The sequence below is a fragment of the Bacillus sp. FSL R12-0074 genome (assembly GCF_038005725.1).
In the GTDB taxonomy this organism is placed as follows: domain Bacteria; phylum Bacillota; class Bacilli; order Bacillales; family Bacillaceae_G; genus Bacillus_A; species Bacillus_A mycoides.
Map to the genome: position 1 here is coordinate 1,098,857 of NZ_JBBOTR010000001.1, position 57,671 is coordinate 1,156,527.

The following is a 57,671-nucleotide window of genomic DNA, read 5'->3' on the forward strand; positions in this document are numbered from 1 at the left end:
TATTTAGCCAATCCGTTAACTTCTCGATTCTATTATGGAAGCGGAGGGAGGAATCAGTATTATAAAATTGCTCTGTAATTTCTTTAGCAGAGGCAATCAGTTTTCCTCTAAATTTCATTCCTCTAAATAGCATGCCTGAAGATTCAAGAGATTGTCTGTACGCTCTAATCATCTCGAAAAATTGAGTAGATGCTTTAAAGCGAATGCTCGCATTTCTAGTTTTATAATTTGCGCTATTCGTTTCAGTTAGCATATATTCTAATTGCTCGTAAGGATCCTCAACATCAAATGACTTACTTAGTCTATGGTTTAAATATTCTTGGAATGTAACTTGCTGCATATTTTCTTCGCCGAGTTCTGGCAGTACGTTAGATACGTAGCTGTTGAACATGGAGTTAGGGGAGAAGAGAATGATTTGATCTGCTTTTAGCCATTCGCGATATTTATATAGTAAGTAGGCGATTCGCTGCAGGGCAGCTGACGTTTTACCGCTACCAGCAGCTCCTTGAACGATAAGTAGTCGCCCTTCATCGTGACGGATAATTTCATTTTGCTCGCGCTGGATAGTAGCAACGATACTTTGCATATGTTTGTTTGTTCCTTTTCCGAGCGCTTGTTGCAGAATTTCATCTCCAATTGTGAGGCTCGTATCGAACATGGAATCAATCTCGCCATTCTGAATAATATATTGTAATTTTTTCTCCACATTGCCGCGGATTACGCCTCCTGGTGTACTGTACTCAGCCGGTCCTGGCGGATAATCGTAGTAGACACTTGAAATAGGTGCGCGCCAATCGTATATAAGAAAGTTTTCTCCGCTTGCATCGGTAAGTGTAGCAACGCCGATATAAATTTGTTCTGCACCAATTTCTCCTTCTTCTTTGAAATCAATTCGTCCGAAGTAAGGTGCTTTATGCATACGGCGTAGTGCGGCAAGTCGATTAAAGGTGTGCTTATGGGTGATTTGTGTTACGGCTAGTGACTGAGCTTGTTGTCTTAAGTTGATAACTGTTTCAAGATAATCGTCAAAAGTATCAGTGTTAACTTTAACATCATCCCAGAAGTGTTTACGAATGTTGATTACTTCTGCCCGGCGTCTGCCAGTTTCGCTTTCCAGTTTATCGATTTGCTCCGTAATCGTTTCTATTACGTTATCCAATCGTTTTTGCTCTTGATCAAGTTTTTTGTTCATACGTAAGCACTCCTTTAAAAGTGAAAAATAGAGGTTGACTGAAGATGTGTTTTGGTGTAAAATTAAGATACGGATAAATACATTCTTTTATTTTTAGTGAATGCGTTTCTGTACTAATTTAACATAGTTTTTTAATTTAATCAATGATAATAAGATAAACCTTGGTTTCGTGCTGTACGAAATCAAGGTTTTTTTGTGTTGAATGGAGTAAGAAGGGGGAGTATATCGATTTATCGGTAAAAAACTACTACAAAATAAAAAAAGCTTGGGGCTACCCAAGCTTTTTTTACTTCATTATTTCTTTGCGTCTTTTTTAGCGTCAGCTTTTGGTTCTTCGAAAAGATCTTTCAAATCTTTGTCGTCAACTTTTACGTCAGCTTTTTTGATTTCTTTCATCATAAGATCGTTCATAAATTGAGCATCTTGTGTTTTTTCTTGAACTACTTCTTTTTTGATGTCAGCTTTTGCTTTATCGAAAGTTGCGTCAGCATGAGTCTCAGTTACTTTAATGATATGGTAACCATGCTGTGTTTTTACTGGTTCACTTACTTCATCTTTTTTCAGCTTACGAGCAGCTTCATCGAATTCTTTTACCATTTTATCTGGTCCGAAGAATCCTAAGTCGCCACCTTTTTCTTTTGAACCTGGATCTTCAGAGTACTTTTTCGCTAACTCTTCGAAAGATTTACCTTGTGCAAGTTCTTCTTTCACTTTTTTAGCAGTCTCTTCATCTTTTACAAGAATATGGCTTGCTTTAATTTCTTGCTTATAGTCCTCAAATTTTGCTTTTAAGTCTTTATCAGTAATTGCTTTTTCAATCGCTTGTTCTTGAGCTAATGAAGCGCGAACGCCATTTTTAACTGTTTCTTCTTTAAGGCCTTGTTGTTTCATTAGTGTATCGAATTGGTCACCGACTTGCTTTTTCATTTCATCGAACTTTTTGTCTACCTCTTTTTCATCGACTTTGTAGTTTTTAATAAGTACTTTTTCCATAACCATGTTATTTAGTACTTGTTTACCAGCTTGTGTCTTCATTTGATTGTAGAACTCTTCTTTAGTGATGTCACCAGCTTTAGATGTAACAATTTTGTCTGATGATGATGTTCCACATGCTGATAATGCGATTACACTTGTTGCGGCTAAGGCAAGCATAGCTTTCTTCATTCAATAAACACTCCTACTATTATGTATTTTTAATTTATCCCATACGAATGAAGAAACGCCTTATGATAGGTTATTTTCGTTCATAAGAACCTGATTAAGTCTCACTGATGTCTTTGCTTTTTTTATATGTAAAAGCACGCTTAACAGGACTTACCGAGGCTTTAGGATAAAGTTTAGATGCGTGTCGTTTATTTCATAGTATAAGCAATATGTACAAAATTTAATATATCATATTTCGACGGGTTTTCCTATTGATAAAGAAATTTTAACCAGTTTGTGTCAGATTTTGAAAGGGTACCATATTGGGCGCATGTCGCATATACAGAAAAGAGGAGGGGATGGGGGATGAATTCAAAACTTATTTTATTACTTGTACTGTTTATTTTATTAGTTATAGTAGGTATAATTTGCTTATAGAGGAAAAAAATGAGGAAGGGGCTTCCTTCCTCACTTTCCATGAAATATAATTTCTACATAACTAGAAATTAATAGAATGGTAATACATACATTAATAACTCGAAAGACACCGGGCTGGCGGCTCGCAGATATTTGTTTTCGCTCACACAGTGTATGTGTCATGAAATTCGTGTAAAATATAACAAGAAGTGCGAATGCAACAAAAACAACGGTTATAAGAGTCATGAGGCGAGACCTCCTTTTGGCTAAAATACATATACTTTATATATTGTATCATACGATATTTTGTTCGTGTTACAAAATTCAGAAATAGAAGACTTTGTGTTAGGAAGCGAGGGAGAAAATGGACGTTGTAAGAAGACTAGAACAAGCTGAATACTACGTAGACCTACTATTTAAAATGATTGATGAAGAAAAGTGTCCATTTTATTCTTTAATCATAAAGAAAAAAGCTCGTAAAAAAGACATTGAACGTATACTAAAACTTTGTGAAAAGCTGAACGAACAATATGTAGTGGAGAAAGCAGAAGGCCTTCTATTGTTTGATGCGCTATTAGATCAATTTGAAAAAGCGCTTCCACATCAGCTCGAAGTACACGAAACTGCGGAAGCGCTAGCAAAACAGGGCTTATTTGTGCCACTTATGAATGAATTCTTACGCATGATTGCGAAAGGATAAATAGATTATTTCTTAACTAATTTTTGATCGGTCTCCGTAAAGTTCTCCTCAATATTCTCTAATGATTTCTCAAAAATATCGATGAAGTCCTGTCCGTAAATATTGCGAAGGATCGCAATAAGTTCGATATTTTCTGGGAACTTACCGTAAAAATTACGAAGTTCAAGTGCCCCATTAAAAACAGAATTATTTTCAGGGTCATACTCCTCCATTAAGCGAAGTAGTAACTCTTCCCCTTTGTCTGTAATTTCAATGTACGTATTTCGTTTATCATCTTCTTTTTTAGAGAATACAAGATAGCCGCGTTCTTCTAGCTTTTTAGAGAAGTTAAACGCCGTTGATACGTGCATAACTCCAAACTTAGCAATCTCAGAAATAGAAGCCCCTTTTAAATGATAAGCGATTGATAAAATATGATGCTCGTTAATGTTTAAATCGTAAGGTTTAATCCATTGTTGCCAATCTTTCTCTACGCATTTCCATAACGCTTTCGATAATTGAGCAATACGTTGGCTGAAAATCATCGCTTCTTTTACCGAGTAATTTTTTTCTCCACTTTTCATTTACTCACCCACTTTAACATTCTTTTTTCATTATTATCTATTATGCCAGTAAAATAAAAATTAATAAAGTCTTTTTGTGAGAATTGTGAAAATTTTTCGGAAAAATAACATTCTATACAAATCATGCATAACTATGGAAGCGTTTTATGAGTCGAGAATACATGTGTTGTCTTTACATGTTAAGGGATAACATATATTGTAAATGCATAAAAACACGGCATATCTATGTGATATGCCGTGTTAAGGTCAATTCGTATGAAAAATATTTGTTATATGCAAAAAACTAAGCAGGAATATGTTTACGCTTTTTCTGGAACGGCTTCTTGTAGTTTCTCAATTGACTTTTGAATGTCTAAAATTTCTTTTTCAATATGTCGTTTGTTTTGAGAAATATCTTGTTTCCAGTTAGAAAGCGTGTCATGCATATCGTCTTTTAGTTCTTGGAATACTTCTTTACCTTCTGAAGCAGTTTCAACGATTTGACGCTTTAATAACTTCGTATCAGCTGTAATATCAGCCAATGTCTTTTTAATATCAGTTCCTTTTTCTTTCAGCTTACCGCGCATAGCTTTACCAGAAGAAGGAGTTGAGAAAAGAACGGCTAGTCCAGCAACTGCTCCGCCGCAAAGTACACCTGTAATAAAGGATTTAGCTTTTGACATAAAAGGAAACCTCCTTATTTTTCGTTCGTATTCATGATGTATAAAAGTGTGCATATCTTTAAGACAAGGGGAAGAAAAGCGAGCTTTTCTCTCTTGTACATGCTATGCACAAAAAATCATACCCCCGGCATTTTTTGTGAAGAAAGAAGCCATACAATAAATGCCAGAGGAATGGGCTTATTATGTATTACTTCTTATTATAGTGGCACTATTTCACACTATTTGCAATTGTACTTGCGATGTTTTGTAAATTTTCCATTGTGTATTCATTTTGGTGTGATTTCCAAACAGCACCGAAACCATCGTTTTCACCGTAGCGTGGAATTAAATGAAGGTGGAAGTGGAATACAGTTTGTCCAGCTTTCTCGCCGTTATTGTTAAGTAGGTTGAAACCAACTGGATTAAATTCTGCTTTCATTGCATTTGCGATTTTTGGAACGACCGCAAAAATATGTGATGCGATTTCTGGCGTTAACGCAAAAATGTCTTGTTTGTGAACTTTCGGAATAACAAGAGTATGTCCTTTTGTTACTTGACTAATATCTAAAAATGCAAGTACATGTTCATCTTCGTATACTTTTGAGCAAGGGATTTGCCCGTCAATGATTTTACAAAAAATACAATTGTCCGCTGTATGATTCATCGATCTCATCCTTTCAAATAGTCTTAGCCGTATTTTACCATAATTACATAGGAGAACAAACACGAAAAACAGGAAGCTGACTCAGCTTCCTGTTTTCTGAAGATGGATTGAAAAAGCATTTTTTATAATTTACGGTTCGCAGACACCTCATTTATTTAAGAAATGCACGGTAAATCGGCTAAAGTTTCTGCCGTAGACACCCCATTTTCAAGTGAAATGAATTGCAATCTTTTTTTAAAATGAAATTGTTTATTTTTTAAAACAGTATATGCTCTTTCGGAGACACCCCGTTTCGAAAATGAAACAAATTATCTGGTTATGTGTAAATTTCATTGTCCAACTTGGACACCCCATTTCATGATGACTTCACTATGTTGTTGTACTCATCAATTGGTGGTTGCTTTTTCAATGTGTTCCTTCTTCACTAATTATGATGTCCGCTTTTGTAAAAATATATGCCAAGAAATTTAAATTTTTTTTTAAGACATCGATACTATGTAGTACAGCGTCATTTTTGGTAAGATGAATGTAGAATGAATACTAATGAAGAAAGTGGTGTCGTATGAGCGAGTTATTGCGTGTAGAAAATGTTACAGGAGGATATACGAAACGACCTGTACTGCAAAATGTTTCGTTCTCTGTTAATAAAGGCGAACTTGTCGGCTTGATCGGTTTAAATGGGGCTGGGAAAAGTACGACAATTAAACATATCATCGGTTTAATGGAGCCGAAAAAAGGAACTGTCACAATTAATGGGAAAACAATTCGTGATGATATGACAGCGTACCGTTCTAGTTTCTCCTTCATTCCAGAAACACCAGTATTATATGATGAGTTAACGTTAGAAGAGCATTTGAAATTAACAGCGATGGCGTACGGTGTAGATGAAAAACAATATGAAGAACGTGTAGGACAACTATTACAAGAGTTTCGCATGAAAAATCGCTTAAAATGGTTTCCGTCTCATTTCTCAAAAGGGATGAAACAAAAAGTGATGATTATGAGTGCATTTTTAGTTGAACCATCACTTTACATTGTGGACGAACCTTTCGTTGGGCTTGATCCGTTAGCGATTCAATCACTTCTTCAAATGATGGATCAAATGAAAAAGAGTGGTGCGGGCATCTTAATGAGTACACATATTTTAGCGACAGCAGAGCGCTATTGTGATTCATTCATCATTTTGCATCAAGGTGAGGTGAGAGCGATGGGAACATTATCAGAACTTCAATCCGGGTTTAATATGCCTGGTGCAACACTTGATGATATTTATATTGCGTTAACGAAGGAAGAAGATTATGAATAGCACAGCGTTATGGAAAGAACGATTTCGGCACTTTCTAAAAGAAGTTCGTACATATAGTAAATACGTATTTAACGATCATTTGAAATTTATTTTCGTATTTATCATCGGTGCAGGAGCGTATTATTACCAGCAATGGTTACAAACGTTAACACCTTCGTTTCCGACAGCGATTGTTATGGCAGTCATACTTGGCCTCGTATTAACGGCCGGGTCAGTCCAAACGTTATTAAAAGAAGCAGATCTCGTGTATTTACTGCCAGTTGAAGAAAAGTTAAAGCCTTACTTTACGAAGGCATTTCTCTTTACGTTTATGATTCAGTTATACATAATCGCAATGGTAGCAGCTGCACTTGCCCCGTTATACTTCCAGCAAATGAAACAAACAGGAGCCAATTACATATGGATTGTAATCGCGTTTGTCATTGTAAAAGCGTGGAATTTATTCGTAGCGTGGGAAAAATCATTTTTAACAGATCAAAATGTACAAAGAGTGGATTGGTTTATTCGTTTTATTTTAAACGGCATATTTGTGTACGTCCTTGTAGAACGTACTTCAGTCATTTTTACCGGTGTGATTGTCTTTTTAATGGCGCTATACCTTGCTGTTATGCATCAAAAGGTGAAGGGAAAGCCGCTAAACTGGGAGTATTTAATTTCTGAAGAGGGTAAAAAAATGATGCTACTGTACCGCATTGCGAATATGTTCGTTGATGTACCAGCGTTAAAAGAGAGAGTATCACGTAGGAAATGGCTTGATTTGATTCTTTCGATGATTGGTGAGAAACGTACATATTTATACTTATATACGAGAACATTTTTAAGATCGGGTAACTATTTCGGATTATATATGCGTTTACTCGTTCTTGGGGGAATTATTCTTTACTTTATCCCATTTTTATATGGACGTTTTATCGTAAGCCTTGTTTTCTTATACTTAATCGGCTACCAGCTCTTAACCCTTTGGAAACATCACCGTATGAAAGTTTGGCTTGATTTATATCCGGTAGGGGGAGACGAGAAGAAGAGAGATTTCCTTACTTTATTAAATGCGATTCTTATCATTGGTAGCGTTGTATTTACAATTATATTTGCACTTGCGACGAAAGATTTCATAATGACCGGCATTTTATTTGTCGTAAGCATATTATTTAGTATTGGTTTCGTTTATCAATACGGTGCAAAGCGAATTGAGCGTTTAAACTGAAAGGAATGAACCTATGATTACATATGAAGAGAAGGTTATAAAAGAATTGGAGCAGTGGAAAGCTACATTCATGAAAGATTCTTCTATGATGACACGGTTCTCTAAAAAAGTGCAGGTGAAAGTGCAACAACTAGTGCCCGCGAAAGTGCAAAAGGTACTAACAGAAACGATTCGGATGATGGTGCAAACAATTAGCGCTGGATCAAACTTCATAAAACCGAAGCTAAAAGAAACGAACTGGTCACTGCAAAGAAGAGATGATGAAGTACGTAAAAAAATGGATGAGTACAAAAAAGTTGCAGCGGCAGAAGGGGCAGGAACAGGAGCAGGTGGTATTCTCCTTGGCCTTGCCGATTTCCCGTTATTACTTACTATTAAAATAAAATTTTTATTTGATGCAGCAACATTGTACGGATTTGATACGAGTAAAAAAGAAGAACGTCTTTTTATTCTTCACGTTTTCCAGCTTGCTTTTTCAAGTGACGATTACCGAAAAGAAGTATGGAAAGCGATTGAAACGTGGGATACAGAAGAAGAAAATCATATGGACTGGGAAAAGTTTCAAACAGAATACCGAGACTATATCGATTTAGCAAAAATGCTCCAGCTCGTCCCGATCATCGGTGCCCCGGTCGGCGCATATGCGAATTATCAATTGTTGCAAAGGCTTGGGGAAGTGACGATGAATTGTTATCGTATGCGCTTGCTTAATAGAAATTAATTTGTTTTATCAAAAAAGAAAGCCTCTTAAATGTGTAATTTAAGAGGCTTTTCTATTTATTATTTTGGCTGTTTTCGTAGATATTGTTGCTTTTGATGCAAAAACGAAGAGGGGTAAAGCCCCTTTTCGTTCCTACTTCCTCATCGAACTCCCTACGATCTTACCTGACGGTTCGTCCACGAGTTTATTTATATCGCCTAACAACTCTCGCTGTTTAGCCGGAAAGGTAACGAGTGTTACTTCTTTTCCTTTGAATGACGCATCATCGAGTTGATATTTGGTTGTATCCGCTATTACCTTGCTGACTTTTGCATCTTTCCAACTACCATCTACTCCATCTTTCGCTGCTTGCGATAACGAACTCCAAACCAATTCCCTTACATCCTTTGTCGTTTGTGCTGTTTCTGTTTTCGGGGTTTCGTTGGTTTTTGTTGTTCCACAACCGCTTAAAAAGATGGATACACAAGTGAATGCAGATACAATCATGCCGATTTGTTTCTTCAAGATGCAAAACTCCCTTCATCGCATAGATACTTCCATATTCCACGTCCTGATACATATCCCTTCTTCACACCAAGGTATATCAATATACGATATTTCAGGATTAGCTCATACACATCTCAAAGAAGAGACGGTATGAAAGTTCGCTCGTTGACACACTTGCAGAAGCAAGAGCGTTGCTTGTTCCGACTTTGGCATTTAGTGATTGAGATAGTTCTCAATCACTTTTTTTATATTTTTATTCATATTTTTAATTTTTTTACCAATAATATACAAATAAAGTTACTTGAGCTTACTTTACTGTATTTAGGGGTGCAAAATATGAAAGTATCAATATTTATTACTTGTGTTGCAGATATTTTTTATCCAGAAGTAGGGAAAGATGTTGTGGAAATTCTTGAAGATTTAGGGTGTGAAGTTGATTTTCCTAAAAATCAAACTTGCTGCGGACAACCTGCTTATAATAGCGGGTATGTGAAAGAAACAAAAACAGCTGCAAAACATATGATTGAAGCCTTTGCTAGTTCAGAATATGTTGTGGCACCATCGGGGTCTTGCGCTATGATGGTTCACGAGTTTTCTAGCTTATTTTCTGAAAGTGAAGCGGATTGGAAGAAAAAAGCTACTGAACTTGCAAGTAAAACATATGAATTCACACAATTTCTAGTTGAAGTATTAGGAAAAGAAGATTTAGGTGCGGAGCTTCATAAAAAAGCAACGGTTCACACATCTTGTCATATGAGCCGATTAATGGGGATTAAGGAACCACCGCAAAAACTATTAAAGTGTGTAAAGGGACTGGAAGTTGTTTCATTGCCGCATAATTATGATTGCTGCGGATTTGGAGGGACATTCTCGGTGAAAATGCCAGAAATCTCTGAGCAAATGGTTGAAGAAAAAGTAAAGCATATTATGGAAACCGGTGCGGAATTGTTAATTGGGATGGATTGTAGCTGCTTAATGAATATAAAAGGACGTTTAACACGTAATGGTTATCAGATTGATGTAAAACATATTGCTCAAGTATTAAATGAAGATCGAAAACAAGGGGGGATATAGAGATGGGAATGAAAATTGGGAAAGATCCCTTTCATAAGCGTACTGCAACAGGTATTGGGGATCAATTTATGCGACAGGCTGTCAGGAAAGCGCAAGATGGTCTTAGAGTTAAGAAATTAAAAGCTACTGAGAGTCTTGGGAACTGGGAAGAATGGCGAGCTTTAGGAGAAGAAATTCGAAAGCATACATTAGAAAACCTTGATTATTATTTATATGAGCTAAGTGAAAATATTGAGAAAAACGGTGGTTTCGTTTATTTCGCAAAGACTGCAGAAGACGCAAGGGAATATGTAAAAGAGATTGTAAAAAAGAAAAACGCGAAAAAAATTGTGAAATCAAAATCGATGGTAACGGAAGAGATTAGTTTAAATGAAGCGATTGAAGAAGCTGGAGCGGAAGTGTTAGAAACAGATCTTGCTGAATTTATTCTACAAGTGAACGACCACGATCCTCCCTCGCATATTGTTGTTCCGTGCCTTCACAAAGATAAAGAACACATTTGTGAAATATTTAAAACAAAGTTAAATTATACTGGAACATCTGATCCTACGGAAATGGCGAGGTTTGTAAGAGATTATTTACGTGATGATTTTTTTGCAGCGGATATAGGGGTGACTGGATGTAACTTTGCTGTTGCAGAGTCGGGATCAATTTCTATCGTAGCGAACGAAGGAAATGCAAGACTTACTACGACACTTCCGAAAACGTTGATTACAGTTATGGGGATGGAACGTATTGTTCCAACATGGGAAGAGCTTGATGTTTTAGTAACACTTCTATGCCGAAGTTCTGTAGGACAAAAGTTAACAAGTTATATTACAGGGTTAACTGAGCCTGGCGGAACAGATGGACCTGAGGAATTTCATTTAGTCATTGTTGATAATGGTCGTTCCGATATTGTAGGAACGGAATTCCAAAGTGTCCTTCAGTGCATTCGTTGCGCGGCATGTATTAATGTGTGTCCTGTATACAGGCATATTGGTGGACATGCATATGGCTCTATTTATCCAGGACCAATTGGAGCTGTGTTGACACCGCTTTTAGGGGGATATGATGAATATAAGGATTTACCTTATGCATCTAGCCTTTGTGGTGCTTGTACAGAAGCGTGTCCAGTGAAAATCCCGTTACATGACTTATTAATTAAACACCGCAGCCGCATTGTAGAAGAAAAACAATCACCTGTAGCTTGGAACGTGGCTATGAAAGGTTTTGAAAAAGCGGTGAAGAGTCCTAGACTATTTTCTTTTGCAGCGAAGAGCGCTCCGTATGCATTAAAACCTCTCGCAAAAGGAGATAAGATTGAGCGCGGCATTGGACCGTTAAAAGCTTGGACGGATGCGAGAGATTTTCCAGTTCCGAAAAAACAACCGTTTCGAGAGTGGTTTGAAAAACACGTAAAGGAGAACGATGATGGCAATCCAAAATCGTGAGGAATTTTTACTCCAATTATCAGAAAAGCTTGGTAGGAAACGCCCAGAAGCAGTGGGAAAACCGAAATGGTCTTTTTCCCCGCAGTGGAATGTTTTTGAAGGATTAACACAAGACGAACTTGTATTACAGTTAATGGAGCACTGTGAAGTGATTCATACAGAAGTAAAGCGAACAACAAAGGAAAATCTTGTTGAAACATTGGGGTCTTTTATAAAAGATTGGAATATCAAATCTGCTATGTATTCGAACGATGAGCGCTTTAATGAGTACGGTCTTACTTCATGTTTCAACAATGAAGGAACAACACATTTTCGTACATGGGGATTAGATCATAAAGAAGAGGACATAAAATTTGCGAAAGCTGCTGACCTTGGCATTACGTTCAGTGATATGACTCTGGCAGAATCAGGAACCGTTGTGCTATTTAATGATGGGTTAAAAGGAAGACATGTGAGTCTTCTTCCGGAGTCATATATTGCAATCGTTCCTAAAAGTACGATTGTACCAAGATTAACCCAAGCTACAAAACTGATCCATAATCAAAATAAAGCGGGAGAAAACTTGCCGGCTTGTGTGAACTTCGTTTCTGGTCCATCAAATAGCGCGGATATTGAAATGAACCTTGTCGTAGGTGTGCATGGGCCAATTAGAACAGCGTATATTATTGTGGATGATTAATAATGATTTACGTGTGCGGCAGAGCGCGAAATATAGCTGAAACATTATAAGAGTACTGAAAATAGAAAGTGCTGGCTGTTAAATATAACCGGGGCTTTTTATTTTGTGTGCCCTTATTGGTGAAGAAACCTTAAGAAGGAAAATTTTAATCTCTGTTTCAGTTTTCTACGCTACTATAACTAACTGAATTGTGTCTTTTCTTAGAAGCTAAACACACTATAACTAGCTCCAATTATAATGAATACGATAAAGAGCAGAATGAGTAATAAAAGCCCACTACTATCGCTCTTACCATCTTCACCGCCGCTACCACCTTTACCGCCAGATCCCATATGAAAACCCTCCTTATCGTTATACATTGTTTTTACTTTATATTTTTCTAGGTTCATCAAGAAGTTCCTCTTAAAACTCTAATTAACTTGCAAATCATTCATTTTCATTTTACAATTTACTTACCGACCGGTAAGTAAAAATAGAAGAGGTACAGTATGACAAAAAATTTACAAACATCGCAGCACATTGTAGATGCATCATTTAAACTAATGGCAGAGCACGGCATTGAGAAGATGAGTCTTTCAATGATTGCGAAAGAAGTAGGTATATCAAAGCCAGCTATTTATTATCATTTTCCGTCTAAAGAAGCGCTAGTTGATTTTTTATTTGAAGAGATTTTTTCTGGCTATTATTTCGTGGGTTACTTCGATAAAGAACAATATACGAAAGAAAACTTTGCAGAAAAGTTAATCGCAGATGGTTTACATATGTTGTCTGAGTATAGAGGTCAAGAAGGCATATTACGCGTTATAAATGAATTCATCGTAACTGCGACGCGAAATGAAAAGTACCAGAAACGCTTATTTGAAATACAAGAAGATTTCTTAAATGGATTCCACGATTTATTAAAGAAAGGTGTGGAACTTGGTGTTGTGTCACAACATGCAACTGAAGAAAACGCGCATACGTTAGCGCTCGTTATTGATAATATGAGTAATTACATATTAATAGGATTCGATTTAAAGTATAAAGAAATTTGGATTCGAAATGTGAAAAACGTAATGAAGGAGGGGGAATAAAAATGAAAATGCAGAAAAACTGGTGGCTCGGTTTCCTTGGATTTGTGGGAGTGTATAAAATTCCAGGTATGATTGAAGCTTTCCAAGCGGATAAAGGTTGGCTCGCATTAATTAGTTTAGTTTGGCTCCTTTGGTTCGGATATTTTATTCCTGAGAAAAAAACGGATAAATAATAAATTTTCAATTTTATGTAAAGTTATGTAAAATATAGATTGAGACAATTCATATATTAGATTAATAGATTTGGAGTGGTTACATGGATCCATTGAAAAATGAAATTCATCCTGACATGGTCAAGGTGTGGAAAGTTCGTGCTGTAATTGAAGAAGGGATCGGTATTCTCGTCATTTTAGCTTACCTGTTCCTTATGATAAAGTTTGATTGGTGGGCGTGGATTTTGTATGTGATGGTTGGGTTAACAGTTGCGCTAGCACCATTTTCGTACTTTGTATTCCCGAAACTACGTCAGCGTTATTATAGCTACCAACTAAATGAAGAAGAACTTGAAATTCAGCACGGTCTTTTCGTCGTAAAGCGCGTATTAGTACCAATGATTCGTGTACAGCACGTTACAATTGAACAAGGACCAATTATGAGAAAACATGGATTAGCAGAATTACATATTTCAACAGCGGCAACTTCTCACAGCATTCCAGGCTTAACGATGTATGAAGCAGAAATGTTAAAAACGAGAATCGCAGAATTAGCGAAAGTGAGTGATGAGGATGTATAAGAGGCAACATCCAATCACGATGTTATTAGAATTGAGATTGACAGACTTTTTACCATTACTTATTTTCATGTTTAGTTTAAATGGAAAGTTTCCATTTTGGTATTTAATTCCCGCTGGATTCGGTTTACTCACCGTTTTTTCAGCGTTTGAGAAATGGTATTACACAACATACTGGGTTGAAAATAACGTATTACATGTTAAACAAGGGCTCTTTGTGAAGAAGGAGAGCTACTTAAATAAAGAACGTGTTCAAACGATTAATACAAGTTCAAACGTGTTATATCAAATGCTGGGTTTAAAGAAAATTCAAATCGAAACAGCTGGCGGAGGCGATGATGCCGAAGTAAGCCTAGCTGGTATTACAGAAGATGAGGCGAAGGAGCTTATTTCCTTACTAAATGAGCCAACTCCAGAAGTAAAAGCAGAAGAAACATCAGAAGAAGTAGTAGAAAAAGAAGTTATGACAGAGGAAAAGCAAGCGACAGAGTACAAATTAACTTTGAAAGAAATTTTATTAGCATCTGTTACATCTGGTCAGTTTGGACTATTATTCTCATTAATCTTTTTCGTGTATCACCAAGTAGATGAGTACATTCCGAAATGGATAAAAAATAGCGTAGAGTCGTATGTAATGGATCATGATATATACGGCTGGATTTACATGGTAGCTATTTTACTCGTCCTTTCGTGGATTATATCTACAATTGGTTACGCGTTAAAACATGGTAATTTCACAGTAAATCGAAAAAACGATGAAGTGCGTATTTCTCAAGGATTACTTGAAAGGAAAGAACTTGTACTAAAGTTACACCGCATTCAAGGGATTACGATAAAAGAAGGTATTTTCCGTCAGATGTTCGGTTATTGTGCTGTGCAAGTCGAAGTCATTCAAAGTAAGGGATTGGGAGAAGAGAAAGACAAAGTTACGCTGCATCCGATTATTCGAAAAGATCGTGTGCAAGAGTTACTCGCTCATTTACAATTGCCATATGAACTGAATACAAATATTACTGCATTACCAAAAGTAGCCTTGCGCCGTTATTTAATTGATAGTTTTATATTCTTCGCAATGCTAGCAGTCCCGCTTACTGGGATAAGCATATACTTTGAAAAGTATTTCATCATGTGGGCGTTGTTACCGCTAGCTATTCTCATCTTTACACTTGGATACGCAACATTTAAAACAAATGGTTACGGTGTAAACGGAGAACAAATTACGATTATACATCGTAGTATTGGGAAACATACAGGGCTTGTAAGAAGAAGACACGTCCAATCAATTGAAAAAACACAATCATATTTCCAGCGCCGAGCGGATTTATGTACGTATACGTTTTCTAGTGCATCATCGAATTATAAACTAGAGCATACGAGAGTAGAAGATGCGGAGAGAATGCAGGATTGGTATAAGAAGAGAATAAGTGAGAATTAATTTGAAAAGGCTTGCCTAGTATGAAAGGCAGGCTTTTTTGTTATGGAGAAATGAGTAATTTGATTCATATATGGGTGCAAATACAGCTCACATTTCTCAATACGTATCAGAAAAAAGTAGTACCTTTCTATTTCAGGGAAATTCGTGAAATTTTTGATATAAATGGTATACTAATATAGAAATAATATTAGGAGGTTATATATGATAAGTCAGTTGAAAAGAGAAGCACTTGATGCATTAAAAGGAAAATGGGGATTAGCGGTAGGGGCAACCTTATTACTTGGAATCCTTATTGGAGCTGTTGAACTTCTAATTACAGGTGTTTTCTCGATGTTTTGGGGTTGGGAAGAAGCAAGTGATTCGCTTACAGTAAGTATTATTGCAATGCTTGTTATTGGTCCGTTAACAATAGGCGCCTACTATCTTGTTTTAAATGTAATCCGTGAGACTAGTGCTCGTATTGGTGATTTATTTAGATGGTTTAGCGATGGAAGTAAGCTTATGAAGTCGTTTTTAACATATTTACTAATGTATGTATACTTGATGCTATGGACATTACTTCTTATTATTCCGGGTATTATTAAATCATTTTCTTATTCTATGACGTATTTTATTTTGAATGATCGTCCAGAATACACAGCGAATCAAGCGATTACCGAAAGTCGCCATATGATGAATGGACATAAAATGGATTACTTTTTACTATGCTTAAGTTTCTTAGGTTGGTTCATTTTAAGTATTCTTACTTTAGGAATCGGTTTCTTATGGTTAGTACCTTATTTCTACACGACATCAGCTGCATTTTATGAAGAGATTTCAAAAGAATATTATAAAAAAGAAGGTACTACCTTCTAATAAAACACCTAAACCACTTATCTCCTAAAGAATATAGGGGACAGACGGTTTAGGTGTTTTGATATGTGTTCTGTTTTCGGGGTTCACTTCAGGATAAGGTATAGGTTTTTATATAGAAATTCTTCCCTCTATTTTTTATCATAGAGGGTTATTTTTTTATGTAATGATGAGAGAATTAACGCCGTCTTATAAGATAAAACAGTAAAGATGATACAGTAATAGGAAGGCCAGTATCCAGAAAAGCTTCTAAATAAAAGGATAGAAAATCTCTGTCATTAAACCACATAAAGAATAAATGATTGTAGGAAATACCTAACAGTATAAATAAAGGAATACCGATTTTTAATTCGTGACTTCCTTTTATTTTTCTATAACAAAATTCACCTAATAAACAACCGATAAGAACAGGAATGCTTCCAAGAATTGAAAACATAATAATAGATACCCAAATCGGTCCCCATGAATCCGCATAATTTGGAACGCGTGCATACTGTAAGACATTCACAGCAGTAGAGAAAACTAGTAAACATGCTATATAGCTAACAGTAAATTTCTTCAATATAATCCCCCGAGACTATGTAAAATAATATAAAATGGCATGTAGCAATAGAACTAAATACAAATAAAAATCTTCCGTTTCCTATATGTAATTATATCAAGTATATAAAAAACTAGCTTTATTTTTTCGCTTCTAATATAAACAGTAAACTGGTAGTACATTCTTTCTTTTTAAATCATCTATTGGAATATTTAGGATAAAAGGTTATAATTAACATTTATCGATTTATGATTACGATAGATTTTGTGAAATGAATCACAAAAGGTCGTGGTACTACAATTTAGTTTAATTAAGAAAAGGGGAACATGTATAAATATGAAGCTTATAAAAATAGCAACGATAGGTATGATTGCAGTAGGATCTCTTTCTATTTCTTCAAGTTCTTTAGCTGAAATGGAAAATGTAACTAAGAATGAAGCACAAGCAGCTCCAAGTAGTTTCCCTGATGTTCCGGGGTGGGTAAAGCCATCAGTAGATTATCTTATAAATAAAAATGTATTGTCAGGTATGCCTGATGGCACGTTTTCACCAAATTTAGAGATAGATAGAGGCTCAGCCGCAAAAATGATGGCGAAAATATTGAACCTTCCTGTCGATCAATCGGCAGCGCCTACTTTTGATGACTCAAAAAAGCATTGGGCAGCTCCGTATATTGCGGCTATAGAAAAAGTGGGTGTTATTAAAGGAGAAGGGAACGGGAAGTTTAACCCTACTGGAAAGTTAACGCGAGGCGCCATGGCTTCTATGCTAGTAAATGCATACAAATTACAAGAGAAAGTGACAGGGAATCCTCCAACAATATTTAACGACTTAAAAGAGCATTGGAGCGAGAAATATGTAAATATCTTGGTTGAATTAGGTATTTCAAGTGGATATGGTAATGATAATTGGAAGCCTGATCAAACGATTACTCGTGCTGAAACTGTAAGTTTAGTCGCTCGAACAGACACTTCAAAAGATAAAGAGTTTAAGCGTAAACAAATTCAGATGTCCAAAGATTTCTTTGCTTATCACGATGCATCATTATCTTCAGGAATCGCTTTTGAAGGTGCCCCGCAAACTGTCACAGTGTATGAAGAAAGAGGAGATGGCTGGGTTAAAATCCATACATATCAAGGGTTCAAATGGATCTTATTAAACGAGAAAAGAATTCATATTAATAGAGACTTTTTCACATATGATTATCCAGCGGACTCAGCGAATGTACTTGTAAAATATACATCGCAAACGGTAACAGTAGTTGAAGAAAGAGGTACGTGGTTGCGTATAAGAACTGGTTCAGGTCTACAATGGATGAATATGAATGAATCTCGAACAGTTATTGATAACTTAAAAACAATCCAAAATAATCAACAGGTTATTTTAGTTACAACAAAAGGCTATAATACGGATCAAGCTCAAGTTCGTACATTTGAAAATTCAAATGGGAAATGGAGAGAGCGAAAGAATATAAGTGGATATATTGGGAAAAAAGGTTTTGCAGTTGAGATGAGTGAAAGTGGTATGAGTTCGCCAAGAGGAAAATACACAATTGGTGCAGCTTTCGGTAGACAAGGGAATCCTGGTACGAAACTTCCCTTTATTAATTTAACGCAAAATCACGTTTGGGTAGATGATTCGACATCTCCATACTATAATACTTTACAGGAAAAGCCTGTAAGAGGTAGATGGAAATCAGCTGAAAATATGTATATTCCAGCATATGATTATGGATTCGTAATTAATTATAATACTGAATCACGTACACCATACAAAGGAAGCGCAATCTTCTTCCATGTTTCTACTTCATGGACAGAAGGGTGTACAGGTGTAGATAAACAAAATGTTATTGATATTTTAAGATGGATTGATCCAGGGAAAAACCCTGTTATTATTCAAACTCCTGAAAATGAACTGACAAACTATTAATTTGATAACTTTAAAGATTTTCATGTCATCTTTTCGTGATAACCAATTGCACGAAAAGGTGGCATTATTTTAAGTCTACTTTAATTAGTAGGCTTTTTTTATTAGCGTATGAAATTCTTGTTTCAGAGTACTGTTTACTTTTCAACTGGATGACAATGAGGAAAGATCCCCTGTATGCTTTTATGGAGAATCCGCATTTACACTAAGGGTTGGTATCTTATTGACGCTTAAAATATAGATGTCGGAAAATAATGTAAAAAAACTATTGTATGTTTAAAAATCTTATGTTACATTTTCGTTACAAAAGAGTTACGAATCGTGACTTTTGTTACGGTTTGTTTTCTGTTGCTTTTCGGTATGTTACAGATTATAGTTTGTATTCCAATTAGCTGAGAATATTTAAAGCTGAAGAAATAGCAAACTATAAACGAAAAATGATTTTTCTATGTGTATAAGAGTGTGTGTAGTAAAGATTCTGAGTAAGGGCTTTATTAAAATTCCTTTCTGTCTTAAAAGAAGAAGAAAACCAACTACCAACTATTTAGGAGTTTTAAGTAATGATAGTAAATGAAATGTACAGTACATATTTACTTTCAGTCTAATTACTACACAGACTTTTATACATATGATGTTATTGTTTTAGTTATATATAGGGGGAGAGAAAATGAGAAAGTTATTAACGGTAATTGGACTTACGTTTTTAATGCTAGCTGGATGTAGTAATGGGGATTTTGACAAAGCAATGGATGAAGGGAAGACCGCGTTAACGAATAAAGAATATAAAAATGCTTTATCATCATTTGAACGAGCATTAGATGAGAAAAAAGATGATTCAGATGTAAAAGTGCTTGTAGAACAAACGAAAGTAATGATTGAAGCAGTGAAGTTAAAAGAAGAAACAAAGGTAGAAGAATCAATCAAGTCATTTGAAAAAGTAGAGAACATGAAGAATGGAAATAATACGCTTATAAAACAAGCCAAGGAAGAACGAACAGCATTAGTAGCGATCTTAGAACAAAAAAAGAAGTATGAAGAGCAACTGACAAAAAGTGAAGAGTTAATAAGTAAGAAAAATTATGCAGAAGCGAAAGAGATGTTAAATAAGGTAGTTTCAGAAACAAAAGATAACAAGAACCTTGAAGAATATAATAAAAAGGCTTTAGGATTAATCACTAAAATTGGTGAAGAGGAAAAAACTGCAAAGAGTGTAACGACAGCAGCGAAGGCACAAAAAAATGATGCAGTAACGAGTCAAAAGGTAGCGACAGAAAAGAACCAAAAAGCAGAGACAGAAAAAAATCAAAAGGCAGTAACAGAAAAGAACCAAAAAGCAGAGACAGAAAAAAATCAAAAGGCAGTAACAGAAAAGAACCAAAAAACAGAGACAGAAAAGAATCAGAAGGTAGTAACAGAAAAGAACCAAAAAGTAGAGACAGAAAAGGATCAAAAGGTAGAGACAGGAAAGAATCAAGATGCATTTACTTTTGAGAAAGCTAAAGAATATATCAAAAAAGAATATAAAGAAGAATATAATTACACGCTAGAGGATACGCAAGTAGAAAATGGAAAGAAATATTATCAAATTAGAGTGCGTACGACATATAAAATAGAAGGTGCAGCTGGATCAGGATTTACTGGAGTATTCAAGGTGTTCGAAGATGGTACAATTGTTGAAATGCACTAAATTGATGAAAAAGGTATCCTCAAAGTATTTGAGGGTACCTTTTTAGCATAAAAAAAAGCATCTAGCAAAAGTACTAGATGCAAATAAAAACACAAGGGAAGATAAATGTCTTCCCGTTTCCCGTAAGTAATTATATCAAAAAAATTATAAAAAACTAGCTTTATTTTTAATATAATGAATGTGTGAGGCTATGATGTTGTAGGATTACATTGTTTTCATAGTGTTTTTTATTAAAAGGAGTGAATTATAGTGCTCGAAGTAAAATTTTATGATTGGAAAAAACAACGTCCTAAAAAACATTATTTGCGTGTGCATGAAATTAGGATTTTTGAGTTAATTTTCTCAAAGAAAATTAACGAGTTTGAAATGGGATTAGGAGAGATTGAGCAAGTTACTGTCTATTGTTTAGCTAATGAAAATACTGATATTTCATATAAAGTGAATAGAGATTTAGGTGAAATTTGTGTATATGTTCCTTACGATTTTATGGGATTTTTAACACGTGATTCAGTTGAAGAGAAATACAATGAGTTTTGTAAATTAGTACATCAATATGTTATCCCCGGACTTGAAGAAAACTCTACTCTCTCACCATCTATTGTTAGAGAGTATGTCGAAGAGTCTTTGGGAGAAATTGTGAAACAAAACTATGAAGGGATATTTTTAGTAGGGAAGACACCTAAAAAAAGCCCAAGCCGTAAGAAGATAGCGATATTAAAAGGAATTCATCGTGTTAAAGGTTTCCAACTACGATGTGAGGTGTACGATGAAAAGGGTTTAAAGATTCGCGATCAATTATTGGTGGAAGAGGTAGGTAACGAAATGGTGTATTCAAGATTTTTAGGCACATTAAAATGGGAAAGTGAAAATTTAATTGTGGTCAAATCAAAATCTAGTAGTTGGAAAGAAGAAATTTATATTTAATAATAAAGCTATTATAGAAGAAATGATTTGTAGAAAGAAGAGATGCTATTGCTTCTTCTTTCTTTATGTGTATTCGATTAATGAAGGGAATTTTAAAGAAATGCTCGACACAATGTAAGAAACTATAATTTTACAAAACTGTATATAACAACTAATATATAATTAATAAATTCATATAATTGGAGTGATGAGATGCAGCCGTTAGAAAAGGAGATTCATTCTAATATGCTAAAAGTGTGGAGAATTCATGCTTTAATTGGGGCGGCAGTTATACTAGCAGTCGTAATTGCGTATTTCTTTTTTATGATTAACTTTAACTGGTGGGGCTGGTTGTTTGGATTGTTAGTGACAGGAGCAGTTCTATACATACCACTCGACTATTTTGTATTTCCAAATTTACGTCAACGTTATTATAGTTACAGATTAAATGAAGAAGAGATTGAGATTCAAAAGGGAATGTTCGTTGTAAAACGCGTACTTATTCCGATGATTCGCGTGCAGCACGTAACGATTGAGCAAGGGCCAATTATGAGAAAGTATAATTTAGCAGAATTACATATTTCAACAGCGGCAACTTCTCATAGTATTCCAGGTTTAACGAAAGAAGAAGCAGAGCAGTTGAAAAGACAAATTGGAGAGCTTGCGAAAGTGAGTGATGAGGGTGTATAAGAGGCAACATCCGATCACGATATTGTTAGGTATTCGAATTGCGACTTTGTTGCCTTTTATTTTTCTTGTTTTATTTCGTTCAGATGGTGAAGTAAAACCTTGGTATTTCTTACATCTTGTTCTTTTGTTTGTATTATTTATTATGGCAATTTTCTCAGCTATAAAATGGTATTTCAAAGTGTACTGGGTTGAAAATAATATTTTACATATAAAACACGGTGTTTTTGTAAAGAAGGAAAGTTATTTAAATAAAGACCGTGTGCAAAACATTAGTACATCTTCTAATGTCATTTATCAAATGCTTGGGCTTACGAAATTAAATATAGAAGTAGCGGGCGGCGGTAGTGAGCCGGAAGTGATGTTAGCTGGTATTAAAGAAGATGAAGCGAAGGAACTGATTGCCTTATTAAATAAAAAAAGAAGCGCTGCGAGTGAAGAAGTACCCATGGCAGAAGAAAGTAAGACGATTTATCAGTTAACGATGAAAGAGATTTTAGTAGCTTCCATTACGTCTGGTAGATTCGGATTAGTGTTTTCTGGATTACTTCTTATTTACACAGAGTTTAATCAATTTCTTCCAGAATGGCTCATAAATAAAGTGGAAGCGTATGTGATGGATAACGGTGTATATGAATTAATCGTTATGGCCGCGATTTTAATGGCAATTTCGTGGGTCATTTCTACGGCCGGCTATGCATTAAAATACGCGAACTTTAAAATTGAGCGAAACGGAAATGAAATTCGTATCGTTCAAGGGTTATTTGATAAGAAAGAGTTTGTGTTAAAATTACACCGCATTCAAGCGATTACTGTAAAAGAAGGAATTCTCCGCCAGCCTTTCGGTTATTGCTCTGTCGAAGTGGAAGTCATTCAAAGTATAGAAGCGGCAGGGAATGAAGTGATGTTACATCCTTTTATGAAGAAAAAAGATGTACAGCAGCTACTTGCCTATTTACAGTTGCCATATGAAATAGAAGAGGAAATCGTTCATTTACCGAAGGCTGCATTACGCCGTTACGTCGTAATGGGCTGGATTACAAATGCTGTGCTCGCTGTGCCAATCGCTGGTGCGAGTATATATTTTAAACAACATACTGCGTTGTTCGTTCTTATACCGCTATTTATTGTATTTACAATACTTGCATACGCTAGATATAAAAGTGGTGGATATATGATACGAGACAATCAGTTAGTAATGGTGCACCGAGGTCTCGCGAAATATACAGGGATCATGCGAAGAAGGCATGTTCAAGTAGTAGGATATAATCAGTCGCATTTTCAAAAGAAAGACGAGTTATGTACAGCTGCTGTAGCGGTGGCGGGACATGGTTATGAAGTGAAGCATATGCGAAAAGAAGACGCGCTTCGCATATATAATTGGTACAAAGAAAAAGGAAACACCAGTGTGTAATGGTGTTTCCTTTTTGTGTGTCGTCATTTGTCGATAAGTCGATATATTCGAAAAATCGCTAATATAATTTCATGTACCGTGGTCTCTAAACTCAGAAACTTAAACTAACACATCAAAAGTAGTCACGAACGACGGGCGAGAGAAAATGCTTTTTTGCTGTTCTGCATGTGGATGCGCTTGTGCTTGTGCAGGGCGTTTTTTATGAGCGTTTTCGAATGAACGTGATTCTGTCCAGTCTTTAAAGTTTTGCTCAGTTTCCCACATCGTTAAGATGACATATGTATCATTACTTAATGGGCGAAGAACACGGATTGCTTGGAAGCCAGGCTCATTTTCGATTAGACCAGCACGGTTTTTAAAACGGTTTTCAAATACAGGGCGACCTTCGTCTGTTACAGAAATGTTGTTACAAACGATGTAGCCAGATTGTCCTTTAAATTCTCCAACAGCGTCTAATACGTCATACTGAAGTGTCGATTCTACAGATTCTTCAGTATTTTCTTTATAAAACATATCTTTTTCGTTATTTTTTGCAGTGAAATGTGCTTGTTCTAGAGGTGTTTCGTATGAAATAATAGCCTTCATTTTAATGCCCCCTTTATGGTTTGTCTCTATTATATCAATTCTCTTAAAAAACTTCGAAGATTATATACATAAAGATACTTCTTTTTCAAATAATAAATGTACCATCATTTGGAAAGAAGGCCGATGTATGAAGAAAGCAAAGTGGACTTTATTAGGCGGGGTAGCAACGTTCGTAGTAGCGATTGTACTCTATAAACTTATTGTGTTAACTGGTGGCTATATGATGGATGAAAAGCAGCTTGTTTTCCACTCTTCATCACGTATCGTTGACCAGAAAGGAAAAGAAATTACGAAGTTATATGTAGAAAATAGAGAGCTCGTGCCGATTGAAGAAATTCCAAAGTACGTGCAGCAAGCATTTATTGCTGTGGAAGATTCTCGTTTTTATGAGCATCAAGGAATTGATTACCCTTCTATATTTCGGGCGCTTTATAAAGACGCGTTAGCTGGAGAGAAGGTAGAAGGCGGTAGTACGATTACGCAGCAACTGGCTAAAAACGTCTTTTTAACTCGCGAAAAAACATTTACGCGCAAATTGAAAGAGGTCGCAATTTCTCTTCAATTAGAGCAAAAATATACGAAGCAGCAAATTCTTGAAATGTATATGAACCATATTTATTTCGGTCATGGGGCATATGGTATTCAAGCGGCAGCAAAGTTGTATTTTAATAAAAATGTAGAAGATTTAACAGTGGAAGAGGGAGCTATGCTTGCAGGGCTTCCGAAAGCGCCAAATGGCTATTCACCGTACTTATCCCTAGAAAAGAGTAAAGGGCGCCGTGATCTTGTTTTGTCACTTATGCATAAACAAGGCTATTTAACAGCGGAAGATAGTGTTCGTTACCAAGGGAAAACAATAGCTCTTTATAAAAATTCAGATGAACGTGAACTCGCATATATGCCGTATATCGATATGGTTATAGATGAAGCGGCGCGTTTATATGGTTTATCGCATCAAGAAGTACTGCGCGGAGGATATACGTTTGTCGTACCGATGGATGAAAAAGTTCAAAAGGTAGCATATAACCAGTTTCAAGATGCGAGAAATTTCCCTGGTAAAGAAAACGGGGCGCAAGGTGCATTTTTATTAATGGATAATCAGACTGGCGGAATTAAAGCCGCGATTGGCGGAAGAGAGTATGTTCCGAGAGGGCTTAATCGCGTTTTTGCAAAGCGGCAGCCTGGTTCTGTTTTAAAGCCACTTATCGTATATGGACCTGCACTTGAGACGAAGAAATATAATCCATATTCTTTATTAACGAATGAAAAAAGTTCGTTTGAAGGTTATGAACCTCGAAATTATAATCATGAGTATACGAAAGAGATGACGATGTACGATGCGGTATTAGAATCAGCAAATGTGCCAGCTGTATCTTTATTAAATGAATTAGGGGTAGATGAGGGAAAGCAATATTTAGAGAAAGGGAATGTTCATATTGCGGACTCAGGTTTAAGCACAGCACTTGGCGGGCTGAAAAATGGTGTGTCTCCATTTGATCTTGTCAAAATGTACCGATCTTTTTTAGCAAACGGGAATATTATCGAACCGCACGTTATCGATAAAGTATTAAATAGACACGGAGCAGTCATTGGAGAATCATCAAAAGCTGAAACGAAAGTCTTTTCGAAGCAAACGGCATGGTATATGACAAAGATGCTTGAAGGAGTTGTGAAAGAAGGTACGGCGAAAGCTGGCGTATATAATGGAGCTTTAGCTGGAAAAACAGGCACAACTTCACTGCCGAATGATGACAATGGTGCGCGTGATATGTGGTTCGTTGGATATACACCGAATTTAGTAGGTGCAGTTTGGATTGGCTATGACCGCACCGATAAAGAGCATCAATTACAAGATGGAAATGCATCTGCAACGATGTTATTTAAAAAGATTTTAACGAAAGCAAATATACAAGATAAAGCGAGTTTTCATAGGCCAAAAGGTGTTGAAACAATTGGACTGCCAATTCGTTTAGATAAGATTCAAAACGTGGAAGTAAAACTAGCATTTAGTCCTTTCGGTTTATTTGCAATGAAACTAAGCTGGACGCCGCTTCCTGATGAGCGAATTATGTACCGGATTTATAAAGTTGAAAAAGGAATTCATACTCACGTTGGAACGGCAAAAGGAACAGGGAAATATGAGGAAAAGTTTATTAATATATTCTCAAAACCAAGTTTTTACGTTGTACCATATAACACACAAACGAACCGTGAAGGAGAAAAGTCAAAAGTAGCTAAACCGTAGTTTTTCTCTGTGCTATAATAAGAATGTTGTGAAAATAGTAAACGTTTTTACGAACGTTTGTGTCAATTTAATGAACAACGTACATAATGTTATGCATTTTGTTTTTACAAGCTGTATAGTAAAAAAAGATAAATATCGGAATAGAGCATATTTAAAGAAAAAGCATTGGTAAGGAAGGGAGCTAGGGTCTTGGTAAGAACTATAAATGAGACATTTTTAAAAGCATGTAGGGGGGAACGTACAGAGTATGTACCAGCATGGTATATGCGTCAAGCAGGTCGTTCACAGCCGGAATATAGAAAAATAAAAGAGAAATATTCTTTATTTGAAATTACACATAATCCAGAGTTGTGCGCTTACGTTACAAAGTTGCCAGTTGATCAATATAACGTAGACGCAGCAATTCTTTATAAAGATATTATGTCACCACTACCTGCAATTGGTGTTGATGTGGAAATTAAATCTGGCATTGGTCCAGTTATCGATAATCCAATCCGTTCTTTACAAGATGTAGAAAAATTAGGGAAAATCAATCCAGAAGATGACGTACCTTACATACTAGATACAATTCGTTTATTAACGACAGAAATGTTAGATGTACCGTTAATCGGTTTTTCAGGAGCTCCATTTACGTTAGCGAGCTATATGATTGAAGGCGGTCCTTCTCGTAACTATCATAATACGAAAGCGTTTATGTATGCAGAGCCGAAAGCTTGGTTCGCTTTAATGGATAAGCTTGCAGATATGGTTATTACATATTTAAAAGCGCAAATTAATGCAGGAGCAAAAGCGGTTCAAATTTTCGATTCTTGGGTTGGAGCAGTAAATGTAGCGGATTACCGTATATTTATTAAACCAGCGATGGAGCGTATTTTTGCAGAAGTTCGCCCGATGGGTGTTCCAATGATTATGCACGGCGTAGGTGCTGCACATTTAGTGAATGAATGGCACGACTTACCGCTTGATGTAGTAGGTTTAGATTGGCGCTTACCGATTGAAGAAGCACGCGCACGTGGTGTTCACAAGGCGGTACAAGGAAATATGGATCCTTCATTCTTATTAGCACCTTGGCCTGTTATTGAAGAACATGTAAAAGGTATTTTAGATCAAGGGATGAAGCAGCCAGGTTATATCTTTAACTTAGGTCACGGCGTATTCCCAGAAGTAAATCCAGATACATTAAAACGCTTAACTACATTTATTCATGAGTACTCTAAAGAACAGTTAGCGAAGTAAAGGAGATTGTCTGTATGAAAAAGAAAATTGGTTTGCTTGTAATGGCATACGGAACGCCATATAAAGAAGAAGATATTGAACGTTACTATACACATATTCGCAGAGGAAGAAAGCCAAGTCCTGAAATGCTAGAAGATTTAACAGAGCGTTACCGTGCAATTGGTGGTATTTCTCCTTTAGCTACTATTACATTAGAGCAAGCTAAAAAGTTAGAGACGCGTTTAAATGAAATACAAGATGAAGTAGAGTACCACATGTATCTTGGTTTAAAACATATTGAACCGTTCATTGAAGATGCAGTACAAGCTATGCATAAAGATGGAATAGAAGATGCAATTGCACTCGTTCTTGCCCCTCACTATTCTACTTTTAGCGTGAAGTCGTATGTAGGACGAGCGCAAGAAGAAGCAGGAAAACTTGGAAACTTAACAATTCACGGCATCGATAGCTGGTATAAAGAACCGAAATTTATTCAGTATTGGGTCGATGCAGTGAAAGGTATATATAACGGTATGTCAGAAGCAGAACGTGAAAAAGCAGTGTTAATCGTATCTGCACATAGCTTACCAGAAAAAATTATCGCACTCGGCGATCCATACCCGGATCAATTAAACGAAACAGCTGACTATATTGCACGTGGTGCTGAAGTAGCAAACTATGCAGTAGGTTGGCAAAGTGCCGGAAATACACCAGATCCTTGGATTGGTCCAGATGTACAAGATTTAACGAGAGAATTAAATGAAAAGTACGGCTACAGTTCATTCGTATATGCACCAGTTGGATTTGTTGCGGAACATTTAGAAGTTTTATATGACAATGACTTTGAGTGTAAAGTGGTAACGGATGAAATTGGCGCGAAATATTATCGTCCAGAAATGCCAAACGCATCGGACGCATTTATCGACTGTTTAGCAGATGTTGTATTAAAGAAAAAAGAATCTGTAATGTAAGTAGAAAGGGGGAGCTTACTTGAGGAAAAAAGTTGTGATCATCGGCGGTGGCATCACAGGATTGACAACAATGTATAACTTACAAAAAGAAATTCGTGAAAAAAACTTGCCGATAGATGCATTGCTTATAGAAGCGTCCGGTAAACTTGGCGGGAAAATTCAAACCGTTCAAAAAGATGGATTTACAATTGAACGTGGCCCTGATTCTTTCTTAGCAAGAAAAGAGAGCGCAGCTAAATTAGTGAAAGAATTAGGACTTGGCGATGAACTTGTAAATAATAAGGCCGGTCAATCGTTCGTTCTCGTAAACAATCGGTTACATAAAATGCCGAGCGGTTCAATGATGGGAATTCCAACGCAAATTACGCCGTTTCTATTTTCCGGATTGTTCTCCCCAATTGGTAAACTAAGAGCTGGTTTTGACTTATTAATGCCTAGATCAAAACCAGTTTCTGATCAATCACTCGGGCAGTTTTTCAGGCATCGCCTTGGAAATGAAGTCGTTGAAAATTTAATTGAGCCATTATTATCTGGTATTTATGCAGGGGATATTGATGAAATGAGTTTAATGTCAACATTCCCTCAAATTTATCAAATTGAACAGGAGCACCGTAGTATTTCACTCGGTATGCGTACGCTCGCTCCAAAGCAAGAGAAGGCTGAATTGAAAAAAGGAATATTTAAAACTGTGAAAACCGGTTTAGAATCTATAGTAGAATCTCTTGAAACGAAGATTCCTAATGATATGATAATGAAGGGAACTCGTATCGAAAAGGTTGCAAAACTTGGTGATAGTTATACGATTACGCTTAGTAACGGAAAAGAAATGGAAGCAGACGCGATTGTAGTTGCGACGCCGCATAAAGTATTGCCATCTATGTTTGCGCAGTATAAGCAGTTTCGTTTCTTCCGTAACATTCCGTCTACATCAGTTGCAAACGTGGCACTTGCTTTCCCAAAGTCTGCAATTCAGCGTGATATTGATGGTACCGGATTTGTCGTATCAAGAAATAGTGATTATACAATTACAGCGTGTACGTGGACACACAAAAAATGGCCACATACAACGCCAGAAGGAAAAACGCTTCTTCGCTGTTACGTCGGACGCCCAGGTGATGAAGCGATTGTCGAACAAACTGACGAAGAAATTGTGCAGCTCGTACTCGAAGACTTACAAAAGACAATGGATATTACAGAGGATCCAGAGTTTACAATTGTAAGCCGCTGGAAAGAAGCGATGCCTCAATATACAGTAGGCCATAAAGAGCGAATGAAAAAGCTCACAACATTTATGGAGGAAGAATTGCCAGGTGTGTATTTGGCAGGTAGTTCTTACGCTGGTTCTGGTCTTCCGGCTTGTATTGAGCAAGGTGAGTTAGCGGCGAAACGTGTGTTATTTCATTTAGAGAAAGTAATGGAGAATAAATTAGTCGCACATTAAAATATTTCAAACAAAACGCCTTCAATTATATTGAAGGCGTTTTGTTTATTGGATAAAATACCTTTAGTCAATAAACCTATATAAGTTATTTTGTATTATAGTTTGAAAACTTGTAAATTAAATAAATTTTGTGTAAAACTTGTCGAAATATAGTTCTATATAACGAATCATTTGATATGATAGAAATGTTGAGAAAATATGAAATAGGGAGAGGGAAATGGCTGTGAAGAAATTATTAAGTGTCTTTTTATCATTGATGTTATTGCTTTCATTTACTGGAACTTTAGCGCAGGCGGAAGAAACTACTTCTATGTCAGTAGAAAAAGCAATTCAAGTATTTAAGCAGCAAGGGAAAACGAAGGGGATAGTGGAAGGATATATCGTTGGGTATACGCAAAGTCCTTCTAAATACACGAAAGATCCGGCTAAGTTTGACGACACAAACGTGGCAATTGCCGATTCGCCAAACGAAACGAATCCAGACAAAATCATGCCTGTTCAATTGCCAAAAGGCGATGTGAGATCGGCAGTAAATGTGAAAGACCATCCTGAAAATATCGGGAAGAAAGTTAGGTTGACAGGGACGCTTGAGTTATATTTCGGTAGCCCAGGTTTAAAATCAGTAACAGCTCATAAGTTTCAAGGAGAAGAACAAAACCGCGTTAGCGATGTAGTGGCATCACCAAATGGTGGGGAAGTTGCAAAAGGAACAGCAGTAACATTAACAACGAATACAGAAGGAGCAACAATCTACTATACGTTAGATGGCTCTAATCCTACAAATAAAAGTGTTCGTTATAACGGACAAATTGTAGTGAATGAAAATAGTGTAGTGAAAGCAATCGCTGAAAAAGAAGGGCTTACTTCTTCAGCAGTTTCGACATTTTCATTTATAATCGTAACAAATGAACCAGTTCGTATTCATGATATTCAAGGGAAATCACATATTTCTCCTTACAATGGGAAGAAAGTAAACAATGTGGAAGGCGTTGTCACAGCGCTTGATAAAAATGGTTTTTATATAGAAGATAATCAGCCGGATAATGATCCAGCTACTTCTGAAGGTATTTACGTATACAAAAAAGATGCGAATGTAGCAGTAGGAGATCTTGTCCAAGTTGATGGAGAAGTAGAAGAATATGTTGGGCCTGGATATGCAGAAAGGTTTGACACAGATTTAACGACGACGGAAATTAAAGCGAGCCGCGTTGCTGTCATCGCAAAAGATCAACCTTTACCAGCGCCGATTGTACTTGGAGAAAACGGTGTGAAAATTCCTGATCAAATTATCGATAATGATGCATTCGGTTTATTTGATCCAAATGAAGATGCAATCGACTTTTATGAAAGTGTAGAAGGTATGCGCGTTACGATGCCAACGCCAAAAATTATTGCCCCTCAGAAAAACGGTAATTTATATGTAACAGTAAAAAATGGCGGAGATAAAGTAGTAACGAAGTATGGTACACCTTTATTAGATAAAGAGCAATTAAATCCAGAGCGCCTTTCTGTAAAAGTACCTCGTGATTATGTCGCGAAAGTAGGCGATACGTTCACTGGAGATATAACAGGCGTAGTAGGATATGACTACGGTTCGTTCCGCATTTCGCCAGTAACGGAATTACCATCTGTAGTGGACGGCGGATTTAAGCAAGTAGGGGCAAATATTCAGCCGCGTCTTGATAAGTTAACAGTTGCTACATATAACATTGAAAACTTCTCAGCGAACAAAAAAGAAACAACAGATGAAAAAGTAAAAGCGTTAGCTTATTCTATTAAATATAATTTAAAAATGCCTGATATTATCGGTGTACAAGAGATGCAAGATAATAATGGAGCAATCAATGACGGTACAACAGATGCTTCATTAAGCGCAAAACGTATCATTGATGCTGTATTAGAAATTCGTGGACCGAAGTATGAGTATGTAGAAATTGCGCCGAACAACAATCAAGACGGCGGGGCACCTGGAGCGAATATTCGCGTCGGTTTCTTCTATAACCCATCTCGTGTGAAATTAGCGACAGTACCGAAGTTACTAGATAAAAATGTAGTTCGTATTGGAGACGAAAATCCTTTATTTGAAAGTACACGTAAACCGTTAGCTGCAGAATTTACATTCCAAGGACAAAACGTTGTTGTCATTTCAAATCACTTAAACTCAAAACTAGGAGATGCAACGCCATTTGGAAAAGTGCAGCCGCTCGTATTAAAGAGTGAAGAAAAACGAGTTCAATTAGCACAAGAAGTGAATCATTTCGTACAAGGTATCCAAGAAAAGAATACAAATGCACCAGTTGTTGTATTAGGTGATATGAATGACTTTGAATTCTCTAAACCTTTAGAAGCACTAGAGGGAACGATATTAAAAGATATGTTAAACACAGTGCCGAAAGAGAACCGCTATACGTACATTCATGAAGGTAACGCACAAGTGCTAGATCATATTTTAGTAACGAATAACATCGCACTGCACACAATTGTAGACCCAGTACACTTAAACTCAAACATTATGAAAGAAAATGGACGTGTAAGTGACCACGATCCAGTACTTGTTCAAATTGATTTGAAGAAGGCTTCTTAAATAGTCGAGAAAGAACGCTTAGAAATATACTAAGCGTTCTTTTACATTATTAGGGATTTTTATGATAAAATAGATTGAATATTCATTCTTCAATACAGGGAGGTGTAGACATATGGTAGCCCGAATAAACGGGAAATTAATGAATCAGCTTGCAATTTTTTTTAGCATGATCGTCATGCTTCAGTTTGTAGCCGATATAACAGGGCTTACACAGAATCTAGATAGTATGTATTACTTAATAAATACCGCAACTTCCTATATAACGTTTAGTTTGGCGGTTATTTTTACTTTAATCGGTGCAAGAAGAGAATTAAGTAAATACGCAATTATTGCACTATGTTTAGTGGTAGCTATTAAAGCGATTTATTTTGCGGCGATCGTTATTTTATGGGGATTGGCAGGTACGCCGTAAAGGGGAGAGGATTATATGAGTATTGAAAATATAAGATTGATAAATGTAAATGATAATAAGAGCGTAATTCTCTAAGCTAACTTAGGGAATTACGCTCTTATTCGTTCAATTATTTAGTCCGAAATTGCTTGAAACGCTTTTCTACACCGATCTCTTTTTTGCAGTCTTCTTCTATATTTTTTTCTATCCCGCTTTACTCCTTGTATATACATAAATAAGCTAACGAGAAGGAAGAAAGCACATTGCATCGTTAAAATGTACGGTGACATGCCTTGCAATGGTTGTTTCGGATCATATAAATGAATAGGTGCTCCGCCTATTGAAGGAAATATTGTATTTAGCAGGACGTAAGGAATGGAGGCAACTGCAAATGGAAAGAGAATTGCCATATAGTCCTTTTGTGACCATACAGATGCAGCAAGTCCTAAAAGAGCCATTAAACCTGCAAATAAAAAATTAATTCCGATATATACAGTAATGTAAGTGAGAGGCGCATCGAAATATAGGTTTGCGAACATTCCATCAGCATTTATGATGCCTGAACCAATCGTAGGTGTTCCGTCTGGAATGGTTAATTTGCAAAATAATAACGATAAGATGAATGGAAGCGTATAAAGAAATCCTCCGCAAAAAAACGTAACGATATATTTCGTTACTGAATAAGGAAATATAGAAATTCCCTTACTCACAAACGGTTTAAAACCATCTGACTTATCCGAATTGTAACTTGTACTAAAGGGGAAACTCGCAATAACTGGCATTAATAATAAATAAACATCCATTTCATTGTCGCGAAATCCAATCCATTTTAAATCTGTTGAAATAGGTCCACTCGCTGCGTCTCCTAAATAACGAATTACATAGTAATAGTGATAAATACAAATAAGAACGAATCCACTAAACATAATAATTAAAGAAATACGACTACAAAAAGCTTGCTTTATATTTAAACGAAGCGCACGCATCATGACTGAAAAAGCCTCCACTATTTTGATAAACTTGTCTATTTTCTATATTACTATTAAATGTAAAGATTTTCTTGTTTTTTTATTTGATTATTTGAAAAAAGGGAAATTTGTTGTCGTTAAGTAAGGTTTAATCATATATCTTAAGAACACCTTTTCTTTTTCTCTTTTCTTCTGATACACTATGACAGTATTATATAATTTGACTGGAATTTTTTTATACTGGAAATAATAAAAAAGAGAACTTGTCTAGAATGTAAGCGTGTGGTAATATCAAAGATGTACTGATTGACTATATTATCCAATTGGTCATTTTTGGAGGTGACGATGTGGCGATAGATCGAAAACGTTCTATTATTGAAGCTGCAACAAAGTCTTTTTCAGCGTTCGGTTATAAAGCAACAACGATGGATCAAGTAGCGAAGTTAGCGAATGTAGGAAAAGGAACAATTTATACTTTTTTCAAAAATAAAGAAGAGCTATTTGGTGAAATTATTTCTAATTTAATTACAGAAATGAAGCAAGTTGCAGAAAATGCAATTCGTTCAGATATTTCATTTTTTGAAAATGTACATAGAGCATTATATAGCATATTAGAATTTAGAAAAGAACATCAGCTCATGATTAAACTAATTCAAGAAGAGCGTGATATGGGAACGAAAGAAGTACAAGAAGTGATGCAACAAGTAGATGTGGAAATCGTTTCTGTTATTCAATCGTATTTAGAAATTGCGATTGAAAAGGGTGAAATTAGCAAATGTGATCCAGAAATTACAGCGTTTATTATGCTTCGCCTATACGTATCACTTATTTTTGATTGGGAAAAAAATCATGAACCGTTAGAAAAAGAAAAAATATCGGAATTATTCGAACTTTATTTACTAAAAGGATTGTCAAATTAAGATAATCCTTTTAATATTATAAAAAAATGACTAATTGAACAAATTGGTCAATCGTATAAGGGGGGTGGTTAAATATAATCATGTAGATGAAAATGTGCATAGTATAAATTCGGGGATAAGGCATATGTATGAACAGATATAGCCTTTTTATTTGGGTAAAAATGACCATAAATCGATTTTGGTCATTTTTAAAAAGGGGGATAAATTATGAAATGGCATAAGTTGCTTAGTAAAGAATTTGCAGAGATTATAAAAAGTAAAAAAATATTAATTCCAATTATCGCGGTTTTATTCGTACCGATTTTATATGCGGGTATGTTTTTATGGGCCTTTTGGGATCCGTATGAACAGCTAGATGACTTGCCAGTTGCGGTAGTCAATTTAGATAAAGGTGCAGTATTTGATGGGAAACCAATTGAGGTCGGAAAAGGGCTCGTTGATAACTTAAAAGATAATACAAGTTTCAAATGGGAATTTGTAAGTGAAAAAGAAGCGAAAAAGGGAATGGAAGGTAGAAAGTATTACATGTTAGTACGCATTCCAGATAACTTCTCAAGTAACGCTACAACGTTATTAAAAGATGATCCAAAACCATTAAACTTAGAATACATTCCAAACGAAAGCTTGAACTTCTTATCTTCACAAATTGGCGGAACAGCCATTGAAAAAATTAAAGGTGAAGTATCAAGTACGTTAACGAAAACATATGCAGAGAAAATGTTTGATTCTATTCAAGACGTCTCAAAAGGATTAGCAGATGGGGCGGAAGGAGCAAATAAACTACACGACGGATCAAGTGAACTGCATGATGGTTCAAGTAAAGTGACGGATGGCCTTCATACACTTCAAGGGAAGTCTGGAGAGATGAAGGATGGAGTTCAGAAATTAGCAGATGGATCTAATAAATTAGTAGATGGGTCAGGAAAAGTAACAACAGGTTTAAATACGTTAAATAGCAAAACGGGTGAAATGCAGATAGGTATAGGGAAATTACAAGATGGATCTCAGAAAGTAACTGATGGTTTGAATACATTAGCAAATAAATCAGGTGAATTAAAAACAGGAACGAATGAATTAGCGAACGGTATGGAAAAGCTTGTTGGAGGACAAAGTCAATTAGAAGAAGGTTCTCAAAAAATTGAAAATGGTTTGCAAGATTTAAATAGTACAGTAAAGCATTCTGTTGTAGGTTTAGAGGAAATGCAGGCGAAAGTTCCTTCTATATTAAATACTGTAAATGAGAAAATGAACGGAGCTGCAGAAAACGTAAATCAGTTAAATGAATTTACTCAATCAACAGCAGGAGATGCAAAAACTGCAGCGCAAGATGTAGCTAATTTGCAAAAGCAAATCGAGAGTTTACCGAAAGAATATCAAGAGAAGTTACAACCATATATAACAAATGCGGCGAAAAGTACAGCGACAGTTCAGCAGAAAGCTATTGGAGTAGCAGGTGGAACAAATAAATTAAATGAAGAAGTAAGACAATTAAAAGGTGAAATAACTCAAACAACAAGTGATGCGCAAAACAAACTACCGAATACAGCGAAATTGCAATCTTTAACGGAGGGTATTGAGAAATTACTGAATGCGCAAAAAGAATTTGTAAGCAAATTTCATGGATTTGGTGAAGGATTAAGTAATGCCAAAGTAGGTGTAGATAAATTAAATAACGGGTCAGGTCAATTAATTGATGGAGTAACTCAATTAGCAGATGGCTCAAGTAAAGTAACAGGCGGTTTAGGTACATTATCTGTAGGAGCAAGCCAAATGACAGGAGGAATAACGCAATTAGCGGATGGCTCAAGTCAAGTAACAACAGGCATAGGTACTTTAAATGGTGGTCTAAATAAAATGTCTACTGGCTCAACCCAGCTAATCGACGGAGTAAATAAACTAGCAGACGGATCCGGAAAAGTGACAGATGGACTCATAAAGGTAAATGATGGATCAAGTACACTTGCTGAGAAACTTGGTGAAGGGGCAGAAAAAACAGGAGAAGTAAAAGGAACGGATAAAACATATGATATGTTTGCAAGCCCAGTAAAAGTGAAGACGGAGAAAATGGCGGAAGTTCCAAACTACGGAACAGGATTCACACCGTATTTCTTATCACTCGGTTTATTCGTTGGGGCATTACTATTATCTATCGTATACCCATTACGCGATACAGTCGGCGTTCCGAAATCAGGATTCAGCTGGTTTATTAGTAAGTTTGGTGTTTTACTATCAGTCGGTATTATTCAAGCAATAGTAGCAGATGTCATATTACTATTCTGGTTAGGTGTAGAAGTACAAAGTATTCCATACTTTATACTCTTTAGTATTGTTACGAGCTTAGCGTTTATTTCATTAATTCAATGTTTAGTAACAGCATTCGGTGATGCAGGGCGTTTCATCGCAATCATCACATTAATTATTCAGCTTACAACAAGTGCTGGAACATTCCCGTTAGAATTAATTCCGAAGTTTTTACAACCATTTAATGCTTGGCTACCGATGACATACTCTGTATCAGGATTTAAAGCAGTCGTATCAAGCGGTGATTTTAATTTCATGTGGCAAAATATAGGGATATTAATGATCTTTATCGTTGTATTATCACTTGGAACAATTGCTTCATTAACTTGGATGCACAAACGACAGTTTAAAAATATTGCTGAGAATCAATCGGTTGAAGCTTAAATAAGACCAATAAAAAAAGGCGCCGAAATGGTGCCTTTTTTTATTGGTCTTGTTTTATTGGTTGAGAAAGTTCATTTGTTTTTCTATTTTTACGGAACAAGTATATAACAATACTTATAAGAATAATTGTTGCTACAATCCAAACAAATGGACCATATCTTTCAGCAAAAGTATATAGTTTCATGTTGCTGGAAATGTCCTCTTTTGTTTTTCCTATTAGAATTTCAGAGCTACTATAACCTTCAAGTGTATCTCCTTTTTTTATACCAAAAATAAGAGTGTCTGATTTGTTTTCTATTCCTGTGTATCGGTATCCTTTACCTTTAATTGTTAATTGAGTATCATCTTTTTTTAGTGTGTAGTCTTCGGTGGATATATCTTTTCCTGACAGTGTAATTGGTTCCATTGAGAAGCGGATTTCTTTTAATGCAGGAAGAGCCTCATTGTTTAGTAAGAGCTGCTTTGCAATATGCTGCTCGGTATCAATGTTTTTCCAATTTGCCTTTCGTCGTTTATATGTATTAATTTCAAGAAGTGCAAATTCTTTATTTTGAAGTTTTTCCTCTGTAATAGGTTGTGTAGTAGTTAATGTTCCTTTTAATAAAATCACACCGTCTTTTGCAGATTGAAATGAAGAGACTTCCTTCGTTTCTTTTAATGTATTGATAGCATCTCTATAATCTTCTTTTCCTAAAAGAACAGCTCCTGTATGTACAGTTAAAATAAGATATAGGATGCTTAATACTATAATAGCTTTTTTCACTATGTACCCTCCAAAGTATGTATAAATGGATTATAACATAATTTACCATATGAAATTATTAATTTGAATAATAAGTTACAAATATAAGGGTGATAAATAAATTAAAAAAGTGTGGATGAGAGGAGTAAAAGTGAAAAGGAATTACAACAATTTACAGAGAAAACTAGAATAGAGGAGTTGATACGATGAAAGGAAATCTTACTTATTATTTTATCGTAAATCCGCTAATCATCTTTCTTGTTTACGCCCTTTCACCTATCTTGTTTCATAAAGAAAAATATACAAATATGAAAGATGCACTAGGAATACTTGTAGTTTACTATGTGCTAATTATTGGGTATTACTTTATGGATGTTGTAAGTAAAAGAATGAAGAAAAATAGTAAGGACAAACAATAAAGTTTTATTACATAAAAACTGATGGAGGACAACAAAATGACCGAAAGCCAAATGAAATTTCGTGATACGACCATTCGCAATTTTTTTGATAAAGAGGACCGTTTAAAATCGATTCCAGGTCAAAAAAAGAAAAAGTTAGTATTGTTAGAGCATTTGATTAGCAAATTAAACGCTGAAAATCAGTATACGGAAAAAGAAATTAATACATTCATAAAACAATATCATGATGATTTTTGTACGATTAGACGAGAGTTTATCGTGCATGGATTTATGGATCGGGAGGATAATGTGTATCGTATAAATGAGAGAGAAGTATGGAGGAAATGGGAAGAGTTATAAATGTAATGAGGAAGGGGGATTTTCTTGCAAGCTAGTAGTCTTATGCATGAAGAGATTTCTGGAAAACCATCGATTTTTGGGATATTCACTTCGCCAACACTACAATTCAAAAGGATGAAGAATCAAAGAAATATATTCTTTCCACTAGCCTTTTTAATTGTGCTTATTATAATTTCAAGTGCCTTAATGTCTTGGAATTCTTTAAATAATCCTGCACTCAGTATGTTTCATGATAAAACGGGATTTACTGTTCCGAAATACATAACTTTCTTTACTACATTTGGATTTTCAGCAGTCAGTGGAATCGTAGCTATACTTTTTGCACCTATATTCTATAAGAACATTATGATTTTCTTTGGAGTTGATATTAACTATAAAGAAACATTCCCGATAATCATTTATGCTTCGTTTGTATTAAGATTAGGGATGATTTTAAACGGATTAATTGCATTTTCTCTAAGTGGGTATGAGATATCTTATACAGGTTTAGGTGCAATAGCGACAGATAATATGATTCTACATACAATCGCTCAAAGAATAGATATATTTAATATTTGGTATTACGTTTTATTAGGAATAGGTTTAAGAACGATAACGAATTTAAATAAAGACAAACTTATCCCTCTTATTATTGTACTTTTCGTTTTCACTAGTTTATTAGCGAGCATGTCTGGATTTATGCAGGAAATAGCTAAAGCGTAAGGATAGGTGGGAGTCGGGCTGCCCGTAAAAGCCCGATTGGTGAGGGCTAATAATTAGTGGGGGATGAATAAAATCCCCACTGATTAAAGTTTCACTTTATCGTGCATGGGTTTATGGATCGAGAGGATAATATGTACCAAATAAACGGGAGAGAAGTATGGAAGAAGTGGGAAGAGTTAAAATAACGAATCAGCGGGGGGATCCCCACTGATTATGAATCCGTGCTAGTTTTGCATTTTCTCTGTAGTAAGTCTATGAACTCTTCAATATTTGAACTTGTAATGTATCCCACCGTTATATATTCATCTTCATAATAAAATATTATTTTTTTATCAAAGATTCTTCTCTTCGTTTCTATAGATACAATTTTTTCATACTCAAATTCGGCAATTAATGTATTTTTATATTGGCTAAAAAAGAGAAGTTTTCTATTAGTAGCAAGTAGCATGCCTGGATACGGAACTTTATGCGTAATAATATAGCCAGTAAGTGAACAATTTAAAGTAGATATAATAACTTCGTCTTTATGTAATAGTTGTTTTGCAGCTGTTAAAATTGGATTCATTTTATACATTCCTTTTATATAGATGTAAGGATATTATATCGAAAGTGAAAAGATTCTCAATATGTAATGTTGCATATTGAGCGCTTTAGAGATTCTTAGTTTGATAGTTCCAATATTATTTTTAAAAGAAAAAGGTACGAGGTGATTCGGTGATACGATTAGCAAAAGAGGTTGATGCGGAATCAATTATGGATATTAGAAAAGAAATTATATTATCAGAAACTACTACAAAGTTTTTTATATCATCTCCAAATAAATTACCAAATGATATTGATTCAGAAAGAGAAAAGATACAGACAAGTAGTGAAAAAGGCAACCTTTATATAGTTTACGAGGTAGATAGTAAGGTGGTTGGCTTTCTGGTTTTCAAACGATATGAACTAGAACGGTTACGACATGCAGGTACAATGGGAATGGGGATTAGAGAGGCGTACTGTAATCAAGGCATTGGTACGAAGCTAATTGAATTTCTTATTAGCTGGGCTAAAGGGCAGAAAGGTTTAGAGAAAATTTGCTTAGGTGTAGTTTCTATTAATGATAGGGCAATTCAAGTGTACAAACGTATTGGCTTTGTAGAAGAAGGAAGACAAAGAAAGCAAATTAAATATGAAGATGGATCATATGGAGACGACGTATTGATGGGTTTTTATATTGAATAGAATTCTTATTAATTAAGAAGGTGTATATGCGTTATGGTATGTACATCTTTTTTCATATGCATATTGTGAAATTCTAAAAGTAGTGTGTAATTCCCTGCCATTAACAGACTTTTCCCTATGTATAATATTAATATAGTAAAATCATAAGAACCTATATTGCAGTTTCCAATAATATACTATATAATCAGGATAAGAAAACGTTTTCATTCAAAGGGGGAAATTTCGTGTCGACTATCGAGGACGTGGCGAAATTAGCGGGGTTATCAAGGACAACGGTTTCTAGGGTGATCAATAATCATCCATATGTTTCAGATGAGAAGAAGAAAAGGGTTCAATTAGCAATGAAGCATTTAGGCTTCGTTCCTAATTCTGCGGCGAGAAGGCTTCGTAAACAAAAAACAGAAACAATTGCGGTGCTTGTTCCAAGGATTACAAATCCTTTTTTTAGTAGATTTATTGAAGCAATCGAGATTGCTGCTTCTGAACATAAATATAAACTGATTATTTGTCAAACAAGATATTTACCGGAAAAAGAGATGGAGTATTTACAATTATTATCTACGAAACAAGTAGATGGGATTATTCTATGTTCACTAGAAAATCCATGGGAGAATGTGGAGCCATACTTGCAACACGGTCCAATCGTGTTATGTAATGAATATATTGAGGAAGCAAATGTTCCAACAGTGAAGTTCGATCATGCACAGGGTGCATACATAGCTGCCAATCATGTATTAGAACAAGGATATCGTAATCTGATTTTTTGCCGTGGCAACGAAACGAAAGTAGTGAGCCAACAGCGAAAAATGGGCTTTTTACGCGCTATTACTGAAAAGAGTAGAGAAGTGGAAGCGATCGATTTTCTTGAAAACGCTTTCTCTTGGGATGATGGAAAACGAATATTCAATGAAGTATTAAAGGACAAAAAAAATCCTACCGCGATTTTGGCAGGAGGCGACGAGGTTGCAGCTGGAATTATCTCAGAGGCGAAACGCCATGGTTGGAGTATTCCAGAAGATCTCGCTGTGATCGGTTTTGATAATCAAATTTTGGCGCAGATTACAGAGCCAGGTATTACGACAATTGAACAACCAATCGACGAGATGGCCCGAAAAGTTGTCGACTTAATGATGGATAAAATCCATACGAAAAATTATCGACAAAAAGAATTGTATGAGTTTGAACTGGAGCTCTTGGTGAAAGGTTCAACGATGAAGGATACGATGTTATTAGCCTAGTAGACTATGTCTGCTAGGTTTTTTTATGTTTACAAACTACTATTCTTCGTGAACGCAATCGTCACATTTGTTATGGTATGCTTCGTGCTGCTCATCAATTTCCTTCCCGCAATGAGCACAAGTTTTCGTCGGTAAATTTCGGAAAAACTCCATTGGTTGATCGATCATGTCAATCCCTCCATTTCCATTTCTTACTATCATTGTATTAGTACAAAAAACAAAAGTCAACAACTGTTTTATAACAAAAGTGAAAATTAATGAAAAAGTTTAGGAAATGGATTATAGTTAACAATGTAGGATGTAAGTAAAAAACTTTCTCAAGTACGGAAAAAAACGGCATTCCTACGCGGTTTTAGAAAGGATGGATACATATGAAGATGACTGTTGTCGGCTTTTGGGGCGGCTTTCCAGAAGCGGGAGAAGCAACGTCGGGGTATTTGTTTGAACACGATGGTTTTCGTTTACTTGTCGACTGTGGTAGTGGTGTACTAGCACAGCTTCAAAAATATATAACACCATCTCATATAGATGCAGTTGTACTGTCACACTATCATCATGATCATGTTGCAGACATTGGGGTGCTGCAATATGCAAGATTAATTACGAGTGTGACAAAAGGACAACTACCGGAATTACCAATATACGGTCATACGTTTGATGAGAATGGATTCCATTCTTTAACACATGAACCGCATACGAAAGGAATCGCGTACAACCCAGAAGAACCACTTCAAGTTGGACCGTTCTCCATTTCATTCTTAAAAACTGTTCATCCTGTTACATGCTTTGCGATGCGTATTACAGCTGGTAGTGACGCTGTAGTATATAGCGCTGATTCAAGTTATATTCCTGAGCTTATTCCGTTCACAAAAGATGCTGATCTTTTCATTTGTGAGTGTAATATGTATGCACATCAAGAGGCTGCAAAAGCAGGGCATATGAATAGTACAGAAGTAGCAAGTATTGCGAAAGATGCAAATGTAAAAGAACTTTTATTAACGCACTTACCGCATACAGGAAACCCATCTGATTTAGTAACAGAGGCAAAACAAATTTTCAGTGGCCATATTACGCTAGCGCATAGTGGCTACATTTGGAACTCATGAGGTGATACGATGTTATTTATTGATAATAAAGGGATTACAGATCCTAGAATAAACTTAGCGATTGAAGAATATTGTGTGAAAAATTTAGATATTAACGAAACATATTTATTGTTCTACATTAACGAACCTTCAATTATCATTGGTAAAAACCAAAACACAGTAGAAGAAATTAATGCAGATTACGTAAAAGAAAAAGGTATTCATGTTGTTCGTCGTCTATCAGGCGGAGGTGCAGTATATCATGATTTAGGAAACTTAAACTTCAGCTTTATTACGAAAGATGATGGAGATAGTTTCAGCAACTTTAAAAAATTCACAGAGCCTGTAACGAAAGCTCTTAGTAAACTAGGCGTAAATGCAGAACTAAGTGGTCGTAACGATATTTTAGCTGAAGGTAGAAAAATTTCAGGTAACGCGCAGTTCTCAACGAAAGGTCGTATGTTCAGTCACGGTACGTTACTATTTGACTCTGAAATCGATCACGTTGTATCGGCACTTAAAGTGAAAATGGATAAGATTCAATCAAAAGGCATTAAATCAATCCGTAGCCGCGTTGCGAACATTACAGAGTTCTTAAACGAAAAAATGACGACAGAAGAGTTTAGACAACTTCTTCTAGAAACAATTTTCGAAGGGGAAACAGAAATTCCAACGTATGAGTTAACAGAAAATGATTGGAAAGAGATCCATAAGCTTTCTGAAGAACGTTACCAAAATTGGGATTGGAACTACGGAAAATCTCCGAAGTTCAACTTACAACATTCACACCGCTTCCCAGTTGGACAAGTTGACGTTCGTCTTGAAGTGAAAAAAGGAACAGTAACAGAATGTAAAATTTACGGTGACTTCTTCGGATCACTAGATGTTCATGACATTGAAGAACGTCTAACAGGCGTACAATTTGATAAAGATACATTCACCGTAGCTTTAGAAGGCGTAGATATCGCGCGCTACTTCGGTAATATTACAACAGAAGATTTCTTGCATTTATTCTTCTAAAAATAAGGGAGGCTGCCGTAACGGGCAGCCTCTTTTTTGCGTAGATTGTCACGTTTTATCGGTAAGTCGATATATTTTAAAAATCGCTTATATAATTTCATTCACCATAAAATCACAGGACATTTGCCCCTCATAAAGGAATATATATATTCAAAAGGAGGCGAATTGAAATGAAAAGGATAATGTACGTTGTATTACTGCTCAGCTTCGTCATCGGAATGACAGCCTGTAACGATGAAACGTCCTCAAGTCGCACACTTTTATCTATTGGAAAGCCAGGGAGGGATAATGTCATATATTTTACGCATACGGATAACAAACGAAAGATAGATGATATACAAACTATGTTTCAAAATAAGAAATGGAAAAGAAATGAAGCTTTTAGTACGATGAATAAAACGCCAGATCTTGTTTTGTCAATAGATGAGGCCAATACCGGGTTACTGACATTATATGTAACATTGTTTTTTCATGAAAACGGAGCGGATGCAATCAACTTGTATGGGGAGCATACGAGCTTGAATAAAGAGGAACTAGAAAAACTTAGTGAAAAGATGAGTGCATATTATCTTGAAATGATTTTAGCCTTTGGTTCATCATTTGCTAACGAATGAAATTTCCGTATCCTTCCAAAGAGAGTCAACAGGAGGTGATCGTTGTATATGCAGTTAATGGAATATCACTTGCTACTTTAATTTTCTTTTAATATAATTAATTTAGAATTTTTAAATATTCTAAATTTTATAAAGGTGGGGTTTGTGTGAATCTCGTTCAATCTTTGGCTGAAACGGCAAAAAAGAAGGGGGATAAACCGGCGTACATATTTATGGATCAGTCGGTCTCTTATGACCAATTAAACAAAGTGGTCACTAAGTTTTCTAGTAATTTAGCAAAAATGGGCATTGGAAAAGGGGACAATGTCGCATTAGCTGTAGGCAATTCACCACATTTTTTAGTAGGTTTATACGGAACGATGAAAGCCGGAGCAACTGTCATTCCGATTAATCCAATTTATACAGCAGACGAAATACATTACATATTACAAAATGGAGATGTAAAAACAATCATCGTACTCGACGTCCTTCTACCTGTTATACAATCTCTTACAACAAGACTTCCTTCACTTGAAAATATCATTATATGCGAAACCTCATCAGATTTTACTCATACAGAAACTGAAAAAATGAAAACGTTTACTAGTTGTATAGGAACTGGAGATGTAACTTACGAAGGTCCTGAACTAGAAGAAGAAGATGTAGCTGTTATTTTATACACTTCAGGTACAACTGGAAAGCCAAAAGGCGCTATGTTAACACATAAAAATTTATATAGTAACGCAAGCGATGTGGCGTCGTATTTACAATATACTGCGGACGATCGCGTCGTTGCGGCACTGCCGATGTTCCATGTGTTCTGTTTAACTGTTGCGGTAAATGCGCCGATTGTGAACGGGGCAACAATTTTAATGTTACCGAAGTTTAGTCCGAAAGAAGTATTCCGTATTTGTCGTACGTATGACCCAACGATTTTTGCGGGTGTACCGACAATGTACAATTACTTATATTTATTTGAAGAAGCGAGCGCAGAAGATGTGAAGACGCTTCGCCTTTGTATTTCAGGTGGTGCGTCAATGCCTGTTGCCCTTCTCCAAAACTTTGAAAACCGTTTTGACGTTATCGTTTCAGAAGGATACGGTTTATCAGAAGCATCACCAGTTACTTGTTTTAATCCATTAGATCGTCCTCGTAAACCAGGTTCGATTGGTACAAATATTTGGCACGTAGAAAATAAAATTGTGAACGAACTTGGGGAAGAAGTACCTGTTGGTGCAGTTGGGGAATTAATTGTTCGCGGACCTAACGTTATGAAGGGTTACTATAATGCACCAGAAGATACTACGGCGACAATTAAAGATGGCTGGCTATATACAGGAGACTTAGCGAAAATGGATGAAGAAGGTTACTTCTATATCGTCGATCGCAAAAAAGATATTGTTTTAGTTGGCGGTTATAACGTATATCCTCGTGAAGTAGAGGAAGTATTATATACTCATGATTCGGTAGCTGAAGTTGTCGTAATCGGTGTTCCTGATGAAAACTTAGGAGAAGCAGTGCGAGCTTACGTCGTTCTGAAACAAACGAGCGTAACAGAAGAAGAGCTTATGCATTACTGCACGTTACATTTAGCGAAATATAAAGTGCCAATGAGCATTGAGTTTTTAACAGAATTGCCGAAGAATACAACTGGTAAGTTGTTACGAAGAGCTTTGAGAGAGAAGGCATTGCAAGTATAAAAATAAAGATATCCATCTCTATGACTACATGTTTAGAGATGGATATCTTTTTGTCCCAAAAAGCTGGATTAGTTTGGATGGACAAAATTCTTACTCATTAAAGTTTCACGTTATTTTTTAGAATTGGTTAAGCTATAAGCCCATATATTTAAAACGTAATATTGCTAATAAGGAGGAGATATACGTGGAGCAGAAGGAATTACGCTTACGGAAAGTACAATATCTTATTTGTGACATTATGGATGAAATGAATATGGAGAGTGAAAAGAAGAACTTAGAAACATTGCAAAAGGTAATTGATCACCTTTCAGGAGCGATTGGGGATTTAGTAGATCCATCGAGTACGTATTCGTTGGACTATTTAGAGAGAAAAGTGCATACGGCTCATTATTTATTGTTTAAAAATGACCGGAAAGCGTATTTATGTAATAAATAGGAGTATTCGTTTAATTTTTTTATTTGACATTGATAATCATTATCAATATGATAGTTATGTTGGGTATATTCATATAAAGGGAGATGTCATGTTGATAATGATTAAGAAAAAATATATTAATGCATTCGTTATAGCAGCAACTTTAGCAGTTCCACTAAGTGGTTTCAATGCGCCAATTGCAAAAGCAGATGTGATTGAAATGAAGGCAGCTAGCAAACTTGCAGATGGTACATATGACGTTATTTTAAAAACTTATAAAGATCAAACGAATGAAACATCTGTTGCTTCTACATATTTGAAAAATGCAAAAGTAACAATTCAAGGTGACAAAAAAATCGTTACGTTAACAATTCAAGATAGTAGCTATTTCCAGTACCTTAGAGTAGAAGATACTAATAAAGTAGGGACATTCCATGATGTGAAAGTGATCTCTGAAGATAAAACAAATAATGGTACGAAGGTTGTTCAATTTGAAATCGATGAGTTCTCGAAAAAATATAATATGCAAATGCATATATTAATTCCAGCAATTAAATATGATCATAAATATCAGGTGCAGTTTGAAATCGATGCGAGTGCAATTGAAAAGAAATCTAAGTTCTCAGATGTACCGACTTGGGCACAAGAGTCAGTTCAATATTTAGTAGACAAAGAGGCAGTACACGGTAAGCCAGATGGTACATTTGCACCAGCTGAAAATATCGATCGTGGTTCAGCAGCAAAAATATTAGCTACTGTTTTAGGATTAGAAATTAATAAAGATGAGAAGCCATCATTCTCTGACGCGCAAAATCATTGGGCTACACCATACATCGCAGCAGTTGAAAAAGCTGGCATTGTAAAAGGTGATGATAAGGGTAACTTTAATCCGAGCGGGCTAATTAACCGTGCATCGATGGCTTCTATGCTTGTGAATGCATATAAATTAGAAAGAAATGAAAATATTAAACTACCAAAAGAATTTGCTGACTTAAAAGATCATTGGGGTAAGAAGTATGCGAACATTTTAATCCAAGAAAATATTTCAGTTGGAACAGATAATGGATGGGCTCCAGATAAATCGGTAAGCCGCGCAGAAGCAGCTCAATTTATTGCGAAGACAGATAAGTTAAAGAAATAAATCGAAACTAAAATCAGTGGGATTCCATTCCCGCTGATTTTTAGCTTGTATGAAGTTTCTTATATAATAATTCTAAATTCCAAGTTGACACATGTGAATTACGGAATTAAAATGGAAAGAAATCAAACAGAATACAATAGAAGCTCATCAGAGAAACTGAAGGCGCACAACGTTCACTTTTGTGAATAGATTGTGTGCCTTTTTCTATTGTACAAACTAAGGGGGCTTTATATATGAAACAGTGGAGTAAGACAGCATTAATGAAAAGTACAGGTGTTTTATTATCAGCATTTGTCCTTTTGTCAGGGTGTGGTTCGGCAACATCCACTAACAATTCTGAAGGAAGTGCAGATAAGAAGACAGTCGAACTTTTAAATGTTTCATATGATCCAACGCGTGAGTTATATCAAGATTTCAATAAAGACTTTGCGAAGTATTGGAAAGAGAAGCATGGTCAAACAGTAAATGTAAAGCAATCACACGGGGGATCTGGAAGTCAGGCACGCTCCGTTATTGACGGCTTAGAAGCAGACGTTGTAACACTAGCGCTCGCTTATGATATTGACGCGATTAGTAAGAAGAAACAACTAGCAGAAGATTGGCAGAAGCGACTTGCGGATAATTCTACTCCGTATACATCAACGATTGTATTTCTTGTGAGAAAAGGAAACCCGAAAGGAATTAAAGATTGGGATGATTTAACGAAAAAAGGTGTGTCTGTCATTACACCAAACCCAAAAACATCTGGGGGAGCACGGTGGAACTATTTAGGGGCGTGGGGATATGCACTGAAGAAATATAACAATAGTGAAGATAAGGCGAAAGAGTTTGTTGGCCAAATTTATAAAAACGTAGAAGTACTAGATTCAGGAGCACGCGGGGCAACGACGACTTTCGTTGAAAAAGGAATTGGTGATGTGTTAATCGCTTGGGAAAATGAAGCGTTATTATCACAAAAAGAACTTGGAAAAGATAAATTCGAAATTGTAACACCTTCGATTAGTATACTTGCCGAGCCGCCAGTAGCAGTTGTAGACAAAGTCGTTGATAAAAAAGGAACGAAAAAAGTAGCAGAAGGATATCTTGAATATTTGTATTCAGAAAAGGGGCAAGAAATTGCGGCGAAAAACTTTTATCGCCCCCGTAATGAAAAAGTAGCAGAGAAGTATGCATCACAATTTCCGAAAGTTCAATTATTTACAGTAGATGAACTATTTGGAGGCTGGAAAAAAGCACAAGAAAAGCATTTTAATGATGGCGGCGTATTCGATCAAATGTATAAAAAATAAGGGGGGATGAGGTGACGTTATATGAGGAAGAAGCGTGTCTTACCAGGGTTTGGATTATCTCTTGGATTTACAATGCTATATATGAGTTTATTCGTACTTATACCACTTTCTATCGTATTTATTCAAACTTCGCAGCTAGGCTGGAAGAAGTTCGCACAAGTTATAACGAGTGAGCGCGTGTTGCATTCCTATCAAGTAAGTTTCACAACTTCACTTGCAGCGGCAATCGTCAATGCCATTTTCGGTTTATTAATTGCTTGGGTACTCGTTCGCTACACATTTCCAGGGAAACGGTTATTAGACGGACTAATCGATTTACCATTCGCTCTTCCGACTGCTGTAGCTGGTATTACACTTACGACGCTTTATGCGGAAAATGGCTTTATTGGAAAAATATTTAGTGTGTTTCATATAAAAGTAGCTTTTACCCAGCTCGGCATTATTGTTGCACTTACGTTTATTGGCTTACCATTTGTCGTCCGAATGGTGCAACCAGTACTACAAAGTATTGATAAAGAAGTAGAAGAAGCAGCTTCTAGTTTAGGGGCGTCACGCTTTCAAATATTTGTGAAAATCATTTTGCCAGAAATATTCCCGGCTCTACTTGCTGGTTTTTCACTCGCCTTTGCGAGGGCGTTAGGGGAATATGGATCTGTCGTTTTTATTGCAGGTAATATGCCAATGAAAACAGAAATTGCACCGCTTATGATTATGACGAAACTAGAACAATATGATTATGCAGGCGCAACAGCTGTAGCGGCTGTGATGCTTATTATTTCTCTCCTTTTCCTACTATTTATTAATATGATTCAAACTTGGAGCAGAAGGCATGAACTGAAAAGTGAATAGGAGGGGAGAAAATGGAACCAACATTATTAGAAAAGAAAATAGTAAAAAGCGTATCAGTTAAAAAAGAATCTAAATTTGTACCAATTCTATTCATTACGATAACAATTTTATTTTTATCTCTCTTTCTATTACTGCCGCTCGTGACAATTTTTATGAAAGCGTTCGAACGAGGAATTGATGTATATATTGCCGCTGTAACAGATCAAGAAGCATTTTTGGCAATCAGGTTAACACTTCTCGTTGCATTAATTGTTGTACCGCTGAATACGATATTCGGAATAGCAGCTGCTTGGCTTATTACGAAGTTTCAGTTTAAAGGAAAGCAAGTATTATTATCTCTTATTGAACTGCCGTTTGCTGTATCACCAGTTATCGCAGGATTAGTATTCGTTTTACTTTTCACACCTCGTGCTGCTCTTGGCGGATGGTTAATGGAACACGGGATAAAGCTCATCTTCTCTGTTCCTGGCATTATCATTGCGACGATATTTGTTACGTTTCCATTCGTTGCGCGTGAATTAATCCCAGTTATGCAGGCGCAAGGGAAAAGTGAAGAAGAAGCGGCGCTATCACTTGGCGCAAGCGGCTGGAAAATGTTTTGGCACGTCACATTGCCAAATATAAAATGGGGTCTATTATACGGCATGATTTTATGTAACGCCCGGGCCATTGGTGAATTCGGAGCCGTTTCCGTTGTGTCTGGTCACGTGCGCGGCATGACAAATACAATGCCGCTTCATATTGAAATTTTGTACAATGAATATCAATTTTCAGCAGCGTTCGCTGTGGCGACTTTAATGTCACTCATCGCAGTTTTTACGCTCGTTATAAAAAACTGGATTGAATGGAGAATGGAAAAACGACAATAAGGAGTGAGTGCGGTGAGTATTCAAATTCAAAGTGTATCAAAACAATATGGTACATTTCAAGCGCTGACAGACATTCATTTGGATATTCCAAAAGGTGAACTGGTCGCTTTATTAGGCCCATCAGGTTCTGGGAAAACGACGTTATTACGAATTATTGCAGGACTAGAAGAAGCGGATGGAGGCTCTATTTCATTTGATGGAGAAGATTTAACTGATATTCACGTGAAAAACAGGCAAGTCGGTTTCGTCTTCCAGCACTATGCACTTTTTAAACATATGAATGTATTTGAAAATGTCGCTTTCGGTTTAAAAGTAAGAAAGAAAAACTTACGACCTTCAGCTGAAGTAATAAAAGAAAAAGTAACAGAACTATTGAAACTAGTAAAAATGGATGGTTTCGCAAAACGTTATCCAGCGCAATTATCTGGCGGACAACGCCAACGTATCGCACTAGCCCGGGCACTTGCAGTCGAACCGAAAATTTTATTGCTAGATGAACCGTTTGGTGCACTTGATGCAAAAGTACGGAAAGAATTGCGAAGATGGCTCCGGAAACTACATGACGAATTTCAAATTACGAGCGTATTCGTAACGCATGATCAAGAAGAAGCGTTAGACGTTGCAGACCGCATCGTTGTAATGAATGAAGGACGCATTGAACAAATGGGAACGCCGGAAGAAGTATATGAAAAACCAGCAAGTCCGTTCGTATATGACTTTTTAGGAAACGTGAATTTATTTCACGGCCGCGTTCATAAAGGTAAACTAAATGTAGGATCGGTGGAGCTAGAAGCACCAGAGCATAAGCACGTTTCAAACGTAGACGGAGTGGGATACGTAAGACCACATCACTTATCAATCGATCGTACGAAACAAAGTATAGATGCCATCCCGGCGAAAGTAACATACTCACATGCAGTTGGCCCTGTCGTATATGTAGAATTGAAGCGCGACGGAACAGATGAGTATCTAGAAGCAGAAATTAGTAAAGAACAGTTTAGACAACTAGGCATTCAAACAGGTGAGTTTGTATACGTACATCCGAGAGAAGTGAAAGTGTTTATTCCGGAGGATTTTGTGATTTAATAGTGAAAAGCCACACCTATATGAGTATTTATAGGTGCGGCTTTTCTTTGTTTACGTGAATGTCTGATTTTTATATATTCCGCCTCATCAATTCCCCAACCTGCGTCGCAATAAACGCAACATCAATGTCAATTTCATCCAACACGTAAGATTCTAAAATGCCCATTACAGCCGTTCCTAAAAACTTTAAAACGATGTGTTTATCAATGTTTTTATTGTGAAGATTGATGTGCTTAATATTTACGTTAAACGTGCATAACAAGTTATAATAGAAGAAATCAATAAGGAGGCTGGTTGTGAAGAATCTTCGTTATTTCAATATATTTACTATGTTACTTGTATACACACTACTTATGTTTTACATCGGCTGGAACGGATGGGTTTGGCTCAGTACGGTGTTCGGCTGGGAATCTTGGGGATATTACGCTTTCGTAGTTGGCTTCATTTCATATGCGTATATTCTCGTACAAGTATTTAAATTCCTTCCTTTCCTGCGAACGGTCGGTTCAATTTGGTTTGCGGTTATACAATACGCGCTTATGTTATTGCCGTTAGCCGATATTACAGTTTTCCTTCTACAGTTTTCAATGGAGAAAGAGACGGCAATTATTTGGACAGGAACGGTCGTTTTACTCGTATTCATCTTTATCTTTGCATATGGAGTATTCAACGCATATAGTCCAGTAGTAAGAAAGTACGAAGTGCACATACCGAAAAAAGTAGAAGGGCGTAAAAGTTTACGCATTGCGATGGCCTCTGATATGCATTTCGGTAAACTGTCTGGAGTTGCTCATTTAAAGAGATTGGTTCGTCATGTAAATGAAATGAAACCCGATATTATTTTACTGCCGGGTGATATTATCGATGATCATCCAGGTGTGTTCATTCAGAAAAATATGGGACCAATCATGAAACAGATGAAAGCTCCATTAGGCGTATATGGTGTGTTAGGAAACCATGAATATTACGGCCGAGCTGTTCCTGAGTTTTTACAAGAGATGGATAAGATTGATATTCGTATTCTTTTAGATGAAGTCATTACAATTGAAGATGATTTTTATCTCGTTGGAAGAAGGGATAAAACAGAGCGAGATCGTCAAAGCTTTGAAAATCTAATGAGTACGGTAGATAAATCGCTTCCTGTTATCGCAATGGATCACCAACCATTTGAATTAAAACAAGCAGCGGACGCCGGCGTTGATTTATTATTATCCGGTCACACGCATCGCGGACAAATGGCGCCGAACCATATTGTGACGAGAAGAATGTACGAACTAGACTGGGGATACGCACAAAAAGGTGCATTCCACGCAATTGTTTCTTCTGGATTTGGATTCTGGGGACCACCGCTTAGACTGGGAAGTAGATCTGAGATTGTGCAGGTTGAAGTTACATTTGAATAGGATTGTGAAATAGAGAGCTGAGTGCTCTCTATTTTTTAAAATGAAAAAAGGCTCCATATAAGGAGCGCTCAATAAAAACAAATGAATTAAAACAAATAACAGACATTTATAATATATATAAATAAACGTGAAATCAATATATTTTTAATTATAGATATATAAGAGCGGAATGTCCGTATTTACTCTCCTTGGAAAAAGAGATACTATAAGAAGACTCTGCTTGAAAAGGGGGATTTTAAGTGATCATATCAGATGTCATATACGGTGAGTTTAAAGTAGATAAAGTGTTAGAAGAATTAATTTTAAGTAAACCTGTGCAAAGGCTGAAAGGGGTTCATCAAGCCGGAGCAAGTTACTTAATGAATGAGAAATGGAATGTAACACGTTTTGATCATTCAGTTGGTGCTATGTTGTTAATTAAAAAGCTTGGTGGTTCAGTAGAAGAACAGATTGCGGGTTTACTACATGATGTATCGCATACTGCTTTTTCCCATGTGATCGATTACGTTTTTGATAACAAAAATGAAAGTTATCATGAAGAAATATTTAGTTCTGTCGTGAAAAACTCGGAAATCCCGGCGATTCTTTCAAAACATGGTTATAACTATGAAGATATTTTGTTAAATGATTCGAAGTGGACATTACTTGAAAAATCTGCGCCAGAATTATGTGCAGACCGAGTGGATTACACATTGAGAGATATGTATACATATGGATATATTTCTTTAGAAGAAGCTCAAGACTTTTTAAATGATTTAATCGAAGTTAATGGGAAAATGATTCTTCAAAATATTGAAATTGCAGAATGGTTTACGAAGACGTATTACAAAGAAGTAATCGATTTCTTTATGAAACCAATGAATATTTATGGAAACGATATGTTAGCTAAAACGTTAAAATTAGCTCTTCATAAAAAGGTTATTCATGTAGATGATTTTCTTCTCGAAGATGATAAGCTTATAGAGAAATTGCAGCTATGTAAAGATACAGAAGTACGTGCTTTATTAAGCAAAGTTCATCCGAATGTAAAAGTAGAAGAAGATAGAAATGATTATGATTTATATCAGAAAAATAAAGTACGTCTTATTGATCCTCCGTTACTTCATGAAGGGGAAGTTGTTCAATCGTCTATTGTGTCAGAAAACATAAGACAGATGAGCGATATCGCTTATGAAAAAGCAGTAAGAGGGATGTATGTGAAAGTGATTTCTGAGTAAAAAAGGTAGAGCATCCAATAGGGATGCTCTACCTTTTTCTCATTAATGATCAAACCAATTCCAAACCTCAATATCTCCAAGAGTAGCATAACGTATGTGAGGGGAATTTTGTAATTTTAATAACTCTTTCGACGGCCCAGTAATGACAATTCCGTATACTTTGACGCCGTTATCTTTTACATACTGATAGCGTTTATCTAAGTTTAGTTCGCTTTCAGGAAGCATAGCAACTGTACTTACAGTTTTTTTATGTGTAGAAAGAATACGCATCATTTCAATTACTTTGTCTTCTTGCGTTTTCTGTTTTTCTGTTTCATCATCAAGGAATCTTATATGTTCTGGAAAGCCTATAAAGTCGCTTCCAGATAGTATGAAATCTTCTTCATTTATTCTTTCTTGTCCTGTGTCTAAAGCGTACCATACAGGAGTTGGAGGGAGTTCTTGTGCTTCGAATATGCTATATAAAAGCGGTTCTAATTCTTTTAAAGTGTAAGTTTTATCAAAAGAAATTGCTACTTCTGCAACGGTTCCATCATGTACTTTTGCAAGTGTATCCCATACTTTTTTTGAGGAATCCTTTAAATAATCACCCTGCTTTGTTTTGGGATGAACAAAGAAGAGTTTTGGTTGATAGAACGGATTCATCCAAGTTTGTTTCGTGACATCTACAGATGATAAGAAGCTTTTTGTTTCTATTGTACCGAGTGGCATTTCTTTTTTACCGACGGTTCTTACTAAATCGAAGCTGCTGTTCGTACGGAAAAAAGCTTCTACACTTGTTCCGCCCCCCATAACACGGCTATTTGGGATAGTTGCCTCAAGTGCAAGCGAAGGAACTTCTCTAATTTCTTCTAGCCTTCTATCATTATTAGCTTGAAAATAAAAGGCTGATAATACCCCGCCGATTATATATATAACGATGCAAATGGATAATATAAAACCAAACGTTTGTAACCGATGTTTCCACTTAATTCTCCAAAAAGGAACTTTAAGATCTTTTGGCGGTAATTTTTTCTTTACGGGTTCACTCTTCGCAAGCAATTCATCTAAATGAGCTTCACATTCTGCACAAGTTTCTATATGACTTTCTAACTGTTCTTGTTCGTCATGTGTGAGTGTTCCTTTTTCGTATTTCGTCCACAGTTTTTTAAACTCTGCACAACCCATCTGTATCACTCCTTTATGCTTTTCGTTTCTTTTCGTCCTCGGTGTAATTCAATTTTTACTTTTGCTAACGAGAGACCAGTCATTTCTGCTATTTCCTTATAAGAGAATCCGTAGTAATCTCGTAGTAGTAACACATTTCGTCTTTCGAGCGGAAGAGAGGATATACTTTGTAACCAACTAGTAATCTCATATTTTACGAAATAAGAGTGTTCTGTACTTGGCACGTTTGGTAAATGGAATTCTTCAATTTGCGTTGTTTTATACTTCTTTTCTTTTCGGTACCAATCGATAAAGGCGTTGTAGGCGATTGTAAATAACCACGGCCTAATTTCTTCTCCTTTATAATAGTCAATATGGACGAGCATTCGGTAAAATGTTTCTTGCATGAGATCTTCAGCACTATGAGAATCTCCGGTTAGGGAGAGAAGATAGCGAAATAAATCTTGCATATGCTCGGAGTAAATTTCTTCTAATGATTGTTTGCGTTTCACTACATTTCCCTCCCTTCATACATAACAACGAAATACATATAAAAAAGTTACAATTTTTATGGAATTATAGTAAAAAACGTCAAGAATTGGATAGGATTCTCTTTTATCATAATACATATAAGGCGGGTGAACAGAGATGGAAAGCTATGAAACACAAATTCAAAGGTCAATTGATTATATTGAGGAAGATGTAATGGAAAAACAAACGCTGCGTAATTTAGCACGTGTTGCAGGTTTTTCTGAGTCGCATTTTCATCGTGTATTCCAGGCGTTAGTAGGCGATACAGTAATGGAGTATGTTCGAAAGAGGAGGTTAGCCCGGGCAGCTTATCAACTTTCTCATACGGATGAAAAAGTTATTGATATCGCATTTGAGCATGGCTTTCAATCTCACGAAACGTTCACGAGAGCCTTTAAAAAATTATTTCAAATGACACCAAGTGAATATCGAAAACAAGAAATCGAAACACCAATGTATTATAGAGTGAATGTAAAACAAAGAAAATTAAATCCATATTTAGGGGGCATACAAATGGAATATCGTATTGTAAATAAACCAGAATTTTTAATGGCGGGTTATGAGCTGAAGACGACAAGTAAAGAAGGAAAAAACCATCAAGACATTCCAGCATTTTGGCAAGAATATTTACAAAAAGATCTTGGAACGACGATTCCGAATCGTAAAGATACGAGCCAATGGGTAGAACTTGGATTATGTACTGATTTTAATTTAGAAACAGGGGACTTCACTTATATTATCGGAATGGAAGTTACAGACTTTGAAAATGTACCAAATGCAGTTGCAAAGCGTACATTCCCAGCGGCGACATATGCAGTATTTACAACGCCGAAAGTTCCTCATGAAGAAATGGTATCGTCTATTCACCATACGTGGAATGCAGTATTCTCAGAATGGTTCCCGCATTCAGGATACGAACATTGCGGCGTTAATGAGTTTGAGCTATACGATGAACGTTCCCATGCAGACAAAAGTGAGTTCGCTCAAATTGAACTTTGGATACCGGTGAAGAAGAAATAATAGAAAGAAAGACCGTTCAAAAGGTATTTTTGGACGGTCTTCTTTTATTAATAGGTTGCTACTATTGTTGTATTTTATAGTTAAGTCGATATAATTTCATTTACTAGCGCGCTGCTCCAAAAAGAGAAAGGTGCTTTATAAAAGCACCTTTTCCTACGAACTAAATG

Annotated in this window: 61 protein-coding genes and 1 pseudogene (2 of these 62 running past the window's edge); 44 read left to right on the forward strand and 18 right to left on the reverse strand. The window is 36.1% G+C overall.

The annotated features are described in order from the left end of the window. The 3 genes from helD to NSS97_RS05650 form a co-directional block, all read right to left on the reverse strand. On the reverse strand, positions 1-1,192 hold the 5' portion of the coding sequence (helD, locus tag NSS97_RS05640) for an RNA polymerase recycling motor HelD (protein ID WP_341111891.1). The gene continues 1,145 nt to the left of window position 1, outside the view; the window shows 1,192 of its 2,337 coding nt (coding positions 1-1,192); it begins with the start codon at positions 1,190-1,192; its stop codon lies off the left edge, out of view. 294 nt (positions 1,193-1,486) lie between these two features. Then, the gene (gene prsA, locus NSS97_RS05645) at positions 1,487-2,356 is read right to left on the reverse strand and encodes a peptidylprolyl isomerase PrsA (protein ID WP_107887065.1); all 870 of its coding nucleotides are present in this window, start codon (positions 2,354-2,356) and stop codon (positions 1,487-1,489) included. Positions 2,357-2,803: 447 nt separating this feature from the next. Next, positions 2,804-2,998, reverse strand: coding sequence for a hypothetical protein (locus NSS97_RS05650; protein WP_000172693.1), 195 nt, complete (start codon positions 2,996-2,998; stop codon positions 2,804-2,806). Positions 2,999-3,116: 118 nt separating this feature from the next. Between NSS97_RS05650 and NSS97_RS05655 the strand changes: the two genes are divergently transcribed. Beyond that, positions 3,117-3,452 (forward strand): YhaI family protein, encoded by a 336-nt coding sequence (locus NSS97_RS05655; protein WP_002030209.1) that lies wholly within the window; start codon positions 3,117-3,119, stop codon positions 3,450-3,452. 5 nt (positions 3,453-3,457) lie between these two features. Here NSS97_RS05655 and NSS97_RS05660 read toward each other — a convergent pair whose 3' ends face one another. The 3 genes from NSS97_RS05660 to NSS97_RS05670 all read right to left on the reverse strand — a co-directional run bounded on the left by NSS97_RS05660 (position 3,458) and on the right by NSS97_RS05670 (position 5,320). After that, positions 3,458-4,015, reverse strand: a complete 558-nt coding sequence (locus NSS97_RS05660) for an HTH-type transcriptional regulator Hpr (protein WP_002011118.1) — start codon at positions 4,013-4,015, stop codon at positions 3,458-3,460. Between the two features lie 299 nt (positions 4,016-4,314). Continuing rightward, a complete protein-coding gene (locus NSS97_RS05665; protein ID WP_002011120.1) occupies positions 4,315-4,677 on the reverse strand; it encodes a YtxH domain-containing protein in 363 nt (120 codons plus the stop codon). A 208-nt stretch (positions 4,678-4,885) separates the two neighbouring features. Next, complete coding sequence (locus tag NSS97_RS05670; RefSeq protein ID WP_001016832.1) at positions 4,886-5,320, reverse strand: HIT family protein; 435 nt, start codon at positions 5,318-5,320, stop codon at positions 4,886-4,888. 562 nt (positions 5,321-5,882) lie between these two features. On the opposite strand from NSS97_RS05670, the gene ecsA reads away from it, so the two are divergent. The 3 genes from ecsA to ecsC are packed head-to-tail and all read left to right on the forward strand — an operon-like array spanning position 5,883 to position 8,551. Beyond that, positions 5,883-6,626 (forward strand): ABC transporter ATP-binding protein EcsA, encoded by a 744-nt coding sequence (ecsA, locus tag NSS97_RS05675; RefSeq protein WP_001292616.1) that lies wholly within the window; start codon positions 5,883-5,885, stop codon positions 6,624-6,626. Continuing rightward, entirely contained in the window at positions 6,619-7,830 is a 1,212-nt protein-coding gene (locus NSS97_RS05680) for an ABC transporter permease (protein ID WP_107887062.1), read from the forward strand. The genes ecsA and NSS97_RS05680 overlap by 8 nt, the downstream gene beginning before the upstream one ends. A 13-nt stretch (positions 7,831-7,843) precedes the next feature. Further along, positions 7,844-8,551, forward strand: a complete 708-nt coding sequence (ecsC, locus tag NSS97_RS05685; protein ID WP_002011122.1) for an ecs operon protein EcsC — start codon at positions 7,844-7,846, stop codon at positions 8,549-8,551. Between the two features lie 132 nt (positions 8,552-8,683). Here ecsC and NSS97_RS05690 read toward each other — a convergent pair whose 3' ends face one another. After that, the gene (locus NSS97_RS05690) at positions 8,684-9,037 is read right to left on the reverse strand and encodes a hypothetical protein (protein ID WP_234705791.1); all 354 of its coding nucleotides are present in this window, start codon (positions 9,035-9,037) and stop codon (positions 8,684-8,686) included. Between the two features lie 336 nt (positions 9,038-9,373). Between NSS97_RS05690 and NSS97_RS05695 the strand changes: the two genes are divergently transcribed. From NSS97_RS05695 to NSS97_RS05705, 3 genes are read left to right on the forward strand one after another with little or no spacing between them, the layout of a single operon-like run. Then, on the forward strand, positions 9,374-10,111 hold the full coding sequence (locus NSS97_RS05695; protein ID WP_107887061.1) for a heterodisulfide reductase-related iron-sulfur binding cluster: 738 nt from the start codon (positions 9,374-9,376) through the stop codon (positions 10,109-10,111). 2 nt (positions 10,112-10,113) lie between these two features. Then, the gene (locus tag NSS97_RS05700) at positions 10,114-11,544 is read left to right on the forward strand and encodes a LutB/LldF family L-lactate oxidation iron-sulfur protein (protein ID WP_107887060.1); all 1,431 of its coding nucleotides are present in this window, start codon (positions 10,114-10,116) and stop codon (positions 11,542-11,544) included. After that, positions 11,525-12,223: an LUD domain-containing protein gene (locus NSS97_RS05705; protein WP_107887059.1), complete on the forward strand. Its 699-nt coding sequence runs from the start codon at positions 11,525-11,527 to the stop codon at positions 12,221-12,223. The genes NSS97_RS05700 and NSS97_RS05705 overlap by 20 nt, the downstream gene beginning before the upstream one ends. Before the next feature lie 200 nt (positions 12,224-12,423). Here the strand turns inward: NSS97_RS05705 and NSS97_RS05710 are convergent, their stop codons facing one another. Beyond that, complete coding sequence (locus NSS97_RS05710) at positions 12,424-12,555, reverse strand: sporulation protein YjcZ (RefSeq protein ID WP_107887143.1); 132 nt, start codon at positions 12,553-12,555, stop codon at positions 12,424-12,426. Between the two features lie 156 nt (positions 12,556-12,711). On the opposite strand from NSS97_RS05710, the gene NSS97_RS05715 reads away from it, so the two are divergent. The 5 genes from NSS97_RS05715 (at position 12,712) to NSS97_RS05735 (ending at position 16,316) form a co-directional block, all read left to right on the forward strand. Continuing rightward, on the forward strand, positions 12,712-13,296 hold the full coding sequence (locus NSS97_RS05715) for a TetR/AcrR family transcriptional regulator (RefSeq protein ID WP_002140728.1): 585 nt from the start codon (positions 12,712-12,714) through the stop codon (positions 13,294-13,296). 2 nt (positions 13,297-13,298) lie between these two features. After that, positions 13,299-13,469: a hypothetical protein gene (locus NSS97_RS05720; RefSeq protein ID WP_002011131.1), complete on the forward strand. Its 171-nt coding sequence runs from the start codon at positions 13,299-13,301 to the stop codon at positions 13,467-13,469. A gap of 83 nt (positions 13,470-13,552) precedes the next feature. After that, the gene (locus NSS97_RS05725) at positions 13,553-14,029 is read left to right on the forward strand and encodes a PH domain-containing protein (protein ID WP_002087158.1); all 477 of its coding nucleotides are present in this window, start codon (positions 13,553-13,555) and stop codon (positions 14,027-14,029) included. After that, positions 14,022-15,461 (forward strand): PH domain-containing protein, encoded by a 1,440-nt coding sequence (locus NSS97_RS05730; protein WP_107887058.1) that lies wholly within the window; start codon positions 14,022-14,024, stop codon positions 15,459-15,461. The genes NSS97_RS05725 and NSS97_RS05730 overlap by 8 nt, the downstream gene beginning before the upstream one ends. 201 nt (positions 15,462-15,662) lie before the next feature. Further along, a complete protein-coding gene (locus NSS97_RS05735; protein WP_044444060.1) occupies positions 15,663-16,316 on the forward strand; it encodes a DUF975 family protein in 654 nt (217 codons plus the stop codon). A gap of 175 nt (positions 16,317-16,491) precedes the next feature. On the opposite strand, the gene NSS97_RS05740 is transcribed toward NSS97_RS05735, so the two are convergent. Continuing rightward, positions 16,492-16,875, reverse strand: a complete 384-nt coding sequence (locus tag NSS97_RS05740; protein WP_002140733.1) for a hypothetical protein — start codon at positions 16,873-16,875, stop codon at positions 16,492-16,494. A gap of 315 nt (positions 16,876-17,190) precedes the next feature. On the opposite strand from NSS97_RS05740, the gene NSS97_RS05745 reads away from it, so the two are divergent. From NSS97_RS05745 to NSS97_RS05765, 5 genes are all read left to right on the forward strand, one after another. After that, positions 17,191-18,783 (forward strand): S-layer homology domain-containing protein, encoded by a 1,593-nt coding sequence (locus tag NSS97_RS05745; RefSeq protein ID WP_044444059.1) that lies wholly within the window; start codon positions 17,191-17,193, stop codon positions 18,781-18,783. Positions 18,784-19,447: 664 nt separating this feature from the next. Continuing rightward, positions 19,448-20,467 (forward strand): hypothetical protein, encoded by a 1,020-nt coding sequence (locus tag NSS97_RS05750; protein ID WP_107887057.1) that lies wholly within the window; start codon positions 19,448-19,450, stop codon positions 20,465-20,467. A gap of 249 nt (positions 20,468-20,716) precedes the next feature. Next, a complete protein-coding gene (locus NSS97_RS05755; RefSeq protein WP_044444057.1) occupies positions 20,717-21,391 on the forward strand; it encodes a hypothetical protein in 675 nt (224 codons plus the stop codon). A 192-nt stretch (positions 21,392-21,583) separates the two neighbouring features. Beyond that, positions 21,584-22,060, forward strand: a complete 477-nt coding sequence (locus NSS97_RS05760) for a PH domain-containing protein (protein WP_044444056.1) — start codon at positions 21,584-21,586, stop codon at positions 22,058-22,060. Next, positions 22,053-23,471 carry a PH domain-containing protein gene (locus NSS97_RS05765; RefSeq protein WP_107887056.1) on the forward strand — a complete coding sequence of 473 codons (1,419 nt, stop codon included), beginning with the start codon at positions 22,053-22,055 and terminating at the stop codon, positions 23,469-23,471. Before NSS97_RS05760 ends, NSS97_RS05765 begins: the two co-directional genes overlap by 8 nt. 99 nt (positions 23,472-23,570) lie before the next feature. On the opposite strand, the gene hmoB is transcribed toward NSS97_RS05765, so the two are convergent. Further along, entirely contained in the window at positions 23,571-24,056 is a 486-nt protein-coding gene (gene hmoB / locus NSS97_RS05770) for a heme-degrading monooxygenase HmoB (protein ID WP_107887055.1), read from the reverse strand. A gap of 127 nt (positions 24,057-24,183) precedes the next feature. On the opposite strand from hmoB, the gene NSS97_RS05775 reads away from it, so the two are divergent. From NSS97_RS05775 to NSS97_RS05800, 6 genes are all read left to right on the forward strand, one after another. After that, entirely contained in the window at positions 24,184-26,301 is a 2,118-nt protein-coding gene (locus NSS97_RS05775) for a PBP1A family penicillin-binding protein (RefSeq protein WP_107887054.1), read from the forward strand. 189 nt (positions 26,302-26,490) lie between these two features. Further along, on the forward strand, positions 26,491-27,537 hold the full coding sequence (gene hemE / locus NSS97_RS05780) for a uroporphyrinogen decarboxylase (protein WP_088031242.1): 1,047 nt from the start codon (positions 26,491-26,493) through the stop codon (positions 27,535-27,537). A gap of 14 nt (positions 27,538-27,551) precedes the next feature. Next, positions 27,552-28,487: a ferrochelatase gene (gene hemH, locus NSS97_RS05785; RefSeq protein ID WP_002134839.1), complete on the forward strand. Its 936-nt coding sequence runs from the start codon at positions 27,552-27,554 to the stop codon at positions 28,485-28,487. Positions 28,488-28,506: 19 nt separating this feature from the next. Next, on the forward strand, positions 28,507-29,928 hold the full coding sequence (hemY, locus tag NSS97_RS05790; protein ID WP_107887053.1) for a protoporphyrinogen oxidase: 1,422 nt from the start codon (positions 28,507-28,509) through the stop codon (positions 29,926-29,928). Between the two features lie 217 nt (positions 29,929-30,145). Next, positions 30,146-32,512: a DUF6359 domain-containing protein gene (locus NSS97_RS05795; protein WP_341111916.1), complete on the forward strand. Its 2,367-nt coding sequence runs from the start codon at positions 30,146-30,148 to the stop codon at positions 32,510-32,512. A gap of 112 nt (positions 32,513-32,624) precedes the next feature. Further along, positions 32,625-32,924 (forward strand): hypothetical protein, encoded by a 300-nt coding sequence (locus NSS97_RS05800; RefSeq protein ID WP_002087130.1) that lies wholly within the window; start codon positions 32,625-32,627, stop codon positions 32,922-32,924. A 113-nt stretch (positions 32,925-33,037) separates the two neighbouring features. Here NSS97_RS05800 and NSS97_RS05805 read toward each other — a convergent pair whose 3' ends face one another. Then, positions 33,038-33,892: a hypothetical protein gene (locus NSS97_RS05805; RefSeq protein WP_016119777.1), complete on the reverse strand. Its 855-nt coding sequence runs from the start codon at positions 33,890-33,892 to the stop codon at positions 33,038-33,040. Positions 33,893-34,218: 326 nt separating this feature from the next. Here NSS97_RS05805 and NSS97_RS05810 point away from each other — a divergent pair, with 326 nt between their 5' ends. Both NSS97_RS05810 and NSS97_RS05815 read left to right on the forward strand, forming a co-directional pair. Beyond that, positions 34,219-34,791 (forward strand): TetR/AcrR family transcriptional regulator, encoded by a 573-nt coding sequence (locus NSS97_RS05810; RefSeq protein ID WP_000963368.1) that lies wholly within the window; start codon positions 34,219-34,221, stop codon positions 34,789-34,791. A 207-nt stretch (positions 34,792-34,998) separates the two neighbouring features. Continuing rightward, positions 34,999-37,476: a YhgE/Pip family protein gene (locus tag NSS97_RS05815; protein ID WP_107887051.1), complete on the forward strand. Its 2,478-nt coding sequence runs from the start codon at positions 34,999-35,001 to the stop codon at positions 37,474-37,476. 40 nt (positions 37,477-37,516) lie between these two features. On the opposite strand, the gene NSS97_RS05820 is transcribed toward NSS97_RS05815, so the two are convergent. After that, a complete protein-coding gene (locus NSS97_RS05820; RefSeq protein ID WP_341111919.1) occupies positions 37,517-38,239 on the reverse strand; it encodes a hypothetical protein in 723 nt (240 codons plus the stop codon). A gap of 185 nt (positions 38,240-38,424) precedes the next feature. On the opposite strand from NSS97_RS05820, the gene NSS97_RS05825 reads away from it, so the two are divergent. The 4 genes and pseudogenes from NSS97_RS05825 to NSS97_RS05840 all read left to right on the forward strand — a co-directional run. Then, complete coding sequence (locus NSS97_RS05825; protein ID WP_107887049.1) at positions 38,425-38,637, forward strand: hypothetical protein; 213 nt, start codon at positions 38,425-38,427, stop codon at positions 38,635-38,637. 36 nt (positions 38,638-38,673) lie between these two features. Then, entirely contained in the window at positions 38,674-38,976 is a 303-nt protein-coding gene (locus NSS97_RS05830; protein WP_002134855.1) for a DUF2087 domain-containing protein, read from the forward strand. Between the two features lie 24 nt (positions 38,977-39,000). Then, positions 39,001-39,678, forward strand: a complete 678-nt coding sequence (locus NSS97_RS05835; RefSeq protein ID WP_107887048.1) for a YIP1 family protein — start codon at positions 39,001-39,003, stop codon at positions 39,676-39,678. A gap of 83 nt (positions 39,679-39,761) precedes the next feature. After that, a pseudogene (locus NSS97_RS05840) lies at positions 39,762-39,863 on the forward strand (DUF2087 domain-containing protein); the annotation flags it as partial. Between the two features lie 26 nt (positions 39,864-39,889). On the opposite strand, the gene NSS97_RS05845 reads toward NSS97_RS05840, so the two are convergent. Then, positions 39,890-40,243, reverse strand: coding sequence for a PH domain-containing protein (locus tag NSS97_RS05845; protein WP_044444043.1), 354 nt, complete (start codon positions 40,241-40,243; stop codon positions 39,890-39,892). A 149-nt stretch (positions 40,244-40,392) separates the two neighbouring features. Between NSS97_RS05845 and NSS97_RS05850 the strand changes: the two genes are divergently transcribed. After that, positions 40,393-40,902, forward strand: coding sequence for a GNAT family N-acetyltransferase (locus tag NSS97_RS05850; protein WP_107887047.1), 510 nt, complete (start codon positions 40,393-40,395; stop codon positions 40,900-40,902). A gap of 224 nt (positions 40,903-41,126) precedes the next feature. Next, positions 41,127-42,140, forward strand: coding sequence for a LacI family DNA-binding transcriptional regulator (locus NSS97_RS05855; protein ID WP_002087115.1), 1,014 nt, complete (start codon positions 41,127-41,129; stop codon positions 42,138-42,140). A gap of 39 nt (positions 42,141-42,179) precedes the next feature. Here the strand turns inward: NSS97_RS05855 and yhfH are convergent, their stop codons facing one another. Next, entirely contained in the window at positions 42,180-42,308 is a 129-nt protein-coding gene (yhfH, locus tag NSS97_RS05860) for a protein YhfH (RefSeq protein WP_000567010.1), read from the reverse strand. A gap of 203 nt (positions 42,309-42,511) precedes the next feature. Here yhfH and NSS97_RS05865 point away from each other — a divergent pair, with 203 nt between their 5' ends. The 10 genes from NSS97_RS05865 (at position 42,512) to NSS97_RS05910 (ending at position 52,187) form a co-directional block, all read left to right on the forward strand. Continuing rightward, a complete protein-coding gene (locus NSS97_RS05865) occupies positions 42,512-43,246 on the forward strand; it encodes an MBL fold metallo-hydrolase (RefSeq protein WP_341111922.1) in 735 nt (244 codons plus the stop codon). 9 nt (positions 43,247-43,255) lie between these two features. After that, entirely contained in the window at positions 43,256-44,245 is a 990-nt protein-coding gene (locus NSS97_RS05870; RefSeq protein WP_107887044.1) for a lipoate--protein ligase, read from the forward strand. A 170-nt stretch (positions 44,246-44,415) separates the two neighbouring features. Next, positions 44,416-44,859: a hypothetical protein gene (locus tag NSS97_RS05875; protein WP_016101568.1), complete on the forward strand. Its 444-nt coding sequence runs from the start codon at positions 44,416-44,418 to the stop codon at positions 44,857-44,859. 146 nt (positions 44,860-45,005) lie between these two features. Continuing rightward, a complete protein-coding gene (locus NSS97_RS05880) occupies positions 45,006-46,538 on the forward strand; it encodes a fatty acid--CoA ligase family protein (RefSeq protein WP_044444038.1) in 1,533 nt (510 codons plus the stop codon). Positions 46,539-46,722: 184 nt separating this feature from the next. After that, positions 46,723-46,974, forward strand: coding sequence for a hypothetical protein (locus tag NSS97_RS05885; protein WP_060749789.1), 252 nt, complete (start codon positions 46,723-46,725; stop codon positions 46,972-46,974). Between the two features lie 97 nt (positions 46,975-47,071). Beyond that, positions 47,072-48,094 (forward strand): NEAT domain-containing protein, encoded by a 1,023-nt coding sequence (locus NSS97_RS05890; protein ID WP_107887141.1) that lies wholly within the window; start codon positions 47,072-47,074, stop codon positions 48,092-48,094. Positions 48,095-48,327: 233 nt separating this feature from the next. Beyond that, complete coding sequence (locus tag NSS97_RS05895; RefSeq protein WP_002011197.1) at positions 48,328-49,383, forward strand: sulfate ABC transporter substrate-binding protein; 1,056 nt, start codon at positions 48,328-48,330, stop codon at positions 49,381-49,383. 21 nt (positions 49,384-49,404) lie between these two features. After that, positions 49,405-50,232, forward strand: a complete 828-nt coding sequence (gene cysT, locus NSS97_RS05900; RefSeq protein ID WP_002168928.1) for a sulfate ABC transporter permease subunit CysT — start codon at positions 49,405-49,407, stop codon at positions 50,230-50,232. A gap of 11 nt (positions 50,233-50,243) precedes the next feature. Further along, positions 50,244-51,101: a sulfate ABC transporter permease subunit CysW gene (cysW, locus tag NSS97_RS05905; RefSeq protein ID WP_002168927.1), complete on the forward strand. Its 858-nt coding sequence runs from the start codon at positions 50,244-50,246 to the stop codon at positions 51,099-51,101. A 12-nt stretch (positions 51,102-51,113) separates the two neighbouring features. Next, positions 51,114-52,187 carry a sulfate/molybdate ABC transporter ATP-binding protein gene (locus NSS97_RS05910; protein ID WP_016119787.1) on the forward strand — a complete coding sequence of 358 codons (1,074 nt, stop codon included), beginning with the start codon at positions 51,114-51,116 and terminating at the stop codon, positions 52,185-52,187. A 70-nt stretch (positions 52,188-52,257) separates the two neighbouring features. On the opposite strand, the gene NSS97_RS05915 is transcribed toward NSS97_RS05910, so the two are convergent. After that, positions 52,258-52,449 (reverse strand): hypothetical protein, encoded by a 192-nt coding sequence (locus tag NSS97_RS05915; RefSeq protein ID WP_044741124.1) that lies wholly within the window; start codon positions 52,447-52,449, stop codon positions 52,258-52,260. A 34-nt stretch (positions 52,450-52,483) separates the two neighbouring features. Here NSS97_RS05915 and NSS97_RS05920 point away from each other — a divergent pair, with 34 nt between their 5' ends. Together NSS97_RS05920 and NSS97_RS05925 are read left to right on the forward strand one after the other, a co-directional pair. Beyond that, positions 52,484-53,590 (forward strand): metallophosphoesterase, encoded by a 1,107-nt coding sequence (locus tag NSS97_RS05920; RefSeq protein ID WP_016119788.1) that lies wholly within the window; start codon positions 52,484-52,486, stop codon positions 53,588-53,590. A gap of 239 nt (positions 53,591-53,829) precedes the next feature. Then, positions 53,830-54,807, forward strand: coding sequence for an HD domain-containing protein (locus NSS97_RS05925; protein ID WP_107887042.1), 978 nt, complete (start codon positions 53,830-53,832; stop codon positions 54,805-54,807). Between the two features lie 42 nt (positions 54,808-54,849). Here the strand turns inward: NSS97_RS05925 and NSS97_RS05930 are convergent, their stop codons facing one another. Further along, the gene (locus NSS97_RS05930; RefSeq protein WP_341111929.1) at positions 54,850-55,974 is read right to left on the reverse strand and encodes an anti-sigma factor; all 1,125 of its coding nucleotides are present in this window, start codon (positions 55,972-55,974) and stop codon (positions 54,850-54,852) included. A gap of 5 nt (positions 55,975-55,979) precedes the next feature. Continuing rightward, a complete protein-coding gene (locus NSS97_RS05935; protein ID WP_044444031.1) occupies positions 55,980-56,465 on the reverse strand; it encodes an RNA polymerase sigma factor in 486 nt (161 codons plus the stop codon). A 136-nt stretch (positions 56,466-56,601) separates the two neighbouring features. Here NSS97_RS05935 and NSS97_RS05940 point away from each other — a divergent pair, with 136 nt between their 5' ends. Continuing rightward, the gene (locus tag NSS97_RS05940) at positions 56,602-57,504 is read left to right on the forward strand and encodes an AraC family transcriptional regulator (protein ID WP_341111931.1); all 903 of its coding nucleotides are present in this window, start codon (positions 56,602-56,604) and stop codon (positions 57,502-57,504) included. Positions 57,505-57,657: 153 nt separating this feature from the next. Here the strand turns inward: NSS97_RS05940 and NSS97_RS05945 are convergent, their stop codons facing one another. Beyond that, positions 57,658-57,671 carry the 3' portion of an ATP-binding protein gene (locus NSS97_RS05945; protein WP_107887040.1) on the reverse strand. The gene runs 1,729 nt beyond the window's last position, so only the last 14 of its 1,743 coding nucleotides appear in the window; its start codon lies beyond the right edge, outside the window; it ends in the stop codon at positions 57,658-57,660.

Excerpts from the sequence above, each read along its gene's own strand:
- prsA (WP_107887065.1), bottom strand. The coding sequence starts at position 2,356 with ATGAAGAAAGCTATGCTTGCCTTAGCCGCAACAAGTGTAATCGCATTA.
- NSS97_RS05650 (WP_000172693.1), bottom strand. The coding sequence starts at position 2,998 with ATGACTCTTATAACCGTTGTTTTTGTTGCATTCGCACTTCTTGTTATA.
- NSS97_RS05655 (WP_002030209.1), top strand. The coding sequence starts at position 3,117 with ATGGACGTTGTAAGAAGACTAGAACAAGCTGAATACTACGTAGACCTA.
- NSS97_RS05660 (WP_002011118.1), bottom strand. The coding sequence starts at position 4,015 with ATGAAAAGTGGAGAAAAAAATTACTCGGTAAAAGAAGCGATGATTTTC.
- NSS97_RS05665 (WP_002011120.1), bottom strand. The coding sequence starts at position 4,677 with ATGTCAAAAGCTAAATCCTTTATTACAGGTGTACTTTGCGGCGGAGCA.
- NSS97_RS05670 (WP_001016832.1), bottom strand. The coding sequence starts at position 5,320 with ATGAATCATACAGCGGACAATTGTATTTTTTGTAAAATCATTGACGGG.
- ecsA (WP_001292616.1), top strand. The coding sequence starts at position 5,883 with ATGAGCGAGTTATTGCGTGTAGAAAATGTTACAGGAGGATATACGAAA.
- NSS97_RS05680 (WP_107887062.1), top strand. The coding sequence starts at position 6,619 with ATGAATAGCACAGCGTTATGGAAAGAACGATTTCGGCACTTTCTAAAA.
- ecsC (WP_002011122.1), top strand. The coding sequence starts at position 7,844 with ATGATTACATATGAAGAGAAGGTTATAAAAGAATTGGAGCAGTGGAAA.
- NSS97_RS05690 (WP_234705791.1), bottom strand. The coding sequence starts at position 9,037 with ATGATTGTATCTGCATTCACTTGTGTATCCATCTTTTTAAGCGGTTGT.
- NSS97_RS05695 (WP_107887061.1), top strand. The coding sequence starts at position 9,374 with ATGAAAGTATCAATATTTATTACTTGTGTTGCAGATATTTTTTATCCA.
- NSS97_RS05700 (WP_107887060.1), top strand. The coding sequence starts at position 10,114 with ATGGGAATGAAAATTGGGAAAGATCCCTTTCATAAGCGTACTGCAACA.
- NSS97_RS05705 (WP_107887059.1), top strand. The coding sequence starts at position 11,525 with ATGGCAATCCAAAATCGTGAGGAATTTTTACTCCAATTATCAGAAAAG.
- NSS97_RS05710 (WP_107887143.1), bottom strand. The coding sequence starts at position 12,555 with ATGGGATCTGGCGGTAAAGGTGGTAGCGGCGGTGAAGATGGTAAGAGC.
- NSS97_RS05715 (WP_002140728.1), top strand. The coding sequence starts at position 12,712 with ATGACAAAAAATTTACAAACATCGCAGCACATTGTAGATGCATCATTT.
- NSS97_RS05720 (WP_002011131.1), top strand. The coding sequence starts at position 13,299 with ATGAAAATGCAGAAAAACTGGTGGCTCGGTTTCCTTGGATTTGTGGGA.
- NSS97_RS05725 (WP_002087158.1), top strand. The coding sequence starts at position 13,553 with ATGGATCCATTGAAAAATGAAATTCATCCTGACATGGTCAAGGTGTGG.
- NSS97_RS05730 (WP_107887058.1), top strand. The coding sequence starts at position 14,022 with ATGTATAAGAGGCAACATCCAATCACGATGTTATTAGAATTGAGATTG.
- NSS97_RS05735 (WP_044444060.1), top strand. The coding sequence starts at position 15,663 with ATGATAAGTCAGTTGAAAAGAGAAGCACTTGATGCATTAAAAGGAAAA.
- NSS97_RS05745 (WP_044444059.1), top strand. The coding sequence starts at position 17,191 with ATGAAGCTTATAAAAATAGCAACGATAGGTATGATTGCAGTAGGATCT.
- NSS97_RS05750 (WP_107887057.1), top strand. The coding sequence starts at position 19,448 with ATGAGAAAGTTATTAACGGTAATTGGACTTACGTTTTTAATGCTAGCT.
- NSS97_RS05760 (WP_044444056.1), top strand. The coding sequence starts at position 21,584 with ATGCAGCCGTTAGAAAAGGAGATTCATTCTAATATGCTAAAAGTGTGG.
- hmoB (WP_107887055.1), bottom strand. The coding sequence starts at position 24,056 with ATGAAGGCTATTATTTCATACGAAACACCTCTAGAACAAGCACATTTC.
- NSS97_RS05775 (WP_107887054.1), top strand. The coding sequence starts at position 24,184 with ATGAAGAAAGCAAAGTGGACTTTATTAGGCGGGGTAGCAACGTTCGTA.
- hemH (WP_002134839.1), top strand. The coding sequence starts at position 27,552 with ATGAAAAAGAAAATTGGTTTGCTTGTAATGGCATACGGAACGCCATAT.
- NSS97_RS05795 (WP_341111916.1), top strand. The coding sequence starts at position 30,146 with ATGGCTGTGAAGAAATTATTAAGTGTCTTTTTATCATTGATGTTATTG.
- NSS97_RS05800 (WP_002087130.1), top strand. The coding sequence starts at position 32,625 with ATGGTAGCCCGAATAAACGGGAAATTAATGAATCAGCTTGCAATTTTT.
- NSS97_RS05805 (WP_016119777.1), bottom strand. The coding sequence starts at position 33,892 with ATGATGCGTGCGCTTCGTTTAAATATAAAGCAAGCTTTTTGTAGTCGT.
- NSS97_RS05815 (WP_107887051.1), top strand. The coding sequence starts at position 34,999 with ATGAAATGGCATAAGTTGCTTAGTAAAGAATTTGCAGAGATTATAAAA.
- NSS97_RS05825 (WP_107887049.1), top strand. The coding sequence starts at position 38,425 with ATGAAAGGAAATCTTACTTATTATTTTATCGTAAATCCGCTAATCATC.
- NSS97_RS05830 (WP_002134855.1), top strand. The coding sequence starts at position 38,674 with ATGACCGAAAGCCAAATGAAATTTCGTGATACGACCATTCGCAATTTT.
- NSS97_RS05845 (WP_044444043.1), bottom strand. The coding sequence starts at position 40,243 with ATGAATCCAATTTTAACAGCTGCAAAACAACTATTACATAAAGACGAA.
- yhfH (WP_000567010.1), bottom strand. The coding sequence starts at position 42,308 with ATGATCGATCAACCAATGGAGTTTTTCCGAAATTTACCGACGAAAACT.
- NSS97_RS05865 (WP_341111922.1), top strand. The coding sequence starts at position 42,512 with ATGAAGATGACTGTTGTCGGCTTTTGGGGCGGCTTTCCAGAAGCGGGA.
- NSS97_RS05870 (WP_107887044.1), top strand. The coding sequence starts at position 43,256 with ATGTTATTTATTGATAATAAAGGGATTACAGATCCTAGAATAAACTTA.
- NSS97_RS05875 (WP_016101568.1), top strand. The coding sequence starts at position 44,416 with ATGAAAAGGATAATGTACGTTGTATTACTGCTCAGCTTCGTCATCGGA.
- NSS97_RS05890 (WP_107887141.1), top strand. The coding sequence starts at position 47,072 with ATGATTAAGAAAAAATATATTAATGCATTCGTTATAGCAGCAACTTTA.
- NSS97_RS05895 (WP_002011197.1), top strand. The coding sequence starts at position 48,328 with ATGAAACAGTGGAGTAAGACAGCATTAATGAAAAGTACAGGTGTTTTA.
- cysT (WP_002168928.1), top strand. The coding sequence starts at position 49,405 with ATGAGGAAGAAGCGTGTCTTACCAGGGTTTGGATTATCTCTTGGATTT.
- cysW (WP_002168927.1), top strand. The coding sequence starts at position 50,244 with ATGGAACCAACATTATTAGAAAAGAAAATAGTAAAAAGCGTATCAGTT.
- NSS97_RS05930 (WP_341111929.1), bottom strand. The coding sequence starts at position 55,974 with ATGGGTTGTGCAGAGTTTAAAAAACTGTGGACGAAATACGAAAAAGGA.
- NSS97_RS05940 (WP_341111931.1), top strand. The coding sequence starts at position 56,602 with ATGGAAAGCTATGAAACACAAATTCAAAGGTCAATTGATTATATTGAG.